Source organism: Methylophaga sp. UBA678, from assembly GCF_002299105.1.
Lineage (GTDB): Bacteria > Pseudomonadota > Gammaproteobacteria > Nitrosococcales > Methylophagaceae > Methylophaga > Methylophaga marina.
Map to the genome: position 1 here is coordinate 121,022 of NZ_DBNG01000009.1, position 57,671 is coordinate 178,692.

General features: G+C 43.9%; 51 protein-coding genes and 1 tRNA gene (1 of these 52 cut by a window edge). 21 read left to right on the forward strand and 31 right to left on the reverse strand.

Annotated elements, in window-relative coordinates; genetic code table 11:
* Position 1: 1 nt before the first annotated feature.
* Both B3014_RS05170 and B3014_RS05175 read left to right on the forward strand, forming a co-directional pair.
* Positions 2 to 81: transfer RNA gene (locus tag B3014_RS05170), tRNA-Leu, on the forward strand.
* A gap of 153 nt (positions 82 to 234) precedes the next feature.
* The gene (locus B3014_RS05175; RefSeq protein ID WP_289243695.1) at positions 235 to 1,650 is read left to right on the forward strand and encodes a hypothetical protein; all 1,416 of its coding nucleotides are present in this window, start codon (positions 235 to 237) and stop codon (positions 1,648 to 1,650) included.
* Between the two features lie 132 nt (positions 1,651 to 1,782).
* Here B3014_RS05175 and B3014_RS05180 read toward each other — a convergent pair whose 3' ends face one another.
* On the reverse strand, positions 1,783 to 2,553 hold the full coding sequence (locus tag B3014_RS05180; protein WP_289243694.1) for an outer membrane protein: 771 nt from the start codon (positions 2,551 to 2,553) through the stop codon (positions 1,783 to 1,785).
* 252 nt (positions 2,554 to 2,805) lie between these two features.
* Here B3014_RS05180 and B3014_RS05185 point away from each other — a divergent pair, with 252 nt between their 5' ends.
* Complete coding sequence (locus B3014_RS05185; protein WP_289243693.1) at positions 2,806 to 4,569, forward strand: protein adenylyltransferase SelO; 1,764 nt, start codon at positions 2,806 to 2,808, stop codon at positions 4,567 to 4,569.
* A 143-nt stretch (positions 4,570 to 4,712) separates the two neighbouring features.
* On the opposite strand, the gene B3014_RS05190 is transcribed toward B3014_RS05185, so the two are convergent.
* From B3014_RS05190 to B3014_RS05205, 4 genes are all read right to left on the reverse strand, one after another.
* Positions 4,713 to 5,420, reverse strand: a complete 708-nt coding sequence (locus B3014_RS05190) for a hypothetical protein (protein WP_289243692.1) — start codon at positions 5,418 to 5,420, stop codon at positions 4,713 to 4,715.
* Entirely contained in the window at positions 5,417 to 6,166 is a 750-nt protein-coding gene (locus B3014_RS05195) for a hypothetical protein (RefSeq protein WP_273178498.1), read from the reverse strand. The genes B3014_RS05190 and B3014_RS05195 overlap by 4 nt, the downstream gene beginning before the upstream one ends.
* Positions 6,167 to 6,181: 15 nt before the next feature.
* Positions 6,182 to 8,017, reverse strand: coding sequence for a hypothetical protein (locus tag B3014_RS05200; protein ID WP_289243691.1), 1,836 nt, complete (start codon positions 8,015 to 8,017; stop codon positions 6,182 to 6,184).
* 143 nt (positions 8,018 to 8,160) lie between these two features.
* Entirely contained in the window at positions 8,161 to 9,978 is a 1,818-nt protein-coding gene (locus B3014_RS05205; protein WP_273178502.1) for a DNA cytosine methyltransferase, read from the reverse strand.
* A gap of 66 nt (positions 9,979 to 10,044) precedes the next feature.
* Here B3014_RS05205 and B3014_RS05210 point away from each other — a divergent pair, with 66 nt between their 5' ends.
* On the forward strand, positions 10,045 to 10,518 hold the full coding sequence (locus B3014_RS05210; protein WP_273178504.1) for a very short patch repair endonuclease: 474 nt from the start codon (positions 10,045 to 10,047) through the stop codon (positions 10,516 to 10,518).
* A gap of 182 nt (positions 10,519 to 10,700) precedes the next feature.
* Here the strand turns inward: B3014_RS05210 and B3014_RS05215 are convergent, their stop codons facing one another.
* The 3 genes from B3014_RS05215 to B3014_RS05225 all read right to left on the reverse strand — a co-directional run bounded on the left by B3014_RS05215 (position 10,701) and on the right by B3014_RS05225 (position 13,694).
* Entirely contained in the window at positions 10,701 to 11,810 is a 1,110-nt protein-coding gene (locus B3014_RS05215) for a Fic family protein (protein ID WP_289243690.1), read from the reverse strand.
* Positions 11,811 to 12,034: 224 nt separating this feature from the next.
* Complete coding sequence (locus tag B3014_RS05220) at positions 12,035 to 12,778, reverse strand: hypothetical protein (RefSeq protein WP_289243689.1); 744 nt, start codon at positions 12,776 to 12,778, stop codon at positions 12,035 to 12,037.
* Between the two features lie 598 nt (positions 12,779 to 13,376).
* Positions 13,377 to 13,694: an HPF/RaiA family ribosome-associated protein gene (locus tag B3014_RS05225; RefSeq protein WP_007144355.1), complete on the reverse strand. Its 318-nt coding sequence runs from the start codon at positions 13,692 to 13,694 to the stop codon at positions 13,377 to 13,379.
* A gap of 215 nt (positions 13,695 to 13,909) precedes the next feature.
* Here B3014_RS05225 and B3014_RS05230 point away from each other — a divergent pair, with 215 nt between their 5' ends.
* From B3014_RS05230 to B3014_RS05280, 11 genes are all read left to right on the forward strand, one after another.
* A complete protein-coding gene (locus B3014_RS05230; protein ID WP_286305838.1) occupies positions 13,910 to 15,226 on the forward strand; it encodes a PQQ-dependent sugar dehydrogenase in 1,317 nt (438 codons plus the stop codon).
* Between the two features lie 336 nt (positions 15,227 to 15,562).
* A complete protein-coding gene (locus B3014_RS05235) occupies positions 15,563 to 16,849 on the forward strand; it encodes an efflux RND transporter periplasmic adaptor subunit (RefSeq protein ID WP_289243688.1) in 1,287 nt (428 codons plus the stop codon).
* A gap of 2 nt (positions 16,850 to 16,851) precedes the next feature.
* Entirely contained in the window at positions 16,852 to 19,992 is a 3,141-nt protein-coding gene (locus B3014_RS05240) for an efflux RND transporter permease subunit (protein ID WP_289243687.1), read from the forward strand.
* A gap of 196 nt (positions 19,993 to 20,188) precedes the next feature.
* Complete coding sequence (locus B3014_RS05245) at positions 20,189 to 20,824, forward strand: hypothetical protein (RefSeq protein WP_289243686.1); 636 nt, start codon at positions 20,189 to 20,191, stop codon at positions 20,822 to 20,824.
* On the forward strand, positions 20,814 to 22,049 hold the full coding sequence (locus B3014_RS05250; protein WP_289243685.1) for a hypothetical protein: 1,236 nt from the start codon (positions 20,814 to 20,816) through the stop codon (positions 22,047 to 22,049). The genes B3014_RS05245 and B3014_RS05250 overlap by 11 nt, the downstream gene beginning before the upstream one ends.
* Before the next feature lie 8 nt (positions 22,050 to 22,057).
* Positions 22,058 to 23,503: a hypothetical protein gene (locus tag B3014_RS05255; protein WP_289243684.1), complete on the forward strand. Its 1,446-nt coding sequence runs from the start codon at positions 22,058 to 22,060 to the stop codon at positions 23,501 to 23,503.
* Positions 23,490 to 25,496 (forward strand): PEGA domain-containing protein, encoded by a 2,007-nt coding sequence (locus B3014_RS05260; protein WP_289243683.1) that lies wholly within the window; start codon positions 23,490 to 23,492, stop codon positions 25,494 to 25,496. The genes B3014_RS05255 and B3014_RS05260 overlap by 14 nt, the downstream gene beginning before the upstream one ends.
* A 1-nt stretch (position 25,497) precedes the next feature.
* Positions 25,498 to 25,638, forward strand: a complete 141-nt coding sequence (locus tag B3014_RS05265) for a hypothetical protein (RefSeq protein ID WP_286305844.1) — start codon at positions 25,498 to 25,500, stop codon at positions 25,636 to 25,638.
* A gap of 12 nt (positions 25,639 to 25,650) precedes the next feature.
* Positions 25,651 to 26,418 carry a MotA/TolQ/ExbB proton channel family protein gene (locus tag B3014_RS05270; RefSeq protein ID WP_289243682.1) on the forward strand — a complete coding sequence of 256 codons (768 nt, stop codon included), beginning with the start codon at positions 25,651 to 25,653 and terminating at the stop codon, positions 26,416 to 26,418.
* Between the two features lie 6 nt (positions 26,419 to 26,424).
* Entirely contained in the window at positions 26,425 to 27,486 is a 1,062-nt protein-coding gene (locus B3014_RS05275) for a VWA domain-containing protein (protein WP_289243681.1), read from the forward strand.
* Complete coding sequence (locus tag B3014_RS05280) at positions 27,483 to 28,436, forward strand: hypothetical protein (RefSeq protein WP_289243680.1); 954 nt, start codon at positions 27,483 to 27,485, stop codon at positions 28,434 to 28,436. The genes B3014_RS05275 and B3014_RS05280 overlap by 4 nt, the downstream gene beginning before the upstream one ends.
* A gap of 158 nt (positions 28,437 to 28,594) precedes the next feature.
* On the opposite strand, the gene B3014_RS05285 is transcribed toward B3014_RS05280, so the two are convergent.
* Positions 28,595 to 28,942 carry a hypothetical protein gene (locus B3014_RS05285; RefSeq protein ID WP_289243679.1) on the reverse strand — a complete coding sequence of 116 codons (348 nt, stop codon included), beginning with the start codon at positions 28,940 to 28,942 and terminating at the stop codon, positions 28,595 to 28,597.
* 314 nt (positions 28,943 to 29,256) lie between these two features.
* Here B3014_RS05285 and B3014_RS05290 point away from each other — a divergent pair, with 314 nt between their 5' ends.
* Positions 29,257 to 29,661 (forward strand): GFA family protein, encoded by a 405-nt coding sequence (locus B3014_RS05290; protein WP_289243678.1) that lies wholly within the window; start codon positions 29,257 to 29,259, stop codon positions 29,659 to 29,661.
* A 54-nt stretch (positions 29,662 to 29,715) separates the two neighbouring features.
* On the opposite strand, the gene fliB is transcribed toward B3014_RS05290, so the two are convergent.
* Positions 29,716 to 30,936 carry a flagellin lysine-N-methylase gene (gene fliB, locus B3014_RS05295; protein ID WP_289243677.1) on the reverse strand — a complete coding sequence of 407 codons (1,221 nt, stop codon included), beginning with the start codon at positions 30,934 to 30,936 and terminating at the stop codon, positions 29,716 to 29,718.
* Positions 30,937 to 31,161: 225 nt separating this feature from the next.
* Between fliB and B3014_RS05300 the strand changes: the two genes are divergently transcribed.
* Complete coding sequence (locus tag B3014_RS05300) at positions 31,162 to 31,512, forward strand: hypothetical protein (protein WP_289243676.1); 351 nt, start codon at positions 31,162 to 31,164, stop codon at positions 31,510 to 31,512.
* Between the two features lie 65 nt (positions 31,513 to 31,577).
* Here B3014_RS05300 and B3014_RS05305 read toward each other — a convergent pair whose 3' ends face one another.
* From B3014_RS05305 to B3014_RS05385, 17 genes are all read right to left on the reverse strand, one after another.
* Positions 31,578 to 32,102, reverse strand: coding sequence for a hypothetical protein (locus B3014_RS05305; RefSeq protein ID WP_289243675.1), 525 nt, complete (start codon positions 32,100 to 32,102; stop codon positions 31,578 to 31,580).
* A gap of 159 nt (positions 32,103 to 32,261) precedes the next feature.
* Positions 32,262 to 32,939: an OmpW/AlkL family protein gene (locus B3014_RS05310; RefSeq protein ID WP_289243674.1), complete on the reverse strand. Its 678-nt coding sequence runs from the start codon at positions 32,937 to 32,939 to the stop codon at positions 32,262 to 32,264.
* Between the two features lie 89 nt (positions 32,940 to 33,028).
* The gene (locus B3014_RS05315; RefSeq protein WP_289243673.1) at positions 33,029 to 33,706 is read right to left on the reverse strand and encodes a response regulator transcription factor; all 678 of its coding nucleotides are present in this window, start codon (positions 33,704 to 33,706) and stop codon (positions 33,029 to 33,031) included.
* A complete protein-coding gene (locus B3014_RS05320) occupies positions 33,706 to 35,268 on the reverse strand; it encodes a sensor histidine kinase (RefSeq protein ID WP_289243672.1) in 1,563 nt (520 codons plus the stop codon). The genes B3014_RS05315 and B3014_RS05320 overlap by 1 nt, the downstream gene beginning before the upstream one ends.
* A gap of 70 nt (positions 35,269 to 35,338) precedes the next feature.
* Complete coding sequence (locus B3014_RS05325; protein ID WP_286305855.1) at positions 35,339 to 35,914, reverse strand: PqiC family protein; 576 nt, start codon at positions 35,912 to 35,914, stop codon at positions 35,339 to 35,341.
* A 15-nt stretch (positions 35,915 to 35,929) separates the two neighbouring features.
* Positions 35,930 to 37,600, reverse strand: a complete 1,671-nt coding sequence (gene pqiB / locus B3014_RS05330; protein ID WP_289243671.1) for an intermembrane transport protein PqiB — start codon at positions 37,598 to 37,600, stop codon at positions 35,930 to 35,932.
* Positions 37,597 to 38,907, reverse strand: coding sequence for a paraquat-inducible protein A (locus tag B3014_RS05335; protein ID WP_289243670.1), 1,311 nt, complete (start codon positions 38,905 to 38,907; stop codon positions 37,597 to 37,599). Before B3014_RS05335 ends, pqiB begins: the two co-directional genes overlap by 4 nt.
* Before the next feature lie 44 nt (positions 38,908 to 38,951).
* Positions 38,952 to 40,151, reverse strand: coding sequence for an NAD(P)/FAD-dependent oxidoreductase (locus tag B3014_RS05340; RefSeq protein WP_289243669.1), 1,200 nt, complete (start codon positions 40,149 to 40,151; stop codon positions 38,952 to 38,954).
* Positions 40,152 to 40,154: 3 nt separating this feature from the next.
* Complete coding sequence (locus tag B3014_RS05345) at positions 40,155 to 40,667, reverse strand: DUF1456 family protein (protein ID WP_286305859.1); 513 nt, start codon at positions 40,665 to 40,667, stop codon at positions 40,155 to 40,157.
* Positions 40,668 to 40,874: 207 nt separating this feature from the next.
* Positions 40,875 to 41,141, reverse strand: a complete 267-nt coding sequence (locus B3014_RS05350) for an amphi-Trp domain-containing protein (protein WP_289243668.1) — start codon at positions 41,139 to 41,141, stop codon at positions 40,875 to 40,877.
* A gap of 14 nt (positions 41,142 to 41,155) precedes the next feature.
* Positions 41,156 to 42,520 carry a metallophosphoesterase gene (locus tag B3014_RS05355; RefSeq protein ID WP_289243667.1) on the reverse strand — a complete coding sequence of 455 codons (1,365 nt, stop codon included), beginning with the start codon at positions 42,518 to 42,520 and terminating at the stop codon, positions 41,156 to 41,158.
* A 2-nt stretch (positions 42,521 to 42,522) separates the two neighbouring features.
* Complete coding sequence (locus tag B3014_RS05360) at positions 42,523 to 43,227, reverse strand: histidine phosphatase family protein (RefSeq protein ID WP_289243666.1); 705 nt, start codon at positions 43,225 to 43,227, stop codon at positions 42,523 to 42,525.
* A 1-nt stretch (position 43,228) separates the two neighbouring features.
* Positions 43,229 to 43,876 carry an NUDIX hydrolase gene (locus tag B3014_RS05365; protein WP_289243665.1) on the reverse strand — a complete coding sequence of 216 codons (648 nt, stop codon included), beginning with the start codon at positions 43,874 to 43,876 and terminating at the stop codon, positions 43,229 to 43,231.
* On the reverse strand, positions 43,867 to 44,175 hold the full coding sequence (locus B3014_RS05370; RefSeq protein ID WP_289243664.1) for a SixA phosphatase family protein: 309 nt from the start codon (positions 44,173 to 44,175) through the stop codon (positions 43,867 to 43,869). The genes B3014_RS05365 and B3014_RS05370 overlap by 10 nt, the downstream gene beginning before the upstream one ends.
* On the reverse strand, positions 44,172 to 45,266 hold the full coding sequence (locus B3014_RS05375) for an HprK-related kinase B (RefSeq protein ID WP_289243663.1): 1,095 nt from the start codon (positions 45,264 to 45,266) through the stop codon (positions 44,172 to 44,174). Before B3014_RS05375 ends, B3014_RS05370 begins: the two co-directional genes overlap by 4 nt.
* On the reverse strand, positions 45,256 to 46,158 hold the full coding sequence (locus B3014_RS05380; protein WP_289243662.1) for a GAK system ATP-grasp enzyme: 903 nt from the start codon (positions 46,156 to 46,158) through the stop codon (positions 45,256 to 45,258). The genes B3014_RS05375 and B3014_RS05380 overlap by 11 nt, the downstream gene beginning before the upstream one ends.
* Positions 46,151 to 47,785: a phosphotransferase gene (locus B3014_RS05385; protein ID WP_289243661.1), complete on the reverse strand. Its 1,635-nt coding sequence runs from the start codon at positions 47,783 to 47,785 to the stop codon at positions 46,151 to 46,153. Before B3014_RS05385 ends, B3014_RS05380 begins: the two co-directional genes overlap by 8 nt.
* A gap of 107 nt (positions 47,786 to 47,892) precedes the next feature.
* On the opposite strand from B3014_RS05385, the gene B3014_RS05390 reads away from it, so the two are divergent.
* Entirely contained in the window at positions 47,893 to 49,086 is a 1,194-nt protein-coding gene (locus B3014_RS05390; RefSeq protein WP_289243660.1) for a GAK system CofD-like protein, read from the forward strand.
* Between the two features lie 14 nt (positions 49,087 to 49,100).
* Here B3014_RS05390 and B3014_RS05395 read toward each other — a convergent pair whose 3' ends face one another.
* The 4 genes from B3014_RS05395 to B3014_RS05410 all read right to left on the reverse strand — a co-directional run bounded on the left by B3014_RS05395 (position 49,101) and on the right by B3014_RS05410 (position 55,280).
* Positions 49,101 to 52,052, reverse strand: a complete 2,952-nt coding sequence (locus B3014_RS05395; RefSeq protein WP_289243659.1) for a DUF748 domain-containing protein — start codon at positions 52,050 to 52,052, stop codon at positions 49,101 to 49,103.
* Positions 52,053 to 52,130: 78 nt separating this feature from the next.
* Complete coding sequence (locus tag B3014_RS05400; RefSeq protein WP_289243658.1) at positions 52,131 to 52,646, reverse strand: ankyrin repeat domain-containing protein; 516 nt, start codon at positions 52,644 to 52,646, stop codon at positions 52,131 to 52,133.
* A gap of 42 nt (positions 52,647 to 52,688) precedes the next feature.
* Entirely contained in the window at positions 52,689 to 54,344 is a 1,656-nt protein-coding gene (locus tag B3014_RS05405) for an electron transfer flavoprotein-ubiquinone oxidoreductase (protein ID WP_289243657.1), read from the reverse strand.
* A gap of 3 nt (positions 54,345 to 54,347) precedes the next feature.
* Positions 54,348 to 55,280 (reverse strand): LysR family transcriptional regulator, encoded by a 933-nt coding sequence (locus tag B3014_RS05410; RefSeq protein WP_289243656.1) that lies wholly within the window; start codon positions 55,278 to 55,280, stop codon positions 54,348 to 54,350.
* A 103-nt stretch (positions 55,281 to 55,383) separates the two neighbouring features.
* Here B3014_RS05410 and B3014_RS05415 point away from each other — a divergent pair, with 103 nt between their 5' ends.
* The 3 genes in view from B3014_RS05415 to B3014_RS05425 are tightly spaced (at most 12 nt apart) and all read left to right on the forward strand, a layout consistent with a single transcriptional unit that may run on beyond the window.
* Positions 55,384 to 56,136, forward strand: coding sequence for an electron transfer flavoprotein subunit beta/FixA family protein (locus tag B3014_RS05415; RefSeq protein WP_289243655.1), 753 nt, complete (start codon positions 55,384 to 55,386; stop codon positions 56,134 to 56,136).
* The gene (locus B3014_RS05420; protein WP_289243654.1) at positions 56,133 to 57,065 is read left to right on the forward strand and encodes an electron transfer flavoprotein subunit alpha/FixB family protein; all 933 of its coding nucleotides are present in this window, start codon (positions 56,133 to 56,135) and stop codon (positions 57,063 to 57,065) included. Before B3014_RS05415 ends, B3014_RS05420 begins: the two co-directional genes overlap by 4 nt.
* A gap of 12 nt (positions 57,066 to 57,077) precedes the next feature.
* Positions 57,078 to 57,671, forward strand: partial view of a ferredoxin--NADP reductase gene (locus B3014_RS05425; protein ID WP_286305875.1) — the 5' portion only. Its footprint extends 183 nt past the window's final position; 594 of the gene's 777 nt are visible here — the first part of the coding sequence; its start codon is at positions 57,078 to 57,080; its stop codon lies off the right edge, out of view.

The following is a 57,671-nucleotide window of genomic DNA, read 5'->3' on the forward strand; positions in this document are numbered from 1 at the left end:
TGGTGAAATTGGTAGACACAAGGGACTTAAAATCCCTCGCCCTAATCCGGCGTGCCGGTTCGATTCCGGCCCTGGGTACCATACGAATACGAAAGCCTCGATACTGCAAAGTCTCGGGGCTTTTTTATTTGTGCTGTAACAGCAGAATGTTTAGCTAGTACCGAGTGTTGTTGCAATGACTTATTGCTTATACGCTTGTTCGTACCTTGGCTGGCCATAAGGAACGCGCCTTCAATGACTGCATCATTCACTAAAACACACTGGCTTTTCTTGCTCCTGGCCGCCCTACTTACTGTGGCTCAGCCTTCAGCTGAAGCAGGTTTGATCTCCGGCTTGTCAAAATTAGGGAAAAGTATAGATGCACCGGATAGCCCCCATGGCTCGTCCTTTCGGTTTGCTGATGAGTTAGCCCATTATCCAGAAGGCGGCGTCGCCGAAATTAGTTTTAACCCTAGTCAAAATCAATGGCTAGCAAAAACACCCGATGGCAAAAGCGTACCCGTTCATCAATTCACTGAAACCGCGGCAGATGCAAACAAGCAAGCCACCTTATTACTATCGGAAAGTCATCTCCCTTATTCTCTGGATGCCTTTAATAAACTCCCCTCGGACGTAGCCATCAAGATTAAATCTCGACAAGGCAAAACCTATTCACTCACCACCAGCCCAACAACCAAACTCATTGATAAACACATCAGCATTAGTATTAGCGATATCAGTGCATTAAAAACGGCCATGTGGCAATTACAACGCCCCATCTCTTCGTCAAATATGCGGTTGATTCAACTGGCTGATAATCCTGAGGTTACGCTACCTAAACAAAATTACGGTTCAAAAATACCGGTGGATAAAGTCGGCACGAAGCAGTTGCTGAACGCACTCAAAACAATGCGTCAGCAAACCTTTGTTATTTCAGCCAAGGTAGAAAATGGCTTTTTAATGCATGGCAAAGAAAAAATCGCTGTGAAGGATTTAGAAAAGGTCGCTGCTGATAGAGATATCAGCCTGATCATTCTCGGCTCAGATAAACCGAAAAAGACCTTACAAACCTTGGCTAAAGACTGGCAAAAAAAGAAAGATGATGGCAGTTTAAATACATACACTACTGGTGATTTTTACAATGCCTTTGCTGCTAAAAATTCGTCGGCTCCAATACCTGTTGGTATTGATTCCTCTGGGAAGTTACGCACCGCACTGCATTTTGATCATCGCGCACCAACTAAAGCAGCCGTCGAAAAGCAAAGCAGTAGCCTCGAGCTCGCCTCAATGCCACTGAATGTTTTAGCAAAATCGGCCATGCTACTTCAGCCCAATGAAGCACGTGCAAAAGAACTGGATGATCGTATACACCCACTCATTCCGTCATGGGTTCATCTTTCTTTAATCGCTTCATTAGCGATTGGCCTGGTCTCCTACAAAACATCCTGGTTCTTATACCTCAAACTCTGGTCCTCACCAGTCAGAGTCAATTACCCAACTTGGCATGCATTCACCATTCGTTATCTGCTGCACCGATTGGGCTTTGTTCTGCTTTATCTGCCATTACTGGGCTTTATTAGCCCGATCTATATATTGATAACCTGGACTTACAAAATTATTCACTTTTTGCTGATTCGTCCCGCTTCTTGGATTTTAAGCAAATTCAGTTAGGGAAAAGCCAAAGCATGGATAGGACTCAACTTGATTAATCAACAATCAACTCTATTGATTTTAAATGAGCTGAACAGACGTATTTCCTGAGATAGCATCCCTTTTAACCAGTTTTATTCCCAATACCAAATGTCAATATTGATATTGCAGACCGAGCAATACTTCGTGGGCTTTTAAATCGAAGTCTATGTCTCCTACATTGAAGGTAGGGCCGCCAGCTGTATAAGAGTTTGAAGCTCGTGCTTCTCCCATATCAAGATAACGATAAGACAGATCGAGTTTCAAATGTTCGGTAATATCGTAAAGGACACCAGCACCAATTTGCCAGGCAAAATCATTGTGGGTATCACCGAATAGGGTACCTGCATTCGTAAACTTCATGTCTTCGGTTTTGTTTCGTGCCCAGCCAATGCCGCCCTGCAGATAAGGGGAAAATGCGCCAGTATCCAAACCGGCTGCGCGAAATGGGTCGACATAGATGTTAAGCATCGTCGACCAGTTCGAAGTTTGAAACGCGCCGTCATCAATTTCGTTAATGGCTTTGTTCGGAATGCCATCCGCATCAAGATAAGTCCCGACCTCTGTCATTTTATCGCGGTATGACACCGTAATATCTGCCCGTATAAAGTCGTTTAGTTTGGCGCCTACGCCGATTTGATAGCGTTCGCCGCTATCACGATCCATATCCAAAGTATCGTACTCGCTAGGGTCAAGAAAGCGGACATCATCATCAATCGTGGTGGAATACCCCAGATCTACACGCAGATAGGGTGAAAACATCCATCCATCATCCGCATACGCAGGACTATTTAGCCCGATAATGCTCAAAAGGCTAATGAAGCTAATCCAAGAAATCTGCCGAGGATTAGGCATTTTTGCTGATATCCAGTTCCGTGAAAACATTTATGCTGCTCCCTAATTAAGTAAATAATTTTAAATATTTATATCAGGTCTTCCCTTCGGAAGATATCGTGAATGACTATTTGTTTTCTATTGAAGCATATCAAGTAAGTTATCTGTCCCAAACATTGAGTAAGCTGTTTTCAAAATTCCTTTCAAAAATGCAAGAATGGTTATTATCGCTGAATAAGGATAGTGCCCCATTCATTTTGTGTGGGGATTATCGCAATACCAAAGCCATCAGGAATATCAATAATGAAACTCTCCTCCGAGAATATGACTTCAGAAGTCTCGACACTCGACGACCTGGCACAACAGACAAGCTATTCGTTCATGGACTCACTTAACCGTGATCCTGACGCGACGGTAAATGGCGAAGATCACTATCCAAGGCAAGTCTTCTCGGGTCATTATGTACCGGTAAAACCGACGCCAATCGAGAACCCCGTATACGTCACACACAGCAAAACCTTTTTTGAGGAACTGGGTTTTGCTGACAGCATGGCAACGTCGCAAGACTTCCTTCAGATGTTCTCCGGCGATCTCACTCATGTTCCTGAGCCTATACGTCCAGTCGGTTGGGCGACAGGTTACGCCCTCTCTATTTACGGTACGGAATACACTCAACAATGTCCCTTCCAAACCGGTAATGGCTACGGTGATGGTCGAGCCATTTCCGTATTAGAAGCCGTTACCAAGGGCCAACGCTGGGAAATGCAGTTAAAAGGTGGTGGTCGAACACCCTACTGTCGTGGTGCAGATGGTCGGGCCGTTTTACGATCAAGCATTAGAGAATTCATAGCTCAAGAACACATGCATGCACTCGGTGTACCCACATCACGTTCATTAAGTTTGTATGCCTCCACAACGGAACGTGTCAGACGGCCGTGGTATTCGGAGGGTTCAATGTCAAATGAACCGGACATCGTTATCAATGAACCGGTTGCCATCTCTACACGCGTCGCCCCCTCTTTTATTCGGGTGGGTCAACTTGAGCTATTTGCTCGTCGTGTTGTGAATCATGCACATGAAAATGCCATGGATGAGCTGGAAAAGATCGTCTTGCACGTCATCGATCGAGAATATGCTGACGTTATCGATAACAACCTGAATATCGAAACCAAAGTCATTTCACTTGCCAAGGCGTTTCGTGAACGCCTCACCTCGCTTATCGCTAACTGGATACGTGTCGGTTATTGCCAAGGTAATTTCAACAGTGACAACTGCGCTGTTGGCGGCTTTACGTTGGACTACGGCCCTTTTGGTTTCTGTGAAACGTTTGATCCTCTATATCAGCCATGGATCGGCGGCGGACGTCATTTCTCATTCTTTAACCAACCCGCTGCGGCAGCACGTAACTTCGCCATGTTTTGTAAAGGCATACAGCCTTTGCTCAAGGGCGATCAGCATTACCTATCAGAGCTTGAAGACGTTCAACAGGGTTTTGCTGACGTGATGCAAACGCAATTGGAAAAGATGTGGGCAGCTAAACTCGGGCTTGAGGATTATAACGAGGCATTATTCAGCGAGCTCATCAGTCTGATGACACTGACACCCGTTGATTACACCATTTTCTTTCGTGAGCTCTCAGCGTTGCCAGACGACATTGAGCCACTGAAAAAAAGCTTTTATGGTGAACTGAATCCTGCTGAAAATGGCATTAACTCGACACCTCCAAACGCTCAGGATATTGAGCAACACTGGTCAGCATGGCTTGATAAATGGCAAACGCTGCTAGGTATCAGTGACAAAAACGATGTAACCGCTTCACGCTCCCGTGAAGCGGTTTCTAATCAGATGAAACAGGTTAATCCGAAATATAGTTTGCGAGAGTGGCAGCTCGTTGCTGCTTATAAACAAGCAGCCGAAGGTGAATACACACTCCTTCGTGAGTTACAGGATGTGATGACGCAACCTTACGCAGAACAATCAAAAGACATCGAAGAAAAATACTATAGGCTTATGCCAACAGAGCTTAGTGATATCGGCGGCGTATCACATTATAGTTGCTCGTCATGAGTCGAAATTAATCAGGTCAAAGCGTGTTATTGTAATTAGGTTAGGGTTTGCTTAATAGAATCAAGTTAGCTGACGCTTGATACTCTCTAACACGCTTGACTTAGTGAGTATTAAATTTAACACAACAATAAATATCAACTTATCTAATCTATAAAGCGTTGAAATTCTCTAGGTAACAATTTAAGTAACTGGGTATCGTCCAGAATATAAAGGTCGTACGTTAATTCGAGTTGTTGGAGAAAACTTACATATCGGCTAACACATCCACCGCTTGTCCTTGATGCAGCTCCTCTCTTGAAATGCCCAGTTGAAGAATCTGTGTAGAGTTTACTAGAAAGCTTCATCACTCCTTCCATTGAAAGGATGTCCTGCCGTGCCATCAATTGCTCAATCAACTCTCCTCGTACAGGTAGTTCTTTGCATAGGAGGTATCTGACATCTTTTCCATAACGGGAGACGAGTTGCCATGTAATATACGCAGAGTGTCTATATCTATGTTTGTAATCAGAGCTAAGAATATAGTTGTAAGGCATACTTGCCTTTCGTGTCTTATCTCTACGAACCGGACATAATTGTTCGAACCAAAAAAGTGCAATCCAAGTCCATAAGCCGCGATCACCTATATACCTCTGATTATCGATTTTATTCATTATTTCAACGAGATATTCTCCCATTTCATACCTTGACCGGAAATAATGATTTTGTATGTCTACAGCGTCAGGGATTTCTTCACTCATGTCTGGATGAGTAAGCATATAAGCAGGAAAATTCTCTGTACTTCCATCTCTTAGTCTGAATATATATTCGTTAAACTCTTTGCATCCATAATCAGTCAGTTTTCTAATTTTCATTGCTCTTCATCCGTGTATGCATCTATGAGTCGTTTTGAGAACTCAAACCTTTTGGCAAACTGCTCAATAACATCATCGAGCCATTTTTCCCTTTCTTGAATATCCATTTCTATGGGAGAAGAATCAGTAAAGTTCTGACTAAAACCTAGCCATTTATTAAAACCATCACTATCAATATCTACATCTTCGGAAAACAGATATTTACTGAGTATTTGGCTCATTGCAGACGGCAATATAAGAGCCTGAAATATCGGATCTGAACGCATTTTTTCCAGAGCATTTGGTATGTTATTATTTATAATCAACTCTGGCTTATCGAGGTCATCAAAATCAAGTTTCCAGCAGAGATTATCAAGGGGTAGAGCTCTGACACTTAAAAGGCTTGATTTTTCTTCATCATTGAAATCAAACCTGAACCCCTCACCAGAAGCAAGTATCAAAGCATGCTCAGACGACTCATCAACCACTAAGACTCGAAAGTTTGCAGTACCAGTAAGATCTAGTTGATTCAATTGCCTATCTGTTGGTGGAATGATATGACCCAAAGTACCAAAATCAAATCTTTGCCTAGTCTCTTTGTACCAAGCCTCAACATATAGCTTTGCATCCTTGGGCATGTCTCTTTGATTAATTTCGAAATTAACATTAAAACATGGTGACGATTGTCCTTTTTCCTCCAAAACTTCAAAGCTCACTTCATTTTGAAGAATCTTATGTCTGCCTGTGTAATTGAAAGTTCTTAACATGAATCCCCCTCCTTTCTACACAACCCTAATTTTCAGATCACGATTAGTATCAAAACCGCTTACTTCAATATAGAAAGGTATTGAAGTTATATTAAAAACTATATCCTGTCCCCCTGCACTATCGATATCTACACCACCAGATACTAATTTATTGATCTCTTTATTTTTACCAGTATCAAAATCGTAGGGGCTCCACTTTTTGAACGCATTACCTCTGGATACTTCATAAGCCAATTTAAGAGAAACTTTCCTAGGGAGATCGCCATCAGTGAGCCCTTCTCCTTGCTTAAGGATTAGCCCACCACTCACACGATTAACTGAAAACTTAGGCTTAGATCTGTTTATTATTATTGGCTTAGGCGGCTTGGGTACTCTAGGTCGTTTTTTCTTGGCTGTTTTTTCTGGTTCATGAAACCAAAAGAATTGATTAAGAGCATTTTCATCTTTTTCTTCAGTAACATCAGCAAGCAAATCATATAGTTGGACCAGAGCTTTTTTTATCATTGTTACAGAACGTTGAGATGATTGATAATTTTTCCTCAACTTTTCTGTATTAGTTGTCCATAGTGTATGTGCGGCATTTTCCGCATCACCTAAGAAAGCACATATGGGTTCCTCTTCGGCGACAAGAACACCTAAAGCCCTTCTTTCTCTGAACTTAGTTTCAGATGGAAGCGTTAGCCCCCCCCTAACATACAAATCAAGTCCTTTATCAAGATCAGTTGGCCTTTTGATAAAGATTGAAAAGCCTGTTGAATATGATGTGGCATCCTTCTTGATTATAGATATGGGCATATGAAGAGAAACAAGTTCTCCGTTAGTAAATTGTTCTCGTATTTCAGCAAGGACTTCAGGTTCAAAGTCACCCTCATCTAACTTTTCATCTTTTGTCCAACTCTCTTTCATTCTCAATAATTTAGCAGGGTCTCGCGATGAGGCCTCTTCAATAAAGTCAAAAAGTGTATCTATCTGAGAAAAGTGTTCATGCGCATGTTTATGTGCAAGCTCACGTATATTTGATGAGCTTATATGAGTAGTATTAATTCTAACTTCAAGCTTTTTTGTAATTATTGGATAAAAGTAGTTTTGAATAGTAATTCCAATCATACGATCACTATTGAGATTATTAGGATATGGGATAACTATTGAGAGACCTGAGTTCCCTCCTCTTTCAAGGCCAAAATATTTTACAAATTCATCCACAAAAGCTTCGTCCTGAACAGGGATAGGAAACTGTTCTAGAGGATCATCTTCTTTTTCTAAATCACAAAAGAAAGCATGGGGCGTATAATCAATATTATCAATTGTATGGAGGTCTAGTACCGTTTGGCCCATCAAATGATATGATTCATCCTGTTGCCTTTTAGTGAGGCCAAAAAAGACCCGAGCTTGACTAGTGCATGAATAAACAAGTTTACCTAGTCCCCAACGGCCACGGTTTTTACCTGATTTGTGGGACTTTCCATGTCTGCGCCAAAAGTCAGTAAAATTATCATTATCTTTTTTTCTAACAGAGCCAGTTAGACCTTTAGTACCAAAATCCTCTATAACCAATGCTGAAGGATTTAGGGGATCAAAAGCTGTTAGATCGAGACGTGAAGCTCGAGCATGTTCTTGTTGTTCTGATAAAAGTTTTTCCATAAAGCCTTGCTGAAGTCCACTAGACATATCTAAAAACGTAAATGTAACTTTAACAGTCTCATCTTCGTTTAATGCTGCATCCAAACTATTTTGGATTGCTTCTCTAACAATTGTCTCTGAAAGCTGTAACTCATCATTATCAAACTGATCGCGTTGTGTAATTTCAGTTTCAACCTGATCCTTAGAAACTCTTGGAAAATGCCATTTCATACCAGCTCCCTGTTGTTAGCGATAGTGTTCTTGAAATTCTAAGTTATCGCTTTTTTCGTTTTCTTTCTACATCTGTAATAAATTTATCTTTTACATACATACTTATTAAGTAATATGAAGCCAATCTACAGAGGAAAGCTGACTCAACTCCTTCGAATAATTTTTTTATTTATAAGTTGAAATACATGTAAAGCAATTTTTTTAGCTAAGTATGCGGGAACTGCATTTCCAACTTGTTGATACTGCCATCCCTGACTACCTTCAAAGTAATAATCATCGGGAAAAGTCTGAATTCTTGCTGCCTCTCGAACAGTCAAAGAACGATTCTGGGCAAGATCATAATGAATTTGAGCATGACCATCTTTTCTCAAATGACTAGTTATGGTGTAAGGAACAGTTTGTGAGCTAACTGTTCGGAATCTGTCTGCATGATTACCTGTGTTCCAGTTTCCGTGCTCAGGAGAAAGTGGCAATGGAAAATCTTTGCTTTTTGGTGATGGACTAACCATTTGTTCGTGAGCAGAGGCCCATGCTGCAGAAAACATATATCGCTTCAGATCTTCTTTCATGTGTCCTCTTGTCACATGGTTTACCGCACCTTGGATGTCTCTATTTAGCCATGAGTACAAATCGGGATAATTTTGTCTGAACCTATTAGTAAATAATGACTGTTTCTCAGAATCACGACAAAAAAGATTGTTACCTCTTCCATCACCTTCCGCTACAAAATTTCCATCATCACAACTCATCAAAATTTTTAACGTTTTAGAGTATGCACTAAGATAGTGGCTGCGAAGCTTCAAGTAGTCACCGGTAAATATAGTGCCAGACATCCGAAAAATCTGATATCTAGATAGCTTGCTACTTTCGAGTTTTCTTCTACATATTCCAAATGCAACATCTTCTGCAGTTCTTGGCTCAGATAACAATGTAATCAACTCATTCTTATGCTTATACCAATTTCGTAACCAAGCATTAGCATCATCTACCTCATCACTCATCCCACTTCTCAATATTGGCAAACCAGTCAAAAGGTCTGCAGTCTTTGGAGGAGGGTCAGCCAACTCCAGATAATCATCTATCAAGCCATACTTATGTTTGATTCCCAACAAAATGACTCGCTTTCTATTTTGTGGAACCCCATACTTACTAGCAGTTATGACGTAGTCGGAGTTCTTTATATACACTGGACCATTCTGAGTAGTTGCTTTTTGATCCGGCTCTTTTACGAATGAGTAGATATCATATTGTTCTTTGCGGATGCGCTCAGGCATAACAAGTTCTTGCTTAATTTTTTCAAATATAAACTTTCCATCTGCTAATTTAGCAGTGAGAATACCTTCAACATTTTCCATGACAAAAATATCAGGATCAGCTCTATCCAGAACCTTGAGATACTCTTGATACAGAAAAAAACGTTCATCACTTTCTGGTGAATAGTCTTTTTCTGCTTTAACCCTATTCCTTCCATTCACGGAATATGCCTGACAAGGTGGACCACCTATTACTACTAATGGACCTTTATGCTCTTTTCTAATCTCATCAATTCTCTTCATAATGAGCAACTCATGCTCTGTCGGCTCATCATCTTTAGCTGATAATGGTTCGCCTGCCTTGATTTTTTTCCATTTCTCCGGATTACCCAACGCGCAAGGCCCTCCCATGGTCTCATACAAAGCCTCACTCCATTTTTTCTTGAGCTGTCCGATCATGATCTGAAAATTTTGCATTTTTTCAGACTCATCATGACTTTCTATGTACGGGTAATAAAATTTATTTCGCTCTTCTTTCGTTAACTTTCTGTAGAAAGCTCTTAGTGTTAAAGTTCGATGGGCATACTTCTCATGCTCAACAGACATTGCAATCTGAAAAGGAGAGTTATCACTACAACTACTAAAACCTTCGCCCAGACCACCTGGCCCAGCAAACAAATCAATTACTTTTATTTTTTTTGCTTTCATCTTTTACCGATCTACTAATTGTTCATAAGATAATACCAGGTCCAATAATCATATGGAGCTTGAATCGTGTCAGACGTACATAACGCCAAAACAAGATCGTTCAATATGTCAAAAATTAAGAGTAAGAATACAAAACCTGAGCTGATCTTAAGGAAAGCAATCCACGCAAAAGGACTTCGATATAAACTTCACGATAAATCTCTGCCCGGTCGACCAGATATTGTTTTTCCAAAATTTAAAGCTATCATCGAAATAAAAGGCTGTTTTTGGCATGGGCATGACTGTGACTACTTCAAATGGCCAAAAACACATTCTGAATTCTGGAAAAAGAAAATATCATCCAACATTGAGAGGGATAAGAAAACACTTCTAAGACTTCAAGATCTAGGTTGGAGGACTTTAACAATCTGGGAGTGTACTTTAAAAGGTAAAAATAAATTACCACTGCCTGAGTTGACTGAATACGTAGAGTCTTGGTTAGCAGAGTACCATGCATCCACAGAATTAGACTCTAAGAAAATCAAGCGTCAGCCAATTTGATAATTAAACCAAAATAAAACCGCTGCCCTCTCGATTCCTCTTTTAAAGTATCCGCTTTCCAATCGCCTTAATTTTTTTGCCAAATTCTTTCGAATCACCTTTAAGGCATACAACAAAAATGGGGAAACCCGAATTTAAAGCATTTGGAAATCAAGGGGAGTATTCTTGAACAGGAAACCTTATTAATCTGCCACACCTGTTAGCCTATAACTCGTACTCCGTCCACCGCCTGGGTTTTGTATAAAGAGTTGTCGTGTAACTAAATCCTGAATATCGCGTAATGCCGTGTCGTTTGAGCACTTAGCTAACTTTGCATATTTAGAGGTGTTCATGTGTCCCTCAAAATCATCTTCTAACATACGGTTAATAATGTTGCGTTGACGTTCATTTACCGGGTTTTGGTTAACTCTATCCCATAATCTGGCTTTGAATAACACATTACTTAGCGTTTCATCTGCATTGGTAATAGCCTGGCCCAAACAATCTAAAAACCAGCTTAGCCATTCTGTGATATCCGGTGTTGCTCGTTGTTGTTTTTCGAGATGTGCGTAGTACTGTTTTCGCTCACTCTCAATTTGATTAGACAGACTATAAAACCGCTCGGGCATCTTATCTGCTCTTGCCAATGCCATATCGGCAATCGCTCGAGCAATTCGGCCATTTCCATCTTCAAAAGGGTGAATAGTGACAAACCAGAGATGAGCAATGCCGGCTTTGATAACAGGGTCGATAGCAAATTTACTCTCAAACCATTTTATAAACGTGCTCATTTCTGCATTCACTTTTTCAGTGGCTGGCGCTTCAAAATGAATCTTTTCCCTTCCGATTGGACCTGAAACGACTTGCATAGGGTCATTCTCAACTAAGCGCCAATCGCCCACAGTGATGTGGTGCATACCACTTCTCCCAGTCGGGAAAAGTGCTGCATGCCAATCAAACAAACGTGCTTTTGTTAAAGGTTTGGAAAAAAATTGTGTTGCATCCAGCATCATTTCCACGATACCTTCAACATCAGGACTAGCTGGAATCAAACCACCAATATCCATACCCAAGCGACGAGCAATGGAGGAACGTACTTCCTCAGGATTTAGAGTATGACCTTCAATGGCTGAAGACTTCACCACATCATTAGTTAATGTTCTGAGGCTGGCTTCTCTTCTCAAGTCAAAGCCGATCGCTTCCATTCTGCCAAGCAAACGGCCCTGCTGATGACGAATATCAGCCAGCTTGACAGCTAGGACGTCTGCATTCCACGAAAAGTCAGGCCAGTTGTTGTGTTGGTATATCCACATATTAATCACCGCAAATTATGCAGTGATAATAGTCTTTATTCACCGCAACAACAAGCTTGTTCACTGCATTTAATGCGGTGATTAACCACCTTATTCACCGCAAGCAGTTAGTTTTTTGCCAGTGGTGGTTTATAAATAGGAGTGGCAAGAAGCAATTGCCTGAAACCCAATAAAGTCAGAGTGATTGATTTTATTTTCGCTGCTATTTCACCAACAGCAATCAATTATTTAGCGTCAAATACAACACTTGTCGCGACACATTTCCTACCTTCTATTTTTACGTGAACCGTTGCTTCTTTATTCATATACGCAGGCCCTTTCATGTGTGAAGCAAGAGGTGGGGCTATCGTCAACGTCTTGTCGCAGCGTTCAAATAGACTTTTCTGTGTGATATCCCCCGCGTTTAGCTGACGCATAATCATGCTTGAAGGGTGCAAACGAGCCACAAGGACTTTTATCGTGCCCTCAAATTGATAGGCATTATCCTCAGTTGCTTTGCTTTGGCTTGCCTGTTCTCGCTCGTTTTTGCTTGCCAGTACTTTATAGTCAGTAAATTTGCACCATCTGGCAGAACCACCACTGCTGGTGAGTTTAACTAGCTGACCATTTAATAACTTTAGCTTCGAGCCTGCGTGTTGCTCAAAAAATAACTTAGCCTCTTTGGCTGAAAAATTCTTATCAAGAAAATAGGCTCGGCAGTTTGCTGTCCCCGCGTCTTCCTTCTTGAGAAAAGTCAATTGAATAGGTAAGGGGCGTTTGACGTTGAACACGCCTAAACTGAGGGGGTGATCGACTTTCATGCGATAACTCTGCTCTGCAACGAACTCATGAGCAGCCCATGTTTTTTCATCCTTAAGGATCCCCTCAATATCTCCTATGCTTTCTCTAGAGAGAGTTGGTTTTGTGCCTCCTGCAAAGGCAGAAAAACTGAGAATAACTGACACAAATAAGAACATCATCTTGAACATCTATTACTCCATGTATATTGGTTGTAGCTTAGGTAAGCAAAGTTAAGTTGCTTAGATTGGATTATCTTTCACGGCTTAAATTTGTGGCTGGATGACAGCCGTTTTTTATAAGACCGGTTTTTTTGATCAATTGGGAATTGGATACTTTCTGAGTAGAGGCCATGATTATGGCAAGGTATCCGTTCCGAATGGTGTTTGAGTCCTTTTTGTAAACAACTCACTACTTTTTAGTAGCTGTAAGAAGTTGTTTATCTTGGTTAAATATTCCATAGTTTGTCACGCTAAGCAACGTTCAATTGTGATGAGCGTTATATTAAGGTTTCATAGACCAGATATTATCGTTCGGTCTTTACGTAAAAATGACAGCTATCTTTTTACAGTGAATGTATAAATTTGTGATCAGTGATCGCTCTTAAATCACTTTTTTGACGATTTAATTCTTATATCCAATTGCAGTAAAACTTGCCCTGAATGAAGTAATGCCTTTTGTATGGCAGATAAATAGATATTCGCTCATTAAAGGCCCTTGGGAATCAAAATCAAAAAGGCCAAACAACTTACGCTGTTTGGCCTTTTTTTATTGATAGAAAATAATTAATCAGTGTGATTTCATGCGTTCAATCGTGGTGGTGAGTACACGTTTGATTTTATCGGTCGCTCCGGTAAACGCTTGTTTAACAGAGGCGGCGTCATGGGTGACCACATTAGGTTGATGACCTTCTATGCGAGCTTCAATCAGGCAGCGAATATCATCGGCTCCGCCTCGGTTTTCACTGTTTTGATCGCTTAGGTGGACTTCGATACGAGTGACGTGCTCGTCGAAGCGTTTAAGAGCGTGTTGTAATTCCTCACGAATCGAATCAGTGAGCGTATCGTCACCTGGAATATGACGATCGGTATTTACCTGAATTTGCATGTTATCTCCTTGAAAGGTGAATAAACCGCTTTTTATGACAATGTGAATTATTAAAGAATTCCATGGTCATTTTTTATATGGCGTTCATATTGACCTATTTCAAGCAACCCCCTTTAACCCAAAGCAAGTCATGGGTAAGGGCAATATTGTTAGACTCAAATATTTATTCTTCCAAAATCTAGTTAAGTTATCGTTTTCACTCAAAGGAGGACACGATGCAGCACCTTTATAAGTACAGCGCCGCGATCAGTATTATGGCCATCAGTCTCACTGGCTGTGGTGATACCTCAAAAATTGCTTCACAAGCTGATGTCGGGCCAAATCCCGTCCTGGTCGCGCCAGAATCATCGCTTATTCCTACATTAAATATTGCCCCCGCAGAAGGGTGGCCGATTGATGAAAAACCCACTGTTGCTGAAGGGCTGATGGTGAACCGGTTTGCTGTGGATTTAGATCATCCCCGCTGGTTGTATGTCTTACCCAACGGCGATGTATTGGTGGCTGAGTCAAATGCACCGAAGAGCGAAAGCTCAGATTGGAGCTTTAAATCCTGGATTAAAGGCATGGTATTAGAAGATGCAGGTGCAGCTGTACCTAGTGCTGATCGCATTACCTTACTTCGTGATGAAGATAACGATGGCGTCGCTGAAACACGGCATGTGTTTTTAGAGAATCTGCATTCACCCTTTGGGATGGAGCTCATCGGCGATGATTTTTATGTCGCCAATGCTGATGAGATTGTGCGATTCCCCTATGAAGAAGGACAAACTCAAATCACGGCTAAACCAGAGCATGTGACAGATTTACCAGGTGGCCCCATTAACCATCACTGGACCAAAAATATTATTGCCAATGAAGATGGCACCAAGCTGTATGCCACCGTGGGTTCCAACAGTAATATTGGTGAAAACGGCATGGAAGCAGAAGAAAACCGTGCCGCCATTTTAGAAGTGGATTTGCAAACGGGTGAGAAACGCTTATTTGCCTCCGGTTTACGTAATCCAAATGGACTGGACTGGCAGCCACAAACTGGTGAACTTTGGACAACGGTCAACGAACGTGACGAAATTGGCAGTGATCTGGTGCCGGACTATATGACCTCAGTTAAAGAGGGTGCTTTCTATGGCTGGCCTTATAGTTATTATGGACAACATGTCGATACCCGAGTGCAACCACAACGGCCTGAGTTAGTAGAAAAAGCCATCAAACCCGATTATGCATTGGGCGCACATACGGCCTCATTGGGCTTGACGTTTTATGAAGCGGATTTACTGGCTGACAAATATCAGAATGGCGCGTTTATTGGACAACATGGCTCCTGGAACAGAAAACCGTTAAGTGGCTATAAAGTCATTTTTGTGCCATTTAAAAATGGTAAGCCTGATGGCCTGCCTCAAGAAATCTTGACGGAGTTCGTCAATGAAGATGGTGACGCAAGAGGACGTCCGGTCGGTGTGGTCGTGGATAAAATGGGCGGATTATTGGTAGCCGATGATGTCGGTAATACCATCTGGCGAGTTAGTCCAGAATAGTCGTTAAGACACATTCAGCAGACTGAAAGAGCAGATTTAGCAGCATCAATATGGTGCTGCTAAACGCTTTTTGTGTGCGACAAAAAAATGACCAAGCATGAGGGTTACCCCTAAAAAAGTATCTTTTGAGACGCACAGTGATCGATGAATCATCGTTCTCTCGATTCAACCGCTCAGCGATTTTTTTGAAACGTTAGGAAAATACGGCTATGGTCGATGTGTACTCAAGAAAAGTGGCGTTTTTAGACACAAACCCACTATCAACCAATAGCCTCTTCAATAAAGAAGTGAAGACAAAATAAGCCATGCCGATAGGATGCTATAACAGTGAATATTATGCCTTTGTTTATTATATTTTTTGCCCTTACTCTGTCTCTATCAGCCTGTGATGGACAAGGTGAGGACAAGAAAAACGAAGGTGCAGCAAAACAGGGCGCGAAGAGTCAGCAAGCTGTAGATGTCGGGTTCATTGAGATTAAGCCCATACCCGTTAATCGTAGTGATGAGCTACCCGGACGCGTGGTGTCCTATCAGGTTGCTGAAATCCGGCCACAAGTCAGTGGCATCATTCAGTCGCGATTGTTTAAAGAAGGGTCATTCGTAGAAGAGGGGCAGCAACTTTATCAGATAGATCCTGCTCGTTATGAAGCAGACTATAAAATGGCCATGGCTAATTTGCAGGATGCCAAAGCACGTGAAAAAAACGCAGAACTGCTAGTAAACCGCTATAAGTTGCTCATCCCATCCAATGCCGTGAGTCATCGAGAGTATGACGATGCACTTGCCAGTCATGAACAGGCAAAAGCGGCTGTCAGCCTGGCAGAAGCGGAAGTGAAAAATGCAAAAATCAACCTAGATTACACGCGCGTTTATGCCCCAATAAGCGGCTATATTAGTCCATCAAGTATTACAAAAGGCGCGCTTGTGACATCGCAACAAGAAATGCCGCTTGCCACGGTACGTCAACTTAATCCCGTTTACGTTGATTTGTCACAATCCGTAGAAGAAGTACGTGATTTGCAAGAACGTCTCTCGGCCTTACGCCTCAATAAAGCCTCCAAAGCCGAGTACGAAGTCTCACTATATATTGGTAACTCAAAACAACTTTATCCACACAAGGGCACGCTAGATGCCACGGATTTCTCTGTCGGTATGCAGACGGGCGCTATACGTTTGCGATCTGTGTTCGAAAATCCAAATACGATTCTTTTGCCAGGCATGTTTGTCTGGGCCTCCGTTGAGGAGCTTGGGCGTACCAAAGCGATCGTGATTCCACAAAAAAGCGTCATCATTGGTGCTGAGGGTAAAAAGAGTGTGTGGTTAATTGATGCTGACAATAAAGCGAGCAAGCATCCGGTTGAAATTGGGACGGCTTATGGCAACAACTGGATTGTGCTCAATGGCCTCGAAACTGGCGATCGTCTGATTGTAGAAGGAACGATGATGCTACGGCCCGGTGCCACTGTGAAGCCTCAACAAATGGAAGCCGAGTTGAGTGACATAAGTCCTGATATAGCGCCTGATTCATCCGAAAACGCCTCATCCTCAGCGACTAATGAACATACTCCATCAGACAAAGCGGCTCAGAAAGAGGGTCAGCAGAACATGAGCGAGGATCGCTAGACATGCTCTCACGCTTTTTTATAGACCGCCCTATCTTCACCTGGGTAATTGCCATTTTCATCATCGGCTTTGGTTTGTTCTCGCTCTTTGAATTGCCGGTTGAACAATATCCCAGCATTGCACCGCCGAAAGTGTCCATATCCGCTACCTATCCTGGCGCATCAGCTGAAACACTTGAAAACACAGTGACACAGGTGATTGAGCAAAATCTGACGGGTATCGATAACCTTCGTTATATTCAGTCGCAAAGCTCTTCCTCTGGCCGAGCCACCATTACACTGACTTTTGAACCTGGCACTGACACCGATATCGCTCAGGTACAAACTCAAAATAAAGTCTCACAGTCCTTATCTTCCTTGCCAACGATTGTTCAGCAGTTGGGCGTGCCTGTTGAAAAAGCAGGCAATAGTAACGCGTTGATTATTGGGTTTTACGCCAAAGACGGTTCAATGGACCGGAATGATATCTCTGACTTTTTGGTATCCAATATTGAAGAACCGCTAAGTCGTGTTGATGGTGTCGGAAAAATTCAAACCTTTGGTGCCGAACATGCCATGCGGATCTGGCTCGACCCGCGGAGTATGAATAATTTTAATATCACGGCATCAGATGTGATTAATGCTATTCAAGAACAAAATGTGCAACTGGCGACAGGTGAGATAGGCGGCACGCCACAGGCAAAAGAACAGCAGATTAATGCCACCATTACCGTGCAGTCTCTGCTTTCTACACCAGCCGAGTTTGAGTCCATTTTATTAACAGTGCTTGAAGATGGCTCGCAGGTCACTTTGGGAGATGTCGCTCGGGTCGAAATAGGGGCTGAAGACTACAATATTATTGGTCGCTGGAACCGACAACCAGCATCGGGTATCGCTATTGAACTGGCTTCCGGAGCCAATGTGCTGACGACCATTGAGAACGTCAAAGAACGCGTTAAAGACTTTGAGAGCATCATTCCGCCTGGCCTTGAGGTGGTGTACCCCATTGATGTATCAACATTTATTAAGTCGTCTATTTTTAATGTGGTGATGACCCTCTTCATGGCCATCGGTTTGGTCATTCTGGTCATTTTCATTTTCTTACAAAATATCCGGGCAACATTTATTCCGGCAATTGCTATTCCTATTGTGTTGCTTGGCACATTTGGGGTGATATTGACGCTCGGTTATTCAATCAATGTACTCACCCTGTTTGCCCTTGTGCTTGCCATCGGCATGTTGGTGGATGATGCGATAGTGGTTACCGAAAATGTGGAGACAAAATTAGAGCAAGATCCGGATCGTGATCCTAAAGAAGCCACTCGTGCCGCAATGAAGGAAATTTCTGGCGCACTTGTTGGCACCACGGTGGTTATCTGGGCAGTATTTTTACCGATGAGTTTTTTTGAGGGCTCGGTCGGGGTGATTTATCGTCAATTTTCCATCACGATTTCTGTCGCCATGGCGATATCACTGTTTATCGCCTTAACCTTATCCCCCTCTCTTTGTGGCGAGATTTTGAAATCAAGAAAAAGCCAAAAAGAGAAAGGATTCTTTGGTTTATTTAATCGTGGCTTTACGAATCTTCGCCATGGCCATAAAACACTGCTGGACGGTCTGCTTGAAAATAAAGTTGTCTTACCGGCTGTGTTTCTTATCCTCATCGTGATCACCGCCATCACGCTCATGCGTATTCCCTCATCGTTTCTCCCGGATGAAGATCAGGGCCGTATATTTACTTTATTAACCGGACCACCCAGCTCTTCACTGGTGCAAACCGTCGAAAAGGTGAAAAAAATAGAAGATTTCTATCTGGATGATGCGGGTGATGCGGTTGACGGCCTTTTTACTGCTGCCGGTTTTAGCTTTTCAGGTCAGGGACAAAATGTCGGGCTCGCCTTTGTCAAAATGAAGAACTGGGATGAACGCGGTGAAGAAAATAATGTATTCAACATTAAGGACCGGGCAGCGCAGACTTTGTCACAAGTTCGTGACGCTATGATCTTTCCTATCGTCCCCCCGGCCATTAGTGCGTTGGGTAATTCCGGTGGCTTTGAGTTTCAGCTTGTTAACCGTGCCGGCCTTGATCATCAACAGCTTGTTGATGCCACCAATCAGTTTTTAGCGCTCGCCAATCAGAGTCCGCTTTTAACCCAGGTCAGGTTTAATGGCTTAAATGACAGTCCGCAATACGATCTCAAGATTGATCACATTAAAACACGTGCACTCGGTGTTCCATTAAGCACGGTCAACCAGACACTAAGCTCTGCATTGGGCGGCACTTACGTTAATGATTTTTTAGAAAATGGACGTATAAAACGCGTTTATGTTCAGGCTGATATCCCCTTCCGTATGCTGCCCGAAGATATCGATGACTGGTTCGTTCGCAATAATAATGGCGATATGGTGCAACTGGTAGAAATTGCCTCGGGTGAATGGACTTATGGTTCGCCCAAACTGACACGCTTTAATGGTGCTGCTTCAAGAGAAATACAGGGATCAACAACACCCGGGGTAAGCTCGGGCGAAGCATTACAGGAAGTATTAAAACTGGCAGAAAAACTGCCTGAAGGACTGGATGTGGCCTGGACAGGTTTGTCTTATGAAGAAAAGCAGGCGGGAACGAATACCCTTTTTCTTTATATCGTGTCGGCATTAGCTGTGTTTTTCATCCTCGCAGCACTTTATGAAAGCTGGGCTATTCCCGTCGCTATTATGCTAACCGTACCACTGGGCATTTTTGGAGCTGTCGTCGCAACCTGGCTCACAGGACAAGCGAATGATGTGTATTTTCAGGTTGGTCTGTTAATTACGATAGGCCTTGCTGCTAAAAATGCGATTTTGATTGTTGAGTTTGCAAAAAATAATTTCGAAGAAGGACAAACTGCTTTTGATGCCGCTTATTCAGCAGCACAACAGCGCTTTAGACCTATTTTAATGACCTCGCTCACTTTTATTCTCGGTGTGCTGCCATTAGCATTCGCATCCGGGCCAGGGTCAGCCGCACAAAACGCTATCTCTGTCAGCGTGCTTGGTGGCATATTTACGACGACACTCTTTGTCGTTTTCTTTGCGCCGTTCCTCTTTATTTGGGTCTATCGTCTTTTTAAAAAGGAAGTTGTGAAAGAGCATCAGACTTCAAATCAGGATGAGAAAAATGCATAGGGCCTGTTCTGAACAGATATGTTGAGATGCATCTTATTGACTAAAAATAGCCGTGCAGAAGTCAGTCGAAAAATGTTTTATGTCACTTTGTTGTTAGCTATACCGCAAACTAAGGAAAGATCGGTGCTTTTTACTGTCTTATCGTTTTAAGATAGCTATCATTAATCAGTGAATATCTCGGGAGCCTTTTTCAACGATGAGAAAAAAGTCTAGCTCACTTACTCTATTGCTCACACTGATATCCGGTGCGCTGGCTTATACCGGCTTGAGTCAGGCAGATGAATCCGCCAATAATGGTCCGGATTGTGAGAATATCAGTGTCGATTATCTGGATGATCCCTCGCTGACCCGGGCTGAAAAGCTGGCGCGCATGGAGCAAGCGCTGAGTGATTCTCTGCATCGCTTTGAATTATGCAATATGGCCATCTCTGCTAATTCATCATCAACCAATAGTGGCAATGGATCTGGCTCTGGTTCAGGTACTGACGGTGGTGGCGATTCAGGAAACGGTAACGCAGCAGGCGGTGCCAGTGGCACGGAATCTGTTGCCAGTGACACTATGCAGGGCACAGAACAAGCCCCCTCAACCGATACAACGGCTGCCACCGCAGCAAATTCACAAGAATCTACAGAATCAGGTTCAGGTGACATCTCCGCCTCAGGTAATATCGCTAAGAATGGTAAGATTCCGGAAGATATTCCGCCCGCGGATAATGATGATGCGATCGCAGCACAAATTCGTGTCGCCGCTGAAGCTGAAACCGATCCAGAGATACGCAAAAAACTCTGGGATGAATACAGAAAATATAAGGGTATGAACGTTGAACATTGATCGTTTTAGAAAGCCATCCAAGTTTCTTGTCTACCTGCTGGTGATGCTGCATGTGCTCACGGGGTGTGCCACTACATCCGGCTCAGGTGTGGATGTTGGACCACGTTCGTCTTCCAGTTTTAGTGAAGATATGTCAAAAACAGCCTACACCGGCCCGAAAATGGATGTGGTGATTCCTGTTTTCTCGCCGGGCCTTTCTGGCAAGGCAGCCAATTATGAAGAAGAAGGTGTATGGCCGGAACTGCGTCGAGCAGAAGCCAACCGTTTTGCCTATAAACTCAAAAAAGCCTTAGATGATACTGGCAAGTTCGGCGCTGTCAGGGTCACGCCAGATAAAACCGCTTCTGGTGATTTATATGTATTAGGCAGTATTGTTGAGTCAAACGGTCTGGAAATAGAATTTGATATGCAAGTGGTTGATGCCAGCGGCAAAGAGTGGCTGGACGACAATATCGATTACGAAGTGGGCGATGGTTTTTATAAAAATCCCAGAAATACCGATAAAGACCCGTATGATCCCGCGTTTAATCAAGCAGCAAACGATATAGTTAAAGCCTTACTAAAACAAAAACCATCAGATTTAAGTACGGTAAAACATATTGCCGACTTACGCTTTGGCGCCAGCTTTAACGATAAAGCCTTTGATGACTATCTCGACACCAGCTCCACCCCTATCAAATTAACGGGTTTACCTAGCGAGTCCGACCCACTCTATGAACGTGTGAAAGCGATTCGCGTTAAAGAACAGTTATTTGTGGATAATCTACAACCTAACTATGCCGCTTTTTCACAAAAAATGAATGACAGTTATCTGACTTGGCAAAAAGCCAGCGCGACAGAACTAAAACTGCAGCAGGAAGCACAGAATGAAAGTCTGATGAAGATTATTGGAGGTGCGTTGTTGATTGCAGCAGCGGTAGCCGTCGGCTCCAATGGCAATCGTAATAACAATACCTTAGGCAGAGATATGGTCACCATTGCTGGCGGTGTTGGCGGTGCAGTATTAATTACTAGTGGCATTACCTCTCGCGGAGAGGCCAAGTTTCATCAAGATGCTATAAACGAACTGGGCCAGTCGTTGGATTTGGAAATGTCACCTCAGGTGATTGAGTTTGAAAATCAAAGTACCAAACTGACCGGTAATATGGAGCAGCAGTTCCAACAATGGCGCGCCTTCATGGCTCGCATGTATGAGCTTGAATCGACACCCGATAAAGCGCTTTAATATTCGTCATGATCAACGAAGAAATACGCAGAGCCAAGCAGGCGAAACAACAGCGCCTGCTCATTGGCATCATTATTGTTCTTTCGCTCATTGTTGTGACGGGGCTCGTGCTATTCAGTCTCAATAATGTTCGATTTAACAGCAGCCCTTCTACTGAAGAGCCAACACCAGACACACAAGCCACACCACAAAAAATCGAAGAACCTAAAAACGAAGAAGACATCGCCGCATTACGCCAAGCCTATCTGGATGCCTTTTCTCATTATGAAAATACCTTAAAACCACAGCTGGAAAAAATTGATATCGACAGCTGGGATAAGACACTGGCCGAGACCTTAAAAAGCCAGGAACAAACCGCTGTGGATACCTTCGGTGCTGGTCAATATGCCAAAGCCAAACAGGCGATCGATACGCTAACGCAAACCGCCGAGAAGACACTGACTGACAGTGAGGCTGCTTTTGAACAAGCCATGCAGGAAGCACAAGCGGCGTATGTCAATTATGATTATCAACCAGCCCGTCTGGCGATAGACGATGCGCTTATTCACAAAGCTGATTCAACAGAGGCCATAGCGCTAGAACAGAAAATAGAAAAGATCCCACAAATTGTAGAGCTGAATGAAGCGATTCGTGTTGCCAGAAATGAAAATAATCCGAGTAAAGAGCTATCTCTGATTGAGGATTTACTGAAAATCGAACCGGATCGGGAAGAGATGAAACAGCGGGCTAATGTTCTGCGTACGCAACTGGCCGAGTCACGGTATAACCAGGCCATATTTCAAGCCTATAAAGCGATTGAGCAACGGCAAGCTGAAAACGCCAGACAAGCTCTGAAACAAGCACAACAAATTTATCCCAACCGCCCTGAAAATAAAGAAGTCAGCGCAGCACTGGCAACACTGGAATCACAGCTTCGCTTTGAAGAACATGTTGCCGCTGCAGACAAGGCACAAAATGCCGATAACTGGGAAGTCACCAAACAGGAATTAAGTGCCGCCTTAAAAGAACGTCCAGCCAATAAAGACCTGATTGATCGTTTAAACCAGGCCAAACGGATTGTGGAAATCGACCAAAATATTGAGGGCTTGTTACAAAATCCTTATCGTCTTAACAATCCCGCAGTCAAAGCCACGGCTGATATCAATGTCATCCAAGCAGAATCTTTTAGTGCTCAAAGCCCGTCTCTGGCAAAAGCAGCTCAACAGTTAAAATCCACCATCAATGCCGTGAATACCCCGGTGAACGTGAATGTCATTTCCGATGGAAAAACCTTTGTCTCTGTGAGGGGCGTGGGTAAAGTGGGTGAAACTACCGGCAAAACGATTCAGCTCAAGCCCGGCACCTACTCCTTTGAAGGCAAGCGTGAAGGCTATCGCTCCAAGTTGATTGAAGTGACTATTCCGCTTAACCGTAGCGATGTCCAGGTCACCGTGATTGCAGATGAGCGAATTTAATCAGGCAATTGAAGCTGCCAAACGCCAACAACGCCGAATGCTGTTGTGGCTGGGTTTGGGTTTTATTGTGGTCGCCTGTTTTGTTGCTGCAGCGTTAATCGCTTCCCGAGCTACACCAATTCAGGTGCTGCCTGAAACTATCAGCCAGGATGCCCAGATTAATGTCAGTCGTGGCTTGGCCCTGATAATTGATCATCATTTATACAGCCTGTCGGATTCAGCGGAAGTAGAAGCCTCAGCACCAGGTTATCAAACGGCCAAACAGCGTATTTCAGAATCCAGCTTTGGCAAAGTGACACAAATCACGCTTGAGCCGCTGCCAGCCCAAGTCATTTTGAAAACCTCTCTCGAAGATAATAAAACCAGTTGGTACATCGACAAGAAGCTCACCGCCATCAGCAATACCCTTGAGACATCATTGGAACGAGGTGATTACAGCATCACAGCCAGTCACCCTTACTTTGAGCCTATTAGTGAAAATTACGCACTGAAACCGGGTGATGTCGTTGAAAAGACCTTGAGTATGACGCCCATCTCGGGTGAGTTATCGCTAAGCACTCAGCCAGCGGGGGCAGCAGTGAGCATAGATGGAGAAGAAGTCGGACAAACGCCTATGTCGACATCACTGCCCGGCGGACGATATGCATTGCAAATCCACAAAGCAGGTTTTGAGACCATCACGGATTCTATCGATATCACACAAACAGCTAAACAGGTCAGCAGACAGTATCGACTGCAAGCAGAACGCGCCCGAGTGAATGTCAGCGTATCGCCTGTGGGTGGCACCTTAACAGTGAATGGTATTGATACGCCTGTTGCTGATGTCATCAGAATCGAGGCCAATCAGGACGCCGTATTGAAGTATAAAAAATCCGGCTATTTTTCACAGTCACAACGCGTCAATCTTAAGCAAGGTGAAAGCACTGACCTTAATTTCGAGCTGAAAAAAGAAATGGGCAAAGTCGTGATTGAGTCGACGCCTCAAGCGTCAGTCACGATTAATGGCAAAGCCATCGGACAAACACCCTTAAACTTAACGCTGGATGCCTTGCCACAGACGATTCGTTTCGATTTGGCAGGCTATCGCTCTGAGACTCGCACCATCACGCCTACAGCAAAATCCACCAGCAGTGTCTCGGTGAATTTACTAACTGAGAAACAAGCTCGTCTGCAAGAAGCGCCGAGAAGCTATAAAACCTATGCCGGTGATGAAATGCAGTTATTCACCCCCAACGACAACATCCTCATGGGGGCAGAGCGCAGTGAAGCCGGGCAACGAGCCAATGAGTTTATCCGTAAAGTCACAATTAACCGACCGTTTTATGCGGGTGTGCACGAAGTCAGCAATCAATCGTATGCACAGTTTGATAAAAGCCATAGCGGTGGCCCCAACTTGCCCGCCACCTCTGTCAGCTGGCTAGAGGCAGTACGTTATGCCAACTGGTTAAGTCAGGCAGAAGGTTTAACGCCAGTGTATAAAATCAACGGCAATTCCGTTACTCATATTAACGATCAAGCCGATGGTTATCGTTTGTTGACCGAGGCTGAGTGGGAATGGTTAGCCCGAAAAGCAGGCCGGTCTGCTCAAACAATCTTCGTTTGGGGCAATGACAAAACGATACCACCTAAAGCCGCCAATATTGCTGACGAGTCTGCAAAAGGCTCGGTGACGCATTATGTACCGCGCTATAACGATGGTTATGCAGGTGTGGCGCCAGTAAAGTCGATGAAACGAGAGTTGTCAGGCCTGTTTGATATGGGCGGTAACGTCAGAGAATGGACACATGACAGCTACTCACTTACTGTACCCAAACAAGGACGTACTTATTCACAAACACTGGATACTACACTCGTTGATGAGCATGTCGTTAAAGGTGCTAATTGGCGTTCGGGCACACTCACAGAATTAAGAGCGTCATACCGCGATGGCGCAAGCCAGCCCAGAGATGATATCGGTTTCCGACTGGGTCGCTTTGTTTACGGAGGTCAATAATATGGCACAACTTAAAAAATGGCTGCTGATAGCGTTATCCGTTGTGGTCTTTGTCTTGGCAATCACCATGGTGAAAAATGTCTATGCCGGCAAACCCATTATCAGCCTGAACTCCCCTGTTTCCTTTCCCGTGGATATTTAAACCATGAAAGATATGCTGAAAAGTTTCGCGGCATTGCTGATTTCTATCGTTGTCGTACATTTGTTCTACATTGGTTATGTTCGACCTGAAGCAGCACAGCTGATTGAGTTTGCTGTGAGTCAGGGACAAACCGCACCCCGCGATATAGCAGTGATCATCAAAGACTACGAGCAGGAAATCTGTTTTATTCTGATGCTGTGGGGCTGTTATCTGATTCTCAGTGCTTATCGTAATATTCTCAAAACCAAGTATTTATTCAGTGTGGATCTGATTAAAGACGCCGATTCACAAGCAGATACTGATGCAAAACATAATCTGGATGTGAATGCGATTATTGATCGCTTGGACACTGAAATTCCCGCCGACTGCATGCAATCACCATTGGTGCGAACATTACGCTCTTCTCTATGGCGCTATAGCTCTACCAATAATGTGCAGAACCTGTCGGATGCCATTGAAAGTAACCTTGAAGCCTTGGCTGTTAAACAGGACTCTGAAAACACCATGATCCGTTATCTGATCTGGGCGATTCCATCGATTGGGTTTATCGGTACTGTTCGAGGGATTGGGCAGGCTTTATCACAAGCTGATCAAGCGTTGGCAGGTGATATTTCAGGTATGACAGACAGCTTGGGCATCGCTTTTAACTCAACACTGGTGGCCTTATTGATCAGCATCTTTTTAATGTTTTTATTCCACCAACTGCAACGCCTGCAAGACAGTCAGATCGTCGATACGCAGGACTACTGTGATAAGTACTTACTTCGTCGCATTCGGTGATTTTCATTGGCGCGTAAAAACCGACAAGCTGAAGGACTCAACCTCGCCTTTCTGGATATTATGTCGTGCGGGCTGGGTGCAGTGATCCTGGTTTTTATGCTGGTGAAACAAAATATCGAGTCCTCACCTTCTGAAACAGAGAACCTGAAAAAAGATATCAGCAGCCTGGAACAAGCTCGCGATGAAGCTCAAAAAGGGCTGGATGAACTCAGCGCGCAGCTGAAAAAAGAAAACATTGATTTATCCGCATTAAGCCAGAGCCTGCAACAGCAACGTGCTGCTCTCGACAGCAAAAACAGTGAAGTGCAGACCGCCCAATCCAATCTCGATCAGCTCAAGAAAAGTATTACAGAGATAAAAGTCCCCAAAAAAGAAGATCTGGTCGAAACACAGCAGGTGAATGAAGAGAATTATCTGCTCGGCCTGAAAATGGAAGGCAGAAAAATTGCTGTGTTAGTCGATGTCAGCGCCTCCATGACCAATGAAAAATTGCTCGACATCATCAGAACCAAAAGCAGTTCTGATCAGACAAAAATCTCAGCTGCCAAATGGCAACGCACCAAGCGCGTGGTCGCTTGGCTTTTAGCACGAGCACCGAAGAACAGCCAGATTGCTGTTGTTGCATTTAGTGAGCAAGCCAAAAAATTGGGGGGCACAGGTTGGATGTCAGCCAGTAGCACTAGCGTATCCAGTATTATGAATAGTTTGAATCAAGTGGTGCCAACCGGTGCCACCAATCTGCAGCAAGGCCTAGTCACCGTCAATAAGCTATCCCCTACCGATATTTATGTGATTACCGATGGTTTACCCACCAAGGGCAACTCAAACTATAAAAGCCTGAATCCGTTTTCTGGCTGTAGCTCCTTAACCAGTAATGCCAAAACCATTTCGGGTGAATGTAGAAAACGGCTGTTCCGACAGACCATCAACGAAAGTGGTCTGACCCAAGCGAAGAAGAATGTGATCTTGCTGCCACTGGAAGGGGATCCTGAAGCGGCGTATGAATACTGGGCCTGGGCGTCCAGCTCGGATGGTTTATTAATCAGCCCGGCGAGTAACTGGCCATGAAACGTCGCGATAAAGGCATAGACATTTTCAGCCTGTCATTTCTGGACATTATTTCCTGTGGTTTTGGTGCAGTAGTGATGTTGATTCTGATCTCCAAAACCGATGTCGATGTGGCTCCTACTGCTGGCACAGAAGATGTCAGTGCCATGCTCTCGCAGCTGGTGACCTTACAAAATTCGGTCAGTCAGATTCAGCAGGAAATGAACCAAAAACTCGACGCGCTTTCGTCCTTATCAGAACAAAAACAATCGGCCGCCGCCGCATCAAAAGCCTTGCAGCAGCAATTAAATGCCTTAAATAAAAAGCAGGCAGCCACCGCTGAGAGCATCGCCGGATTGGGTCTGGTAGAAGAGCGTTTAAAACAAGCTTCGTTAAGCACACCACAAAAACCCAATAAAACCCGTGATGAAGATGTGGGCGGTATTCCTGTTGATAGCGATTATGTGGTGTTTATCGTTGATACCTCAGGCAGTATGAAAAACATCTGGGGTAGAGTGTCTCAGGAAATTGTGAATGTATTGAATATTCATCCACAAGTGAAAGGCTTTCAAATCCTCAATGATATGGGGCAATCCATGATTTCCGGCTACGATGGTCAATGGATGCCAGACACACCCAACAGACGCAAAAGTGTTATCGACTTATTTAAAAGATGGAACGCGGTCTCCAATTCCAGCCCCGTAGAAGGCTTAAACACTGCTTTAAGAAAATATGCCAAAGCCAATATCACCACCTCGATTTATGTATTTGGTGATGATTACACTGGTTCCAGTTACGACCCGGTGATTGATGCCATTACCCAGCAAAATAAAAAGCTGCCATCCGGCAGACGGCTCGCCAAAATCCATGCTATTGGTTTTATCTCTCCCGGTACCACAGATCGTTTCAGTGTACTTATGCGTGAAATGACCAAAGAAAATGATGGGACGTTTATAGCGCTCCCACGTTGATGAATTGAATCAAAGCAATCAACGCTTTGTAGGTTGGGTTGAAGAATGAAACCCAACGATATGACATTTTTTATGAGATCAGCTCTGTAGGTGGGTTGGAATTAGCCCTCCAAAAATATTCTACTTTTCACTTCAAACGCTGCCGCTGGGGCGTTCATTTATTTTGTTTGCCCAAAATAAACGAACCAAACAAAAGGGCACCCGAAATTGCCTTTGATCCAAAAATTAAACTTGGCTGATGGCGTGGTCGAAAACTCGCTACGCTCAAACACTCGACCACTTCTTCCATCAACCAAGCCTAATTCTTGGCGGCAATAGACGGGAGAAAAAGAGAGACTTTTCATATCCCCGTTTGTGCTGACGAGTAGCGGAGGTTTGTCTGGGTAACGGCTGGTTAGTGTTTGAGCGTTAGCGAGTTTTAACCAGACGCCAGACAAAGTGAGCAACGCAGTGGAGCCGTAGGCCAGCACTGTGGGGTGCCCTAGGGTTGTTAGGGAAATGGGCAAGCATTTCCCTGACTCGCCATTAAGGCGAAACTAGGAATTCCAAAAACTAGAACTTAAGATGAAGAACGAAATCCAATTAAATGAACGCCCCAGCGGCAGCATGTGAAGTAGATAATTATCCAGTAGATTGAATTTAAACATGACCCCAGACAAGCCTACATTGAACACACTTATTCCATAAAAATCATCCCATCGTTGGGTTTTGCTAGAGCTCTACCCAACCTACTTCACTCCTTAATTCCCGCTAATGATAAAGTGAGAAATATCAGCATGTAGTTGCAACAAACCGTGACAGAGAAAAGGAAGGAAAAGTTATGACGGAACATCATGGCTCATGTTTATGTGGCAAAGTCAGCTTTGCAATTAAAGGTGACTTCGAGCACTTTTATCTTTGCCATTGCAGTCATTGCCGAAAAGATACGGGCTCGGCACATGCGTCCAATCTATTTTCTCAATCCGCCAAACTTATCTGGTTGTCTGGCGAAGAAAACATCCGAACTTACACCTTACCAAGCACCCGTCATACCAAAAGCTTTTGTCAGCACTGTGGCTCGGCTTTACCCCATACACAAATGAATGGCCGTTTATTAGTAGTGCCTGCCGGTTGTTTAGACAGCAGCTTAGCTATTCAACCCGACGCTCATATTTTTATGAACAGTAAAACAGAATGGGACCACACATCAGATCAATTACCTCAATTTGAGCAGGGCCCAACATAACTATCCGTAGGTTGGGTAGAAGCATGAAACCCAACAAACAGACTAACAATTAGATCATGGCTTAAGCAGCAACATCATTGGTCCCATAGTATTGAACTTCAAATCTGCTAACTTTTTCAACAAGGATGGTAAATAGTTTGCGTTATGAGAGATATAACGTTCATAGCTTTGTATTAATTGCAGTACATGAGGCGTTTCAATCTTTTGATGGTAGTGGGCCATACCAATCAGAATCGTTTGAATATTGGTAAAACAAGTGATCAATTTGAGATAGCCTTCGAACAAACTATGCTGGCTTGAAACTGGAAAGTCAGCGTGGAATAGATGGGAAATCAAATAGTTTTCGAGGAAATACCCACGTTCTTGCAGGAAAAGTCGATAAAATTTTTCATTAGCGTTTTGATATTTTTCAAAGATTTTATCGACGTCAAACTCATTGTAGTCAATGTCCAGGCCCTTGTTTAACCATTCCAGACACTCGGCAAAACGTGGGTTGGCGGCTTCTGGGTACTCTGTGATTAACATGGTGAGGGAGTATTCGAGCTTTAAACGTGGATTAGAACTGAATTGTTGGTATTGTTTAAGTAGCTCATCTGGATAATCAAGGGCGGCAATGAAGTCAACGATGATTTGATTCATCAGAATATAGCTGTTGTTTTTAGACGCTTGATCAAGTTTGTCCAAAAACACACCTAAGATAAATAAACGCTCATCTAAGCTGATGTGCCTCATTTGGATGATATGAAACGAGACTGTTCTTATTGCTTCATAGGTTTCCTGAGCATCAGCAGGTAAATGCGCGCTTATTTTTAATTCGATTGATTGTAGCCTTTGGCTATGTACGCTAGGCATATGAATATCAATGAGCTGTACCGGTGATTCTGGCAAAATTGCTAAACGGGTCACTTCTGGGCAAGCAAGACTCATCGCCGACTGAGACTCATTAAAGACATTGCTTGGTCTGCGAGGGAAGACTGTGCAAGTATCGGACAAGTAACTTTCACCACATTTTTTATAAATATTACATAACTTGTCCTCATTCAAAAAAGGACAGGAGCCATCATTATGTAGCTTGATTTTATAGGCTGTGCCAGACACATTACTTCTATCACGGACGATATTAGACAGTACTTCTTTCCGGAAGGTGTGGTCTGAAATATGTTTATATTTTCGATATGTTTTTTTATCGATATTTACTTGCCAGCCGCTACAGCATGTATCCTCGCATTCAGAACCAATGCATTCGAATTTATCGTAATAATCCAGAACCTTCATCAAGCAACCTCAAACAAATACGTGACTGATTTTTACTTTACAGACTCAATTGCAAATAGAAAACTCTCCGTAAATTTAAATACAGCTTAATACACCAATCTTTCACACCGAATCGCACCCAGAGTTTAGGCTTAAGTGAAGTACTGTCGACTTACTCATTTTATGGTGGAACAAATTAAGTTGTGCACGAGTCATTATCTCTAATCAATCCAACTCAATGAGGTGATGATGAAACCCCACATATTTTCTCTTACTGTTGCAGGCCTGTTATTTTCAACAATGGTTAATGCGGAAGAGCAGAACTATCAACAATGTCTCTTTAATCCAGCCAATGAAGTAGCAGCGGAACAGGCAGGGCAATCCACAGCGGTATTTTGTGCATCACGTCATTTTGATACGGCGCCAACCGCATTTCAGGCGCAGGTACTCAATCAGGATATCGAAGGATTTAAACAGCGTGATCCAAAATTCAAAGCCTTTTATGATGGCATTCGTCAGCATGGTTCCAACGATATTTATACGGATCGGCAGATCATTTTAATGTTCATCGACAAACGTGAAGTGAATAAAGACTAAGCAATAAAAAAAGCTCTGGCCCAGAGAGCCAGAGCTTCCGAACTACTCCCGCAGTAGTTCTTACCTTATGGTTGATAAGGTAAAGAGGAATGGTGAAGATCAATTTTCACACTGCCATCGTCCTCAAGTGTATAACCAAAGGTGTATTCCACTTTTACTTCCTTACCTGAGGTATCGGTGAAATAATAATTGCCCATTGCAACGGCATAGTCGTCTTTGATGGCAATATCTTCATTTTCAAATCGCACATTCGTCCAGGGTTGCAAAGCAAAGCCTTTATCTTCTGAGACGATACCACCGACAAAGTAGGAAATAGCCTCATCATAACTGTTTCTGAATTGATCTTCAGCGGCCTTGGTCGGTTTAAATAATACCGTGCCATCGTCAAAATCATACAGCTCACTGACTTTCATTTTCGCGACCGATTCATAGTCTTTTCCATCCAGTTTTGCCTGACCAATTTCAACAATCGCCTCAGCCCAGTTTTCCTGCGCTTTTTGAATCGTATCTTTACTCAGTGATTCACCGGCCATAGCTGAACCGGCAATAGAGCTACTTAAAATCAATGTTGTTAATGATAATTTTTTCATTTTTTTCCTCTCCACGAATTGTGTAGGCTTAGTGTATGGCGAGATGGCTGAATACGATCTGATTATCAGATGAACAGAAAATGAATTTTTGAACACAAAAAAAAGCGTAAAAAAAAACCCGCATAAATGCGGGTTAACAGGGAGGTCGAAAGGGGAAGGTTAGAAGCGTCGGCCAATACCGATACCAAACACGAAGGGATCAATATCGGCATTAATCGTGGCTCTCTCAATGGTCCCACCTAATATATTCGTATAGTGAGCTTGAGTATCAATATCAATATATTTCATGTCTACGTTGATAAACCAGTCATCATTAATGGCTACATCCATACCGACTTGAGCGGCGAGTCCCCAAGAGCTATCAAGCTTCACCTTAGAGCCGGGTGTACCGAGAATGCCTGGCACTTCTTCATCAAAAAAGTAGGTATAGTTAATCCCGGCGCCAATATAGGGTCTAATCGAGGAGTCAGGTAAAAAGTGATATTGCAGTAGTAAGGTAGGAGGTAAGACTTTCGTTTCCGCCACATCACCCAGATTATTCCAGTTTTTAACCCCTTTTACGGTATGTTCGGAATACCCCAGAATCAGCTCCAGCCCCCAATGTCTGTTGATCATATAAGTGATGTCAAGCTCAGGCACCGTATCATCATTCACACTGACACCTTCACCAGAAGCAACACCATTGATATATAACTGACCACTACTGTCATTCGGATTAACATTGATAATCCGACCACGAACTAACCAGTCACCAGCCTCGTAGGCATATACGGGTAAAGTAATCGTCGACAAACTTAACGCTGATAAACCAGCCAAACCCAAGAACGACTTTCTCATGATAATTAACCTTAGTGTGAAAAACTAAGGTCAGTTTAAGCAGGCATGACTGAATTTATTCTGAGTTTTAAATGAACAGTAAATGAATATTATTTTGCTGAAAAACGATAACCCACCCCGCGTTTGGTCTCAATAAAAGACTGTTCAGGATGGCGATCTATTTTTTTCCGTAAACGCCGGATGTAAACATCAACAATATTCGTCAACGGATCTGTATTTACCCCCCAGACAGCATTGATTATGCGTTCACGGGAAACGACTTTACCATCGGTTTGCACCAGATACAGTAATAGATCAAATTCCAATGAGGTCAAGTCTACGGCCTCACCATCTACATAAACACTGCGCTCGCCAACGTTAATCAGCAATGGGCCCAACTGCAAGCTATCTTTGTCTGGTTTATGTGCTGACCGACGCCGTCCTAAAGCTTCAATTCTGGCAATTAATTCATCAAAATCAAATGGTTTGGTCAGGTAATCATCCGCCCCAGCCCTGAGCCCGGCGACTTTTTCTTGCGTATCATCCACCGCGGTCAAAAAGAGTATGGGGATATCCGTATTCTGTTTCCTGACACGCTGGCAAACAGTTAAACCATCCATATCAGGCAACATGCGATCAATAATCAGCAAATCATATTGATGCTGTTTGAGGAAACTCAGTCCCGTTGCAGCGTCATTCGCCTGCTCACAGAAAAACCCTTCTGCCTTCAGACCCCGACAAATAAAGTCTGCCACTCGTTTTTCATCTTCAATCAGTAGAATTTGCATTAGACTACCCTCGGCAGTGAGATGGTGATGCGAAAACCTGTGTCATCCACTTCTGCCCTAATTTTTCCCTGATGCGCATCTGTTATCGCCTTCGCCACAGCCAGTCCCAGCCCGGTTCCTGGTAAGGATTCTCTTCGGACTTTTTGACTGCGATAAAAACGATCAAAGATAAATGGTAATTCTGACTGTTCAAGCCCATGTCCCTGGTCTGCGACCTGAATCAGAATATTCTGATCATCAATAGACGTATCAATCTGCACGTGTGTCTCTGCGGGACTGTATTTAATGGCATTATCGAGCACGATAATCAGCAGTTGCCTGATACGTTCAGCATCTACCTTGGCATAAGCCGGTTCAGCAGTTGGCGTAAAATTCAGCACCATGGATTTTGCTTTAGCCTGATGACGCATATCCTGACAACAATCATTCACCAGGTCATTGATGCTGGTTTTGGCACATTCCAGCCTCAGGTTATTGGTATCGGTTCTGGCAATGAATAAAAGATCATCCACCAATCGACTCAAAAACAAAGACTGCTCCAGCACCTGACTTAATGCATCACGTAAAGCAGGATCAGCATCCCCTGCATTTTTTTGTCTCAAAGCCACCTGAGCTTCGCCACGAATAATGGTAAGCGGGGTTCTGAGTTCGTGGCTGATATCCGCGAGAAAGTGTCGTCTGGAGACATCATTGTGTTGTAGGGTCTGGTTTAATTGAACCAGCTCCTCGGTGCGTTTAGCCACCTCATATTCAAGGTTTTGATTGAGGGTATCACGTAGCTGTTTTTGTTCAGCCAAATTGTGTGCCATACCGTTAAACGACTCAGCAATGGCATCAAACTCTGCATCAAAGCCCAAGGGCACCCGATACTGCAAATCGCCTTGAGAAAGTGCTTCCGCGCCTTTTTTCAATTGATTCACAGGCTCGGTGATATTTCTTATCAACGCCAGACTACCTAGTATGGTTAGAAAAATGGCCAATAGAGACAACACCAATGCTGACCAATAAATCAAGGAATGACGGTTTTCAATATTGTCATTTAATGCATCGACCAGGCCTGACTGTCGCTGCAGAGCCAGGTTAATCGCATCACGGAAATTATTATCAATCTGCTCTTCCAGCAAGAATTTAATTTTCTGTGAACGTGACTGTTCATCACGCATTTCCAAGACTTCAGCAAACGATATCAAGATGCCGTTTATCGCCATTTCCAGATTGTCGGTGTCTTCAACTGACCCCCTGGTTTTTTCGGGCCCGAGGGCTTCACGTTGAGCGATCTCCAACGCCCTGATCCGCGACAGAGTCTCTCTGATCATGGCGCGTTTATTTCTGACAATGGACTGGTTAGCACTTTTACCCAGTAAAATTTCGTCCGTTATTTGCTTGAATAAACGATAGCTATGATCAGACAACTTTAGATGCTCTGTAAGCAAGCTGTTAGCCGTATTGACCTGGGAAATATTCGACGCCGTAAACTTGGTCGACCAGACCGTCAGTGATAAAGCTAAACTCACGATCAAAAAGGCAAAGGCAGCAAACAAAATGATTTTCTTTTGATACATAGGCTTGCTCTTTACCCCTCAGAAATCAGTTTTTGCCATCATTACAAATATGCTGAAATGTTTTTATACCCTAATCATCAACTCTAGGTAATGTCGATGCGATGTCAGTGGCTAAGGTGTCCAGATTATTGGCTAATGCACGAATCAGAACTGGATAGCCTTCTGCTGGTAAAGCTTGCGTCAGGCTGAAACGTTGAGTGGTGACCGTTTCACCTTGTTTATTAAGCAATTGCCATTGTCCACTGGTGACGGCTTGACCATCAAAACGGCCCTGAAACTGATCAAACTCTACTTGAAGCTGGTAGCTGCTTTGCTTAGCAAACGACGGCAAATTAACGATTCGATAATCTGACTGCGCCGCTTGTAGTCGATCACGTAAACCACGACTCAACTGTGCCGCCAGTGACTCAGCCCATTGATGATATTGGGCAGAATGAACCGTGATGTCATCCAGTTGCAGTACCACACCATTTTTACTGAGAAAATCAGCCAGAATGATTGGTCGGATAAAAACGGTTTTATCCGAACGGATGTTATCTGTAGGCGTATCGATGACAGGTAAGGTATAGAAAGTTGACTGTGTTACTGGCTGGCCCGCACAGGCAGTCAACAAAATAAAAAACAGTCCAATAAAAAATCGTTTCACAACACTCTCCTGCATCTACGGTTGAGCAGCAGGAGGTTGTGGATCCGCCTGCTCAGTACGATTGAAAATCAGTGCGTTGGGTTGCTCATTTAATGTACGCACCAGGGGTTGTATGTCCTTAATCAGGCCTTCCAGGCTTTTTATACTCTGAGATAAATTCTGATACGCCGGTGCTTCTGGCGAGAGGCCTTTTAACGTTTCTCTGAGCTCAGCGAGCGTCTGATTGACATTATCCGGTATCGTTTGCGTCTGGGGATTATTCACAAACTGATCGATGCTGCTGGCTAAAGTCTGTACTTCCTGCAACAAGGCTTGAGACGTCTTTAAGTTAGCATTCACTCCGTCTAATACAGGCTGTACTTCTAGTCCATTTAATTTATCTAGCAGGTTGGATATTTTCATCTCCATCTGTGCCAGCTGCGATGACTTGGTGGGAATCACTTGTCGATCTTTAAACATGGCCACTTTAATCTCAGGCATACCCGGCGTTCTATCAATATTGATATCCACAAACATTGCACCGGTGAGCAAATTGCCAGGTTTTAAGGTAGCCACTAAACCTCGCTCTATAAGCCTATCTACGCGTTGTTTCCACTCTTCGAGCAGGCCATCATGGAAATCACCGAGCCGTTGCGGCTCCAGGCGAATCAATACGGGAATCGCAAATCCATCCTTGCCATTACGCATTCGTGAGTTATATTCCCACGGGACACTTTCTACGGTACCAATACGTAATCCTCTGAATTCAACAGGTGCGCCTTCTGCCAGGCCACGCACGGTATCTTTCACCATCAACACATATTCAATATATCGATCATAGCTGGCCTGCTGTGCTTCGGTCTGATTGGAATACAAGGCAAACTCATCTCCCGACGCTGCAGGCTCGTCATTTTCCACTTCCTGCAACACACCAAAACTGACACCACTGCTTAACAGTGTTTCCAGTGAGGCCAGATTGATATTAAAGCCTTTGGAGTCAAGACTGATATTCACACCAGACGAAGACCAGAACCGTGTGCTCTTGGTCACCAGTACATCATAAGGTGCTTCGATAAATAACTCATGATGCATATGCTGATTACCGGGTTTGAACTCTGACTTTTCAACACGGCCTACAATCTGTCCTTCATAACTGACCGGATCGCCTGGTTTTAAGGAGATGCCCAGAGGACTGTCGAGTTTGATATGAATACCATTACCGCTCAATGACACCGGCGGTTGATCAAGCACCTCAAATTCTCGCTGTTCCTGTTGCGACTGGCCTGGTTCAAGTTGAATATACGCACCGGATAATACGGTATTCAAACCACTGATACCTTCCCGGCCAATACGTGGTTTTACTACCCAGAAACGTGTGTCTTCTACCAAAGTCGAAGCAGCATCAGGGTTAATGCGGGCTTTGACTACTGCATACTGTAAATCTTCAGACAGAGTGACCGACTCAACATGGCCGATTTCCACATTACGTGTTTTGATGAGTGTTTTATTGGCAGCGATACCTTCGGCATCGTTCATGGTGAGATTAATCAGTGGCCCTGTACTCAGATAATCATCCACGACCAACCAGGCACCAATGAGGACCGCCACGATAGGAAGAATCCATATAGGCGACCAACTAGACGCTTTCGTCGCACGGGCATTATCTAACTCTTCCGTGGTGTCGGTATTCGATACATCATCCGTCATACGCTGTTGTCCTGTGCAGGTCGTAACTCCGTCTGTGGCTTATCCCATATCAGACGTGAATCAAAAGTGATGGCCGCCAACATCGTCAACACCACCACACTGGCAAAAGCGAGTGCAGCCGGTCCCGGTGTGACTGAAATTAAATCGCCAGCGTGTATTAAAGCCACCAAAATCGCCACTACAAAGACATCCACCATGGACCAGCGACCGATAAACTCCGTTATCCGATACAATTTTAAACGTGCTAACTGGCTCAATTGATGTGCATTATTGACGGTTAAACACAGCCAGGACAACACGATTAATTTAGCGATAGGTACCAGAATACTAGCAATAAAAATGACCAGCGCAATCGGCCACGAACCGTGTTCAATCAAGTCAATCACACCAGCCATAATGGTACTGTTCTTTTCCTGACCAAAATTGGTGGTGGTCATTATCGGATAAACGTTTGCTGGTATATAGAAAATGGTGGCAGTTATCAGTAAGGCCAGGGTGCGTTGCAGACTTTTCGGTGCGCGTGCATGAAGCGGCTCGCCACAACGAACACAGTGATTATCACTGCCTTTATCCAGTGCATGAATCAAACCACAGGTAGGGCAACCGGTCAGCCCTTGTTCTGCGGCGCCTTGTCCCGTATTCGTATGCGCCGGCGCACGTGGTTCGCCCGCAATTGCAAACCACATCCAGTCAGCATCGATAGAACGCGTAGTCATCAACAATAAGAAGGCAAACACCGCATAAGCCCAAAAGGCAATGCCAAGCTCAATATCGGCCATGCCTGCAATTTTAAACAGACTAACCAAGGCACCAATGATAAAGACATCTGCCATCATCCAACTGTCGAGATGTTTGAGCGTCCGGGCAATTTGACGATGTTTGATTTTAGGTTCTGAAAACAACAAGACCAGCTGTAACCAAATCACTGAAACAAGATACATGGCCGGCAAGATGATAATGGTCAATGCCACCACAATCGCCACAATAGGTTGTTCAAAACTCAGTAACATTGACGCAGTTTGTTCGATTTCAATACTGTGGCCGATGCCTTTAATTGAAAAACTGACAAAAGGGAAACTGACAGCGATGAGTAAGGCGATAAAGGCACTGATAGCAATAGCCAAGCTACGCTGGGCCGGACGATAGTGGCGTCTGGCTAAAACATGGTGACAACGAGGACAGTGTGCGACCTCGCCGGGACGAAGCCGCGGTAAAGCAGACACCCAGTCGCATTCATGACACGCTCGCAGGCGGCGTTGTCCATTGATATTTTTATCAAGCTTCTGAAAAGAAACCGCTTGTTTCATGGCGTAATAACATCGCTTTAAATGACTGCGTTAATTGAAGTTGTTTACACATATTGCCCTGCACACCAACCACTTGACCATGCCCACTGAAAATTAAAGCCACCCAACCAGCCCGTCACATCCAGCACTTCACCAATAAAATATAAATTTGCTGTGGTTTTGGCTTCAAACGTTTTTGAAGAAATACCATCAGTGTCGACACCCCCTCGGGTGACTTCTGCAGTCCGGTAACCTTCTGTTCCTGATGGTTTAATGGTCCAGTGGTGAAAAAACTGTGTCAGTTGTTCTATGTCTTTCTTCACTAACTGTTTAGCCAGTTTATCACCTAAATCAGCGGCCATCAGACCTAACCAGGTCAACACAAAACGTTTCGGCAGATACTGGCTCAACAAGGTTTTGATTGTCGCTTTCTCTCCGCTCGTCACCCACTGTTCAATTAACTCAGCCACGCTATGGCCAGGTAAAAAGTCGATGGTGATTTCATCGGAGCTATACCAGTAGTTAGAGATTTGCAAAATGGCTGGTCCACTGAGCCCTCGGTGTGTAAATAACAAGGCTTCATTAAAACTTTGCTGACGACAGCTGACACGAATATCCATCGCTACACCTGCTAACTCCTGTGCGACAGTCAGCCAGGCATCACTTAAGGTAAATGGCACTAAGGCAGGTTCGGTATCTTTCACTTGTAAACCAAACTGCCTGGCAACCTTATAACCAAAGCCTGTGGCCCCCATTTTCGGGATGGATAACCCACCGGTAGCGATGACCAGAGAATGACATTGATACTGACCTTGCTCGGTATCAATCACAAACTGACCTTGCTCCGTTTTTTCGATGGACTTGATAGCGGTATTCGTCTGAATATTGACCCCGCCTTTTTCACATTCAGCCAGCAGAATATTCAAAATATCTCGGGCTTTGTCATCACAGAATAATTCACCTGCGCCTTTGTCGTGATAAGCCAGATTGTAGCGAGAGACTAACTCCAGAAAATCATATTGGGTGTAGCGACTTAATGCTGACTTACAAAAATGGGGATTTGCCGACAGATAATTATCAGGTTCCATATAGAGGTTGGTGAAGTTACAGCGGCCACCACCTGACATTAAAATTTTCTTACCGACTTTATTGGCATGGTCCAGCACCAGTACCTGGCGCCCACGTTGGCCGGCAGTAGCAGCACACATCAGACCAGCTGCACCGGCACCAATCACAATGCAGTCAAACACTTGAGAACTCGTCAAAACTTACTTCTCTTTATCATCCAGTGACGGCCAGCTGAAACCTTCCAGATCATTTTTCTTTGGGTGATATTTCAACTGCAGACCTTGCAGGAAGTTTCGTAACACCTGATCTTTACAAGCCCGATAATGTTTGTGCTCCGGTTTTCTGAAAAACGCACTCAATTCATGTTTACTCAGGCTGAAACCTTCCAGTTGCAACACAGCTAAAATCTCATCGCTTTGTAAATTAAAGGCTATTTTGAGTTTTCTGAGGATAATATTATTGTTGAGCGACTTTTCCGGCTTGGGTTGTTCACCTTCTTTTTTGCCGCGTAAGTGATTAATCAGGCCATTGAGGAAGGTCGCCATCTGTTTGTCATTCAGCGACTCATAGTCAGGATCATCGTCACGCTTCAACCATTGACTGACCTGTTCACGGCTTACATCGATATCTGCTTGCGCAAATACGTTTATCATCATGGAATCGTTCAAATCTAAGATATAACGAATTCGTCTCAATACATCATTGTTAGTCACACAGATTTCCTAAAGCAGAAGCCGGTTTGGTCTATCGCATTATCAGCATCGTCAACCAACGAATGCATCGATAGACAGCAGGGTTAATAGTGAATACTTTAACAGGCTGAGACAAAATCGGTGAGAACGATGTTTGTATTATCACTCACAAAGGCAACACACACTGTAGTGAGTCACCGTTCAATATCGCTGCTCCCCTCATAGGAGTTACTTAACGGTCAGCTTACCTCGTTTGACTGGCTCATCATCAGCATACCAACTAATACGTATATCGATACGTTTGTGTTCATCATTTTCACTGGCGGTTAATTTTAAGTTCAGCAGATCTTTCGGCTGCATTACCATTTTTCCTTCATCATCGCTGAAGCTGAGTTCACCTTTCGCAATGCCTTTGGCAACGGCATCCAACATCCCTTGAATACTTTTCTTGTCCTGTAAGGACTCGTGTCGGAAACGTTTTTTTTGCTCGATCATCACTTACTCCATGATTAGATTTTATAAAAATGTGGATGAAAGACCTTGGCAAATGGATAGTCTATGCTCAAACCGATAAGCTGTTGATCAGGGTGAATAATTGTCACGCCAGCCCCCACGCCTTCCAGCCCTTCTTTATGCCTTGAGTGACGATCAAGCGTCACATCACTTTCCACGTGAAGCAACCCGTGCTTCAAGACTAAACGTTGTCCATGTTTACGATTGATATGGCCCTGAACCAGGGCATGAATACCCTTACGGTTAATCTGCTTCACGCCTTTTCCACTGAGGGGTAAATCACTGTCACGGTATTTTGTTCGCATCGTATTAGCTAAGCTGCCGTAGTAAAACTGAAACAGATCATTTTTCATTTGCTGACGAAACTGTTTATTCAGTTTTGCCACGCCTTCTTGTTCAATCACCTTACTGATTTCATCATCTAAGCCAGCATGCAGAAACAGAAAAGAACCACGACGATAACTGAGCTGCATACGTTTAAAAAACCAGGCATAGTCACCTTTGGGATGCAGAAATAACTGGCGACATTTCATTGCCGTGGCATAGACATCCTGCATACTAAAACCGGCTTTTTTACAAGCCGCTTCAAAGTGATCATATTTTCGCTGCATCTTACGCAGCTCACGTTTAATGCCTGCGTGGGTCATCAATGTCTTGGCGTGTTGAGGAAATTGCTCAAACCAGTCGGCTCGTGGAAATAAGGCTTCTTTACAACTGGCTTCATCAGGAATCGACTTGGGTAATTTTTTGCCTTTTAAATAACGCTGATGCACTTCACTCAATAACGGGATAACCTTTTCCCCCATCCGCACAAAGAAGTGCTCTGTGCTGGGATGACGAGGCAAGCTCATCGCGTAGATGCCCATATACAGACGCATATCATGGTTGCCGGCCAGCAGCTTTACCCGCGCGCCAGTATCAAAGAGTCGCTTAAGCGCATCCAGTAACGCTAAATTACTGGGCCCTTTATCAAGACAGTCACCGCCAATAATAAAAGTGGCCTCCCGTCCTAAGCGTGTCAATTTAAATTCCAGCAGGGCCTGATTGGTGATTTTGATACCCCCAGTCGCCACTAAGGAACGGATAAATGCTTCCGCGTCGGCATGAGGGTCGGCAATGAAAAAGATCGGACGCTTTGGCCATGTCCACTTGCTGTATTGCTGAGCTGTCTTCATTGCTTTGGCAAAAGACGCTTCATCCTGATGAGCCTTTTGACCAGAATGCGCTTCCGAGACATTCCAGCATTCGGTAGCGGTAGGTAAGTGCTGCCAAACAGATTGGTGAGTTTTGTGCTTACTCACCAGGGTTTCAATAAACCGTTGGCTATGCTTGAGATGCTGCTGTTGTGACATCATTTTCATAGTTAGTCCATGGTGGTAGCGGCAACAGATGAACGTTTTTTCCATTCACCACCCACGTGCTGCCAAGTGCCATCCTCGAATAGTTCAAGAAAAATAGGCCGAGAGTGGTACATGCTGAGTTGAGCAATCTCTTCAGCATTGATGACCCCTAAATGATAAGCAGCATGTCTAAATGAAGCGCCATGCCCTACACATAATTTCAGCTGAGATTCGGCTTTTCTAGGTATATCCCGCATCTGCGTTTCAATATGCTTAGCTACCCGAGAGCCAGCTGTCATCAATGACTCGGCACCTTGAAAAGGTAAACAAAAGTGACTATCAGACTTCCAACCTTCTGGTAATCGAGGATATCGAGGGTCAGTATTCACTATCTCCTCAATCTGTTTCACCGTGAGATTAGCTACAGAACCAACGCTTCGCTCAGCTAATGCATCGTACGCTTGACTGCACAGTGAGGAATCGAGTGCCGTCTCTAAAATCAGGCGGAAAATATCGGCGGTTTGCCATGATCGCAACATATTTGAGCAATCGATCTGCGGCACCAGTTGCCAGCCTTCTTGCAGAATAAGACGGCATAATTTCTGTGCCTCAATACACGCGTCGGTTTTACCCTGTTCCGTTAATGCGAAGGGCTGGTGCGCACTCGGTGTGTCAGCTAATTGCTCATAATCACCGTGCCGTATAAAACCGAGAATTAAACGAGACATACTAAGCCTGCTTTTGAATGCATACAGTCAACACCCGGATCATATCGACAAGATCGGGCTTGTTTATGACTCTTGCTGCCGAGTCCACCACAAACCATTGGCGGCGTCGTTTTTCAGACTCCCACTGTGTATCATCAGCAAGTTCAGTTACCCGCATTGGATACACCTTGACCTCACAGATTCCTCCCCACTTGTTGTGCTGAAAGGAGCCCAATGCATCTTCATGAATATTGCCTATTACGCCAGCTTCTTCCATAGCTTCTTTTGAGGCGGACTCAGTCGCAGACAGTCCCGGCTCAATAATGCCTTTAGGTATTCCCCACTTTTCTCTATCCTGCTTTGTGATTAAAAGTACCTGCAGCTGCTCATTATGCCAACGATAAGCCAGCACCCCAGACTGTTGGTAATAATAGGCTGGACGGTCACAATAATGCACTTGTCCATCACGTCTGACTGGGAATTTCTTAGGTAAACTCTTAGGTCGGATGAACGCGTTTAGCGAGACTTTATTATCATCAAAATGTAGATGTGCCAACGTCGCTGTTGGTAAGACTTTATCATCACCAAAATCCGGTAATTGGTCTGCCACTAGCTCCACTAAGGCTATTTCCATCCCAGGATTATGACCAATGATGAGAGTTAAACCCATATTTTTTGTGCTTTAGCAATAATATCCAGCACGGTAGCAGGACTGGCTTCATAGAGTTCTGGAATGGGCTTGATAAGACTAATGGGCAACCCTGCTGCTTTGAGGGTTTTTTCTGCCGTTTCCATTGTGCGTTTTGCCGCTGACACCCAGACTTGTTCAGGGATGAATTGATGCGTTTTTAACCACTCCCCCATACGCTGAGCAGCGCGTTTTCCGCGATTATTTAAAGGCCTATCAAAGTCATCGACGTCGACGGACCAGTCTGATTTCGCATGTCTTAGGAGTAGTACATCACTCATTGCTTTTCTTGACCTGCAGCCAGATACAAAGCGGAAAGCTGCTGAAAATTGACCCCGCCCGTTGCCTCATACACAGCAATATTATCTAAAATGGCTAAGTAGGCGTCTTCATCCGCTTGATAATCGTCAGAAATGAACTCGCCTTTTACTGTTTGATAAAAAGGACCGGGTGACTTCAAAATGGCTTGTAATAAATCGCGACGTTGACGTAAATTCACTCGATGTAAGCTGACATCACTTTGATCATGACGAGACCAATTCAGAATCAACAAGGCTTTTAATGGCGCTTCAAACTGAAGACGACCTTCACCGTATAAAGCATCAATATCCACATCAAATTTTTGCTCTAATTCCCATAGTTCATCCTTAGGTAAACTCAGAAAAGTCTGTCTCAATTCATCAGTTAATAATGGTTGCAAGCGCTTATTATTCACAATCGTCCCGGGATTAATGCGTGGTAATTTGGGAATACCATAAGCATCAACTCCTACAGATGTTTGTTTGATAAACAGACGATCATTACTTAAAAAAGTCGTGCCTTCTTGTTCAAGCATCTCCAGCATCAAGGTTGATTTACCGCCACCAGAAAAGCCTGCGACCGCTAAGGCCTCGCCCTCTCTCACGACAGCGGCGGCATGACAAATTAACGCCTCTTTTTGCTGTAAACAGGTCATGAACTGGTTATTAATAAAGTTAATGACTTGATTATCATTTTCTAAACATGGCCCCATCGCAATCGCCGTATCCGTGCTTTGGTAAAACATCATGCCGGTTCTGACTTTACGGATAAGCCTGGCTTTATCTAAATTGATATAGCTGTCTTTTTTGCCTGTTTTACCAGGTTCTCGCTTCCAGTCGATAAAGGCATTAGAAAAGTCAGGCGTATCACACTCAATCGCTGTGACTTGATAGGTTGGTATCGATACATTGCTGACTATTGATGAAAAATAAGCTGATAACCGTGCCAATAGCTCAATAGAATTAGAACGTATCCGACAGCTGCAAAAACCAAGGTCGATGTCCAGTGCGTCTGGTAACGGCGGATAGTCCTTTAATAAAGACTCAATCTCATGTGGTATCTCATTCGTCATGGCTATCTATCGTCTCTAGTACATGTTCGACATATAAGGCAGCAGCATCAACTTCACAGCCTTCTTTTGCGCCCCTGAACCCACCAAATGCAGACACCTCAAATACAATTGGACCGTTATCGGTGATCGCCACATCTACAGTAGTAAAATCCATGTTGAATAATGACTGGGCTTGAGTCGCCAGTTCAATAATTTCTGATGACGGTTCAAAAGCAGCATAACGACCGCCACTGTGAATCGTTGTATTCCATGCATCACTTTGTGATACCCGGGCATAAGTCCCCAGATAATTTCCTGCTAAAAAAACGAGCCCCAGATCTTGTCCTGACAGGTTCAATTTTTGTTGAATATACATCACCGGATTGACCTGTTTAAAATCGCTGACTTGCTGACGAATCTGAGAATCAGCCTGCTTGGCATTGATTAAAGTCATGCCACGGGCTTTAGTAGAAAATAAGGGTTTAAAAACAGCCTCACCATACTGTTTGACGGTATTTATAGCTTGCTCGACATCCTCTGTAATGCAGGTATTTGGCATCGGTATGCCAGCATTTTTGAGTGTTATCGTGCAGCTAAGGCGATCAATCAGACGTAACATCGATTCCACCCGACTGAATACTCTTACCCCTTGTTGCTCAGCTACCCGTAACATTTCCAGTCGATCTAAGGTACTGGGTGAATATTCTGCCGATATTTTCTTAACGATAAGACCATCTAGTTCACATAAATTAGTACCACGATACATCAGTTGCATTCGCGTTAAATCGAGGGTCACTTCTGACATATCAATCACTAAACGATAGCCAGTTTTAGCCTGAACTGCATCCGCCAAGGTTTCAGTGGACCACTTACCAGGAATGCCTATCACGCCTACTTTTAGATCGTTACTCAACAAATATCTCCTTCACAGGTACAGAAAAACGATGAATCTGTTTTGGGTGGGTCGTCAACACTAGCTCTATTAGGTAACGGGCTCGATAAAACATTCGCTTAGCGAGTGCTTTATCCAAAATAAAGCGGGTGGAGCTGGCAAACGCTCTGGCCAGACCTAATGCCAGCCTGATTTCAAAGGTGTTGTCTTGGTGTTGTTTAGCAAATCGACGGGCAAACCAATACATTTCGATAGCCATTTTCATGATTTGTTTTCTTCGCTCTGAGTCTAAAATCTGCAGGCGATAATTTGATACCATGAAAATGGTGACATCCTGCACATAATCAGTGTATTTAGAACGATGTAAATCGATGAAATTAATGCGGTTTTCAATAGGGTCAAAAATAATATTATCCACATTAAAGTCGCCATGAATATACACTGAGAAAGGCGGTGGATATTGCTTCTCCAGCTGACGTGCTTGCTTAATGAGTGACTTCATTGATGGACAATCGTAATCGCCAATGTGACTGTTCGCGGCATCAAATTCTGGGTGAATTTTATACACATCAGCTAAGCGACTATCCATTTGCTGCATGAATAAAGCTGGACTGACTTTTTTACGTAAGGTCTCTGTCCATAAGGACTCTAAGGTCTTCTTTAGTGCTTTAAGCGCCTGTTTTTGCAGTTTTTCTGACTCATTCACAATCACTTTTTCAAGGGTATACCCAGGAAGGTGTTCGATTAATAACGCCGCTGATTCGCCACGCTTTTGGTAGGACAAAATTTTAGGCGCTAAGCCTGGATAGATACTATCCCAGCTGTTCAGCCCCTGCTTTTCTTCTTTTAGCTTTTGCTTCTGACCGTCCTTATAGACCGCCATAAACCCCGTTTTCTCAGCGCCATTAGACAGACCTGAAATAGCCGTGCCAGAGCGAGTTTCAGCGATAGGGGTAATAGTGACATCACTATCACCTTTCTCCACATCACTGATCAAAGATTGAAATGAATAATACCGTTCAAAATTGATCGGCTGCCCCACATTAGCCGACACAATGGTTTCGCTTATACGTAATAAAGCGTCATCAAACTGTTTCATTTCATAAGCGACAAATAAGGCCTGCGTTAACTGTTTGGTCTGCGTCTGCTTTTTTAAAGCAGACACATAGCGTTTGATTAATCGCTGATGACTACTGCGAAGTCCTTGATTGATTTGCTCAATATCCAGCGCAATGCTTGATTTCCTCTCAATCACCGCAGGTAGGATAAGTTTAATGGCTTGTCTGACCTTTTTTACGATAGCGATAAAGGCTTTACTCATCAGCGCTTGTGCATCATCAATCTGTTCTGATTGGGTAATACAATGACGACATATTTCAGCAATGCGCTCAATATCTGTGGCAATGAACTCAATACAGCGCAGACAGAATTTATCGGAATCATGCTCAACACCAGCGGCAATACGGTTAACCGTTGCCGTATGAATACGTGTTTTTAAATTATAGGCATACCCAGCACGATCACGGACTTTGCGTGCCAAAGACGCAGAAGGATTTCTGTAATAACTCAACAGTGTGGCTAGCTGGGCATCAATCTCGACACAGAGAAACTGCAAATTTTCTTTTATCTCTGTTGGTATTTTTTTCATGAAGTTATGGGCATCTTAAAGTCACTGCAGTCTAGCAAAACAACTCTGAACAGTGTGTGAAACTATTGTTACACTATGCCAACACACTTATTTGCTTGGACAAGTTGATGACCAAAATCCGCGTTTGTCGAACGGCATCTATCCCCGACCCACTCAGAATTAGCCGCTATCAAAAGATACCCGAGCTGGGACCCAGAATTTTGTTCTTCAGTGGTGGTACCGCATTAACGGGGCTATCACGAGAGTTGAAAAAATTCACCCATAACTCCATTCATTTTGTCAGCCCTTTCGATTCAGGCGGTAGCTCAGCTAAGCTACGACATGCCTTCGATATGCCTGCTATTGGTGATTTACGCAGTCGCTTAATGGCCTTAGCTGATGAGACCGTGTTAGGGCATCCTGAAATCTATCGACTGTTCAGTTACCGTTTCTCAGTCACTGAGAATCAAGAGCGGCTTAAGCGACGACTACAGAATATGGTGAATGGCAAAGATGATTTAATCAATGACATTGCCAACCCTATGCGTAAGTTGATTTGTAACCATCTGGGTTATTTTTATCAGTCCATGCCCAAGGACTTTGATCTTCGTGGCGCCAGTATTGGTAATTTAATCTTGGCTGGTGGCTATCTGAATAATCATAAAGATTTGGAACCCATCGTTTTTTTATTCTCAAAATTGGTGCATGTATTAGGTACAGTGAGAACCATCACCAATGATGATTACCACCTCTCTGTCGAGCTAGAGAATGGAGAAATTATTCATGGACAACATTTAATTACAGGCAAGGAAGTCGCCCCTATTTTATCTCCCATCAAGCACATTCACTTGAGCGAAACGTTAAATGGTAGTCGTCCCACCGAGACAAAGTTACGTAAACGAAACCGTGGTTTATTTGAAGATGCAGATTTAATCTGTTACCCACCGGGCAGCTTTTATACCAGTCTGCTGGCCAACTTACTGCCGACCGGTGTGGGCAAAGCCATCGCTAACAATGGCTGCCCCAAAGTGTTCGTCCCTAATCTCAATAGCGATCCAGAACAGCTTGGCATGACGTTACAAGACTCACTCATGACCATCATCAAATATATTCAAGAAGATATCACTGGTGATGCTCCAGCCAACACCGTATTGAATTATTTAATGGTGGATACCAAAAATGGACAATATCCTGGCGGGATTCCAACAGACTTATTGCAAGAGCTCAATATTGAACTCATCGACGTTAAGCTAATCGATAAACGTCATGATAAAACATATGATAATAAACGCTTAGTTTCTGCTTTACTGTCGCTTACCTAAATTATGCAGTCATTTTATTGAGCACGGATATCAAATTTCATGATGACCACATCCTGCTCGGCCTGCTCTTCCTTCACCATGCCAGCATGTAATTGAGCCTCACTGAGTTTGGCCTGTTCTTGCAGATAAAGCATGACGGCCTGCTGTCTGGCTTTGGCCAGATTATTCAGGTCTGCCTCAGAAATCACTTTGTTTGCGACTAAACTGGATTTTAGTTTGCTGTTATAGGCCAGCAAATCTACAGACGGCTCTTCATCATCGGCTGCCGTATTGTCGGCCATTACCTCCAGCTTCACTGCTGTTAGGTCAGGACTTAAAGCTTGTTCTGTATATAAACGCTCTAATACCGTTTGGCGACGGACTAATAATTGTTGGTCCGTGTCAGTCTGCTCTAAACCGGCTTTGATATCCTGCTCCACCGCCTTAAGTTGCAATTGTTGTCGATCCAGCTTCTCTGCATAAGGCGCCGGAATGTCTAAAATTAATTGTGGACGTTGGACCAATGCTTCAGACAGTTTCAGCAAGGCTTCTTTTTGAGGTGGCGTGAGATCAGCTCGTCCCGCCTTAAACTGAATATTATCGACTGGCTGCTCATCGCCGCCTACCAGGTTGGCCAGGAAGCGGAATGGTGAGGTCACAATATTACGAATCGCATTAAAAATCGCGTTGCGAATAGCAGGTCCCATTTCAAACTTAGGATTATTGACATCGCCTGTCACCGGAATGCTTAAATCAATCACCCCTTCACTATTTTTTAATAAGGCCACGGCCAGATCCAGAGGTAAATCGACTGCTTCTGGTGATTCCACTCGCTCTCCCAGCTTGATATCACGTATCACCAGGCTGTTAGATGCATTTAAATTTCCATTTTGGATTTCATAATTCAGTTTGACATCAGCACGACCATCGGCAATTTTTCTACCTGCAAATTTGATGGTGTATGGGCTCATGGCTGGCAGATCCAGATTGCTGAATGACATGGCCACATTACTTTCTTCGGTAATATTGAACGGTGCCAGACTGCCTTCAATTTCGACCATACCAAACTCTTGTACCTGTCCTTCCAGATTCAATTCAACGGCCTGATCAGACTCGGTAGAAAAACCACTAATCTGACCATCTAATGATCGCATTTCAGTATCAAACACAATTGGCAGGCTTTCATCGGTGAATCGTGAACTAGCCTTGTTTATGATCACCTCACCAATAGATACTTTGTATGGCTCAGCATTATTTTCAGTTTCAGTAGCTGTGGCTGTGCTAGCGCTCGGTTGTTCTTTTAACAGCTGACGTAAATTGGTCACGCCATCTTTATTGATAAAGATACGACTGTACAGTTGATGGACTTCAATATCAGAAATAGCTAACTCTTTATTTTTGAGGGAGAAATCAATGGTATTAATGGATAACGCATCCAGGCTGAACAGTTTTTCCTTCAGATTCTGATTCTCTATCTGCAACGATGATAACGCTAAATCGCCATTGACCAATAAGGCATCATCAGCGTTACTTTTCAGCGAAGCATTAGCTGATAACTGTCCATTTTCCAGCGTCACCATGGCATATTCATTGATGTATGGCTGTAACGGCGTCAGTGATAATTGGTCGATCTTACTCGCTGCTGTTACCGCCAGTTCAGGGAAAAGTTGTAGCTCGCCTGTAGTAGACATTGTACCGCCTGAACTCACCTTAATATTGGCGTTAAAAGGCATGATTTGCTTATCTGCAAGACTGAGGTTATTCAGGCTCGCGGTGAGATTCAATGTCATATTAGACGGCAATTGCGGTTGTTTATCTTCAATAAACAGATCAATATTATTCAGCCCGACTTCTGAGATAGCTAACTGTATGGCTGGCATATCGCTAGTTTCTTGCGCGTCATCTGCCTCTGATTTGGGTAGGGCATTCAGTAATTGCTGCCAGTTAATCACGCCCTGTTCGTTCATGATCGTGACCAGTTTCGCCTCATTGACTGATACTTTATCAATGCTTAATTGATTGTCAGGATAACGATAACGGCCCTTTTCTAGTTGCAGCTGACCATCGGCAATTAAGGCTTTATCCAAGCCTGGTTGTGCCACATTGAGATCAAAGAGTTGGATAGCCGTGTTATTGATATCAACGCTAGGTTGCTGACCACTCAGATCCACATCATAGTCCAGGCTGATATTGACGACACCTTGCTTTAATTCAACCGGTAACTGCGCTTTAAAATAACGGTACGGTGTCTGTAGATTAAATTGGTTCAGTTTGAGCTGACCAGCTATAGTCAGTGGTGATAATGAAAAGGTGCCCGCCACTGATAGATTCGCCTTGTCTTCCAGCTCCATATTCAATGTGGTTTTCGCGGTTTCATCAGCTTGGGTAGAAAATTGATTCAGCTGAAAATTGATAGGCGATATAACAGTTTTAAATGGCTCAGAAGGCACTTTATCCGAGTAATGTAATTCACCGCCCTCAAAACTTAGTGAGTTTAAAACGACATGAAAGAGTGGCTCATCGGCATCTGAAGTGGTGGAATCTGCGGTGACAGGTTCTGACTCTTCTTTTTCAGGTGCTGTTTCCTGCCATGTATCCGCCAGACGTGTTAGCGTATTTTCTGCCTCGGAATAACGCTGAAAATGCAGATCAGCCGCGTTAATATCTACTGTAGGAATACTGATATCACCTTTGATTAATTGGCTTGGATCGACATTCACATATACCGAATCCCAAGCCAGGATAGTCTGGTTTTCTCTTGTTTGAATAGCCAGACCAGCGATGTTTAACTCAAAGGTAAAAGGGTTGAATTGGATATCCTGTACTTGTGTTTGCAGCTGTAAGCGCTGCTCCAGAGTGCTTTTTAGTTGTCTTTCTGCCAGCCAGGGCAAGAGATAAAACCCGGCCAGCGTATAAATAACGACCAGACTTAACAGGCCGATGATGAAACGTCGATGACGAAAAAGAAAAGTCTTAGCTGATGGCATGCAATTCATTCATTGTGATGATGGAATCATTAGATAGTACACAATTAACTTTATCGTACCAATGTGTGTACTGGTGAGTTAGGCTTGCTGAAGACGCTCACGCGTGTCTGCCGCGCCCATCGCATCCGCCAACATTAACGCCGTTTTGCCGTCATCCGTCCTGGCCTCTATATCAGCACCATGCGCCAACAGGCAATCGACCACCGCCAGTTGATTGAACATGGCTGCAAACATCAGTGCTGTTTTACCATCTGGCGTTGTCGCATTGACATTGGCACCATGCTGAATCAACAACTCGGCAATATCTTTATAACCTTTAAATGCCACACCAGCTAAAGGGGTTTGTTGGCGATCATTGGCCAGTTCAGGGTCGGCACCATGTTCCAGCAATAACTTTGTCATCTCATAATGGCCATTATAGCTGGCCAGCATCAACAGGCTATCGCCATTGCCCGTGCGAATATTGACTGGCAAGCCCATTTCCAGTGATTTTTTTAACTCTTCCGCTTTACCGTCACGCACTAACTGAAAGACTAATTGAGCTAGCTCGTAGGTTTTCTCATCCATTTCTGGGTTGGCGTCATTTTCTGTCATTACAGTATCCTTTAACTCTGTTGTTAGCTATCCACTCCACCCTTACATACCTTTGTATACAGGGCCACTTCCGCCTTCTGGTGGCACCCAGACAATATTCTGAGTCGGGTCTTTGATATCACAGGTTTTACAGTGTATGCAGTTCTGAGCATTTATCTGCAACGACGGTTCCCCTGCCTGCTCAATAATTTCATAGACTCCGGCCGGGCAATAACGTTGTTCTGGTGCATCATAGTTCTTCAGGTTGATGGTGACGGGCACGGCCTTGTCTTTTAATTGCAAATGACCAGGTTGGTTATCATCATGCACGATATTGCTCAAATCGATCGAAGACAAGCGATCAAAAGTCAGCTCACCATCTGGTTTAGGGTAGTCAATTTTCTTAACTTGGTTTTTCGATTTGAGACTTTTATGGTCTGCCTGCTGATGCTGCAATATCCAGGGTAACTTGATATGTAAGGCACTCAGCCACAATTCAATACCCGCTAAGGCGCCACCTGTCAGGTTGCCAAAACGTGACAGCAATGGTTTAAAGTTACGCACTTTTTCCAACTCTTTCCAAACCCATGAAGCATTTAATTTAATGGGATATTCCATAAGTAAACGCTTACCATCATTTGTCGATTCAGTAAAATAGTCGTAAGCCGCTTCTGCGGCTAACATGCCTGATTTGATCGCATTATGGCTGCCTTTAATTTTGGGCACATTGACCATGCCCGCGCTGCAACCAATAAATGCACCACCAGGGAAAATCAGATCCGGCAAAGATTGCAAACCTCCTTCGCTAATGGCTCTGGCACCATAACTAAGACGTTTGCCGCCTTGTAACATTGCTCGTATCTCGGGGTGCGTTTTGAAACGTTGAAACTCATCAAAAGGTGATAGATACGGATTGCTGTAATCCAGATGCACCACCATCCCGATAGACACTAATTGTTCACCATAGTGATAGACAAAAGCACCGCCCCCCGTATCGTCAGATAAGGGCCAGCCAAAACTATGACTGACATAACCTGGCTGATGCTGTTGCTCAGGGATACGCCAGATTTCTTTGATGCCCAAGCCAAACTTGGCTGGACGGTCTGCATCACGTAGATTGAAATGCGACTCTAACTGACGTGCCAGAGAACCTCTGGCCCCTTCTGCAATTAGGGTAAAAGGCGCCTGAATTTCAATTCCTGCCACAAATTGTGCTGTGGGCTCACCATCGGCATCTCTACCCATATCCCCAGTAATAACCCCAATCAGATCACCCTGTTCGTTATATAAAGCTTCCTGAGCTGAAAAGCCGGCATAGATTTCAACGCCCAGCTCTTCAGCCTGACCGCCCAGCCATGAGCATAACTCACCCAAACTACCAATGTAGTTACCACTATTTTTCATCAAAGGCGGCATTAACCAATGTGGAATCGTCCACGCTTTATCGCTGGTCATAAACTGGAACTTATCTTCACTCACGGCGGTTTTTAGTGGTGCACCTTTTTGTTTCCAGTCGGGTATCAGCTCGTTTAACGCGATCGGATCGATCACAGCACCAGAAATAATTTGTGCCCCAACTTCAGCGGCTTTTTCTAACACACAGACACTGAGATCCTTTCCGGCCTCATTAGCTAATTGTTTAAAACGAATAGCGGCGCCCAACCCCGCTGGCCCAGCACCAATAATTAACAAGTCATAATTCATTACGTCACGTTGCATGATTTATTCCTTAATAATTCGAGTGAGATTAACCTCGTCACTGCGCGAAACATCAGCAGTAATCGATTGACATAACGCTAAAAACTCACGCATGCCGGTGGTCTGATATTTCTGCTTATGCCACAGAAAATAGAAATACCGACCTAGATCCAAAGCAGGTGTATTGACCGGTACCAGGCTACCGCGACGAAAGGCATCTTTTAATGCCAGTCGGGAAATGCAACCGATACCCAGACCTGATTCGACTGTACGTTTTACCGCTTCGGTGTGTTCAAGTTCGAGGCGAATATTGAGTTGTGAATGATAATTGTGAAAAGCACGATCAAACGTCTCACGTGTACCAGAACCTTTCTCTCTGAGAATCCAAGGCTCTGCTAATAACTGTTGCACAGTGACCTTTTTCTTGTTTGCCAGAGGATGATCAGGTGCACAGAACACCACTAACTCATCGGCAATCCAGGTTTCCACTTCAATATCCGGGTGATGACATCCCCCTTCAATCAAACCAATATCAAGCTCATGGTTCGCAATTTGTTCAATGATGGTTTTTGTATTGTGAACCTGCAACTCAATGCGGCTATCAGCATGTTCATGTAAAAACTCGGCCACCAGCAAGGTCGCCAAATAGTTACCAATAGTCAGCGTGGCACCGATTTTCATCAGACCATATCCGGCATGACCTTCCATGAGATTATGAATTTCCTGCGCACGATCTAGTAGCTCAACAGCATGCGGTAACAATTGCTGACCTGCCTGATTAATCCGCAATGATTTACCCACACGATCAAACAATTGCACATTGTATTGCTTCTCAAATTCTGCCAGTGCGGTACTCGCTGCAGATTGAGATAGAAACAAGGCTTGAGCTGCTTTTGACACACTGCCTGTTCGGCTGACAGCAACAAAAATTTCGAGTTGTCTTAGACTGAATTTCATGTTTTTGCATATCTATTTGTTAGATAGATAATATCTAAATTATCAATTTAACAAATATTGTACGCCACTATAAAATGCTCAGCAAACCTTAAGAGGAAATGTAATGAAAATTTTAGTCGCGATAAAACGTGTAGTGGATTACAACATCAAAGTCGGTATCAAAGCCGATGGTTCCAATGTGGATATCGACGGCGTGAAAATGAGTGCCAACCCGTTCGATGAAAATGCGATTGAGCAAGCCATTCGTTTGAAAGAACAAGGTAAGGCCGATGAAGTTGTTGCCGTGTCCATTGGCTCATCAGCCAATCAGGGTGTATTAAGACATGCGCTGGCTATGGGTGTGGATCGGGCACTTCTAGTCGAACACGAAACAGAAGTACAGTCGCTGGAGGTCGCCAAACTCTTACAAGCCGTCGCTGATAAAGAGCAACCGGATCTGATACTTCTCGGTAAACAAGCGGTGGATGATGATGCTGGTCAGGCAGGGCAAATGCTGGCTGCCTTGTTGGATTATCCACAAGGTACTTTTGCTTCGGAGCTGGATATTGAAAATGGTGAAGCTATCGTTACCCGTGAAATAGACGGTGGTACCGAAACCGTGGCATTGCAATTACCTGCGGTAGTCACTGCTGACTTACGCTTAAACGATCCACGGTTCGTCAAACTACCCAATCTGATGCAGGCGAGAAAGAAACCGATCGAAAACCTGTCGGCTTCAGATCTGGTCACTGAGTTAACGCCCAGATTGTCATTAATCAATGTCGCCGAACCACCTCAACGTAAAGCTGGGATTAAAGTCGACAGTGTTGATGCTTTATTGCAGCAATTACGTACAAAAGAAGGAATTGCACTATGAGCACATTAGTATTAGCCGAACACAATGGACAACAACTGCATAATGAAGTCCGTCATGCTGTCTCCGCTGCTCAACACTGGGGACAGCCTGTTCATCTTTTAGTTGTGGGTTATCAGTCTGAGCAGATTGCCAAACAAGCCGCGACTATAGATGGAGTGACTGAGGTATTACATGCCAATGCCCCGCAGTTTGAGCATCCGCTTGCTGAAGATGTGAGTAAGCTGATTGATACTTTGGTGACAGATTATGAGGTCGTGATGGCTGCACATACCTCATTCAGCCGGAATGTGTTGCCACGTGTGGCTGCTGTGGCCGATGTCGCCATGATCTCAGACGTGTTAGCCATCCAGCCTGACAACCACTATGTGCGGGCTATTTATGCCGGTAACGTTCACACCACTATACAAAGCCATGATGCAACGCAAATTCTGACAGTGCGTGGCAGTAAATTTACTGCGGCTGAGTTAAATGGTCAGGCTGAAATAACAGCAGTCTCAGTCCCTGAACCTTTCACCAAAACACGCTGGATCAGTGAGTCTCGAATTGAGTCTGATCGGCCTGCGCTTAACTCGGCCAAAGTCGTGGTGTCGGGTGGTCGCTCATTAGGTAGTGCAGAGAAGTTTGATGCTTTACTTAATCCCTTAGCTGAAAAACTCGGTGCTGCACTCGGTGCGACCAGAGCGGCTGTGGATGCAGGCTATGCGCCAAATGAAATTCAGGTCGGTCAAACCGGTGTCACGGTAGCACCTGAACTGTATTTTGCGGTTGGCGTGTCTGGTGCGGTGCAACATACCGCCGGCATGAAAGACAGCCGTATTGTCGTCGCCATCAACCAGGATCCTGACGCGCCCATTTTTCAGGTAGCCGATTATGGCCTGGTGGCCGATCTGTTTGATGCCGTGCCTAGTTTAACCAACGCCCTTTCATAAAAAGAGATAACGATGAGTACATTTGCAAGCGAGCGCGTTTTAAGCGTGCACCACTGGGATGACAATCTGTTCAGCTTCAAAACTACCCGTGATCCGGGCCTGCGTTTTGAAAATGGTCAGTTTGTGATGATTGGCCTTGAAGTCGACAATAAACCGTTGCTTCGTGCATACAGTATTGCTAGCCCGAATTATGATGAAAATCTGGAGTTTTTCAGCATCAAAGTTCCTAACGGGCCACTCACTTCACGCCTGCAACATTTACAGGTAGGTGATGAGATATTAGTCAGCAGAAAACCGACGGGTACCTTGGTCGTGCATGATCTGAAGCCGGGGAAGAACCTGTACCTCTTCTCAACAGGTACTGGGCTCGCGCCTTTTCTTAGCGTGATTCAGGATATTGAAGCCTATGATCGCTTTGAGAAAATCATTCTTATTCATGGGGTGCGTTATGTCAGTGAATTGGCTTATGCCGATTTCATTGAAAAAGACTTGCCTGACAATGAATTCTTTGGTGATCTGGTCAAAGAAAAGTTAATTTATTATCCCACCGTCACTCGCGAACCTTTCCGCAATCAGGGACGACTGACGGATCTGATTACCAGTGGC

Excerpts from the sequence above, each read along its gene's own strand:
- B3014_RS05420 (WP_289243654.1), top strand. The coding sequence starts at position 56,133 with ATGAGCACATTAGTATTAGCCGAACACAATGGACAACAACTGCATAAT.
- B3014_RS05270 (WP_289243682.1), top strand. The coding sequence starts at position 25,651 with ATGCTGAAAAGTTTCGCGGCATTGCTGATTTCTATCGTTGTCGTACAT.
- B3014_RS05405 (WP_289243657.1), bottom strand. The coding sequence starts at position 54,344 with ATGCAACGTGACGTAATGAATTATGACTTGTTAATTATTGGTGCTGGG.
- B3014_RS05260 (WP_289243683.1), top strand. The coding sequence starts at position 23,490 with ATGAGCGAATTTAATCAGGCAATTGAAGCTGCCAAACGCCAACAACGC.
- B3014_RS05375 (WP_289243663.1), bottom strand. The coding sequence starts at position 45,266 with ATGACGAATGAGATACCACATGAGATTGAGTCTTTATTAAAGGACTAT.
- B3014_RS05305 (WP_289243675.1), bottom strand. The coding sequence starts at position 32,102 with ATGAAAAAATTATCATTAACAACATTGATTTTAAGTAGCTCTATTGCC.
- B3014_RS05255 (WP_289243684.1), top strand. The coding sequence starts at position 22,058 with ATGATCAACGAAGAAATACGCAGAGCCAAGCAGGCGAAACAACAGCGC.
- B3014_RS05320 (WP_289243672.1), bottom strand. The coding sequence starts at position 35,268 with ATGTATCAAAAGAAAATCATTTTGTTTGCTGCCTTTGCCTTTTTGATC.
- B3014_RS05360 (WP_289243666.1), bottom strand. The coding sequence starts at position 43,227 with ATGTCTCGTTTAATTCTCGGTTTTATACGGCACGGTGATTATGAGCAA.
- B3014_RS05395 (WP_289243659.1), bottom strand. The coding sequence starts at position 52,052 with ATGCCATCAGCTAAGACTTTTCTTTTTCGTCATCGACGTTTCATCATC.
- B3014_RS05400 (WP_289243658.1), bottom strand. The coding sequence starts at position 52,646 with ATGACAGAAAATGACGCCAACCCAGAAATGGATGAGAAAACCTACGAG.
- B3014_RS05415 (WP_289243655.1), top strand. The coding sequence starts at position 55,384 with ATGAAAATTTTAGTCGCGATAAAACGTGTAGTGGATTACAACATCAAA.
- B3014_RS05225 (WP_007144355.1), bottom strand. The coding sequence starts at position 13,694 with ATGCAAATTCAGGTAAATACCGATCGTCATATTCCAGGTGACGATACG.
- B3014_RS05220 (WP_289243689.1), bottom strand. The coding sequence starts at position 12,778 with ATGTTCAAGATGATGTTCTTATTTGTGTCAGTTATTCTCAGTTTTTCT.
- B3014_RS05230 (WP_286305838.1), top strand. The coding sequence starts at position 13,910 with ATGCAGCACCTTTATAAGTACAGCGCCGCGATCAGTATTATGGCCATC.
- B3014_RS05350 (WP_289243668.1), bottom strand. The coding sequence starts at position 41,141 with ATGATCGAGCAAAAAAAACGTTTCCGACACGAGTCCTTACAGGACAAG.
- B3014_RS05185 (WP_289243693.1), top strand. The coding sequence starts at position 2,806 with ATGAAACTCTCCTCCGAGAATATGACTTCAGAAGTCTCGACACTCGAC.
- B3014_RS05235 (WP_289243688.1), top strand. The coding sequence starts at position 15,563 with ATGCCTTTGTTTATTATATTTTTTGCCCTTACTCTGTCTCTATCAGCC.
- B3014_RS05280 (WP_289243680.1), top strand. The coding sequence starts at position 27,483 with ATGAAACGTCGCGATAAAGGCATAGACATTTTCAGCCTGTCATTTCTG.
- B3014_RS05175 (WP_289243695.1), top strand. The coding sequence starts at position 235 with ATGACTGCATCATTCACTAAAACACACTGGCTTTTCTTGCTCCTGGCC.
- B3014_RS05240 (WP_289243687.1), top strand. The coding sequence starts at position 16,852 with ATGCTCTCACGCTTTTTTATAGACCGCCCTATCTTCACCTGGGTAATT.
- pqiB (WP_289243671.1), bottom strand. The coding sequence starts at position 37,600 with ATGACGGATGATGTATCGAATACCGACACCACGGAAGAGTTAGATAAT.
- B3014_RS05385 (WP_289243661.1), bottom strand. The coding sequence starts at position 47,785 with ATGAAAAAAATACCAACAGAGATAAAAGAAAATTTGCAGTTTCTCTGT.
- fliB (WP_289243677.1), bottom strand. The coding sequence starts at position 30,936 with ATGAAGGTTCTGGATTATTACGATAAATTCGAATGCATTGGTTCTGAA.
- B3014_RS05310 (WP_289243674.1), bottom strand. The coding sequence starts at position 32,939 with ATGAGAAAGTCGTTCTTGGGTTTGGCTGGTTTATCAGCGTTAAGTTTG.
- B3014_RS05245 (WP_289243686.1), top strand. The coding sequence starts at position 20,189 with ATGAGAAAAAAGTCTAGCTCACTTACTCTATTGCTCACACTGATATCC.
- B3014_RS05215 (WP_289243690.1), bottom strand. The coding sequence starts at position 11,810 with ATGTGGATATACCAACACAACAACTGGCCTGACTTTTCGTGGAATGCA.
- B3014_RS05195 (WP_273178498.1), bottom strand. The coding sequence starts at position 6,166 with ATGTTAAGAACTTTCAATTACACAGGCAGACATAAGATTCTTCAAAAT.
- B3014_RS05365 (WP_289243665.1), bottom strand. The coding sequence starts at position 43,876 with ATGGGTTTAACTCTCATCATTGGTCATAATCCTGGGATGGAAATAGCC.
- B3014_RS05190 (WP_289243692.1), bottom strand. The coding sequence starts at position 5,420 with ATGAAAATTAGAAAACTGACTGATTATGGATGCAAAGAGTTTAACGAA.
- B3014_RS05410 (WP_289243656.1), bottom strand. The coding sequence starts at position 55,280 with ATGAAATTCAGTCTAAGACAACTCGAAATTTTTGTTGCTGTCAGCCGA.
- B3014_RS05390 (WP_289243660.1), top strand. The coding sequence starts at position 47,893 with ATGACCAAAATCCGCGTTTGTCGAACGGCATCTATCCCCGACCCACTC.
- B3014_RS05370 (WP_289243664.1), bottom strand. The coding sequence starts at position 44,175 with ATGAGTGATGTACTACTCCTAAGACATGCGAAATCAGACTGGTCCGTC.
- B3014_RS05180 (WP_289243694.1), bottom strand. The coding sequence starts at position 2,553 with ATGTTTTCACGGAACTGGATATCAGCAAAAATGCCTAATCCTCGGCAG.
- B3014_RS05265 (WP_286305844.1), top strand. The coding sequence starts at position 25,498 with ATGGCACAACTTAAAAAATGGCTGCTGATAGCGTTATCCGTTGTGGTC.
- B3014_RS05205 (WP_273178502.1), bottom strand. The coding sequence starts at position 9,978 with ATGAAAGCAAAAAAAATAAAAGTAATTGATTTGTTTGCTGGGCCAGGT.
- B3014_RS05200 (WP_289243691.1), bottom strand. The coding sequence starts at position 8,017 with ATGAAATGGCATTTTCCAAGAGTTTCTAAGGATCAGGTTGAAACTGAA.
- B3014_RS05315 (WP_289243673.1), bottom strand. The coding sequence starts at position 33,706 with ATGCAAATTCTACTGATTGAAGATGAAAAACGAGTGGCAGACTTTATT.
- B3014_RS05335 (WP_289243670.1), bottom strand. The coding sequence starts at position 38,907 with ATGAAACAAGCGGTTTCTTTTCAGAAGCTTGATAAAAATATCAATGGA.
- B3014_RS05355 (WP_289243667.1), bottom strand. The coding sequence starts at position 42,520 with ATGAAAATGATGTCACAACAGCAGCATCTCAAGCATAGCCAACGGTTT.
- B3014_RS05300 (WP_289243676.1), top strand. The coding sequence starts at position 31,162 with ATGATGAAACCCCACATATTTTCTCTTACTGTTGCAGGCCTGTTATTT.
- B3014_RS05290 (WP_289243678.1), top strand. The coding sequence starts at position 29,257 with ATGACGGAACATCATGGCTCATGTTTATGTGGCAAAGTCAGCTTTGCA.